General features: G+C 60.5%; 39 protein-coding genes. 23 read left to right on the top strand and 16 right to left on the bottom strand.

Translation table 11 applies throughout. The annotated features are described in order from the left end of the window. Nucleotides 1-37: 37 nt before the first annotated feature. Both HX783_RS26745 and HX783_RS26740 read right to left on the bottom strand, forming a co-directional pair. Nucleotides 38-703: a GNAT family N-acetyltransferase gene (locus tag HX783_RS26745; protein ID WP_177018859.1), complete on the bottom strand. Its 666-nt coding sequence runs from the start codon at nt 701-703 to the stop codon at nt 38-40. A 56-nt stretch (nt 704-759) separates the two neighbouring features. Then, nucleotides 760-1,644 (bottom strand): LysR family transcriptional regulator, encoded by an 885-nt coding sequence (locus HX783_RS26740; protein WP_177018858.1) that lies wholly within the window; start codon nt 1,642-1,644, stop codon nt 760-762. A gap of 114 nt (nt 1,645-1,758) precedes the next feature. Here HX783_RS26740 and HX783_RS26735 point away from each other — a divergent pair, with 114 nt between their 5' ends. The 3 genes from HX783_RS26735 (at nt 1,759) to HX783_RS26725 (ending at nt 6,266) form a co-directional block, all read left to right on the top strand. Then, entirely contained in the window at nt 1,759-2,973 is a 1,215-nt protein-coding gene (locus HX783_RS26735) for an MFS transporter (protein ID WP_177018857.1), read from the top strand. An 81-nt stretch (nt 2,974-3,054) separates the two neighbouring features. Continuing rightward, on the top strand, nt 3,055-3,906 hold the full coding sequence (locus HX783_RS26730; RefSeq protein WP_159957031.1) for a CAP domain-containing protein: 852 nt from the start codon (nt 3,055-3,057) through the stop codon (nt 3,904-3,906). A 173-nt stretch (nt 3,907-4,079) separates the two neighbouring features. Further along, nucleotides 4,080-6,266: an ATP-binding protein gene (locus HX783_RS26725; RefSeq protein WP_159957033.1), complete on the top strand. Its 2,187-nt coding sequence runs from the start codon at nt 4,080-4,082 to the stop codon at nt 6,264-6,266. 4 nt (nt 6,267-6,270) lie between these two features. Here the strand turns inward: HX783_RS26725 and HX783_RS26720 are convergent, their stop codons facing one another. The 4 genes from HX783_RS26720 to HX783_RS26705 all read right to left on the bottom strand — a co-directional run bounded on the left by HX783_RS26720 (nt 6,271) and on the right by HX783_RS26705 (nt 15,214). Then, nucleotides 6,271-7,437: a diguanylate cyclase gene (locus HX783_RS26720; RefSeq protein WP_177018856.1), complete on the bottom strand. Its 1,167-nt coding sequence runs from the start codon at nt 7,435-7,437 to the stop codon at nt 6,271-6,273. Between the two features lie 51 nt (nt 7,438-7,488). Beyond that, a complete protein-coding gene (gene glgB / locus HX783_RS26715) occupies nt 7,489-9,726 on the bottom strand; it encodes a 1,4-alpha-glucan branching protein GlgB (protein WP_159957037.1) in 2,238 nt (745 codons plus the stop codon). After that, nucleotides 9,723-13,070, bottom strand: coding sequence for a maltose alpha-D-glucosyltransferase (treS, locus tag HX783_RS26710; protein ID WP_177018855.1), 3,348 nt, complete (start codon nt 13,068-13,070; stop codon nt 9,723-9,725). The genes glgB and treS overlap by 4 nt, the downstream gene beginning before the upstream one ends. A gap of 155 nt (nt 13,071-13,225) precedes the next feature. Then, on the bottom strand, nt 13,226-15,214 hold the full coding sequence (locus HX783_RS26705; protein WP_177018854.1) for an alpha-1,4-glucan--maltose-1-phosphate maltosyltransferase: 1,989 nt from the start codon (nt 15,212-15,214) through the stop codon (nt 13,226-13,228). A gap of 204 nt (nt 15,215-15,418) precedes the next feature. Between HX783_RS26705 and HX783_RS26700 the strand changes: the two genes are divergently transcribed. Together HX783_RS26700 and HX783_RS26695 are read left to right on the top strand one after the other, a co-directional pair. Then, entirely contained in the window at nt 15,419-15,577 is a 159-nt protein-coding gene (locus HX783_RS26700; RefSeq protein WP_177018853.1) for a hypothetical protein, read from the top strand. Between the two features lie 220 nt (nt 15,578-15,797). After that, nucleotides 15,798-16,814, top strand: coding sequence for a M10 family metallopeptidase C-terminal domain-containing protein (locus HX783_RS26695; RefSeq protein ID WP_177018852.1), 1,017 nt, complete (start codon nt 15,798-15,800; stop codon nt 16,812-16,814). Here the strand turns inward: HX783_RS26695 and HX783_RS26690 are convergent. After that, the gene (locus tag HX783_RS26690) at nt 16,803-17,315 is read right to left on the bottom strand and encodes an MgtC/SapB family protein (RefSeq protein WP_177018851.1); all 513 of its coding nucleotides are present in this window, start codon (nt 17,313-17,315) and stop codon (nt 16,803-16,805) included. The two genes, HX783_RS26695 and HX783_RS26690, sit on opposite strands and share 12 nt — an antisense overlap. Before the next feature lie 122 nt (nt 17,316-17,437). Between HX783_RS26690 and HX783_RS26685 the strand changes: the two genes are divergently transcribed. The 4 genes from HX783_RS26685 (at nt 17,438) to HX783_RS26670 (ending at nt 21,384) form a co-directional block, all read left to right on the top strand. Further along, the gene (locus HX783_RS26685) at nt 17,438-17,677 is read left to right on the top strand and encodes a DUF3203 family protein (protein ID WP_177018850.1); all 240 of its coding nucleotides are present in this window, start codon (nt 17,438-17,440) and stop codon (nt 17,675-17,677) included. A gap of 184 nt (nt 17,678-17,861) precedes the next feature. Beyond that, nucleotides 17,862-19,271: a cytochrome c oxidase accessory protein CcoG gene (ccoG, locus tag HX783_RS26680; protein WP_177018849.1), complete on the top strand. Its 1,410-nt coding sequence runs from the start codon at nt 17,862-17,864 to the stop codon at nt 19,269-19,271. Between the two features lie 147 nt (nt 19,272-19,418). Further along, nucleotides 19,419-20,828, top strand: coding sequence for a GntR family transcriptional regulator MpaR (gene mapR / locus HX783_RS26675; protein ID WP_177018848.1), 1,410 nt, complete (start codon nt 19,419-19,421; stop codon nt 20,826-20,828). Nucleotides 20,829-21,006: 178 nt separating this feature from the next. After that, nucleotides 21,007-21,384, top strand: a complete 378-nt coding sequence (locus tag HX783_RS26670) for a hypothetical protein (RefSeq protein ID WP_177018847.1) — start codon at nt 21,007-21,009, stop codon at nt 21,382-21,384. A gap of 12 nt (nt 21,385-21,396) precedes the next feature. Here the strand turns inward: HX783_RS26670 and HX783_RS26665 are convergent, their stop codons facing one another. The 7 genes from HX783_RS26665 to tpx all read right to left on the bottom strand — a co-directional run bounded on the left by HX783_RS26665 (nt 21,397) and on the right by tpx (nt 34,378). After that, on the bottom strand, nt 21,397-22,143 hold the full coding sequence (locus tag HX783_RS26665; protein WP_177018846.1) for an SDR family oxidoreductase: 747 nt from the start codon (nt 22,141-22,143) through the stop codon (nt 21,397-21,399). A 54-nt stretch (nt 22,144-22,197) separates the two neighbouring features. Continuing rightward, nucleotides 22,198-24,294 carry a bifunctional diguanylate cyclase/phosphodiesterase gene (locus tag HX783_RS26660; RefSeq protein ID WP_177018845.1) on the bottom strand — a complete coding sequence of 699 codons (2,097 nt, stop codon included), beginning with the start codon at nt 24,292-24,294 and terminating at the stop codon, nt 22,198-22,200. Between the two features lie 320 nt (nt 24,295-24,614). After that, a complete protein-coding gene (locus HX783_RS26655) occupies nt 24,615-26,027 on the bottom strand; it encodes an efflux transporter outer membrane subunit (protein ID WP_256347324.1) in 1,413 nt (470 codons plus the stop codon). A gap of 113 nt (nt 26,028-26,140) precedes the next feature. After that, a complete protein-coding gene (locus HX783_RS26650; protein WP_177018843.1) occupies nt 26,141-29,248 on the bottom strand; it encodes an efflux RND transporter permease subunit in 3,108 nt (1,035 codons plus the stop codon). Further along, complete coding sequence (locus HX783_RS26645; RefSeq protein ID WP_177018842.1) at nt 29,245-32,346, bottom strand: MdtB/MuxB family multidrug efflux RND transporter permease subunit; 3,102 nt, start codon at nt 32,344-32,346, stop codon at nt 29,245-29,247. Before HX783_RS26645 ends, HX783_RS26650 begins: the two co-directional genes overlap by 4 nt. Then, a complete protein-coding gene (locus HX783_RS26640; protein WP_177018841.1) occupies nt 32,343-33,647 on the bottom strand; it encodes an MdtA/MuxA family multidrug efflux RND transporter periplasmic adaptor subunit in 1,305 nt (434 codons plus the stop codon). Before HX783_RS26640 ends, HX783_RS26645 begins: the two co-directional genes overlap by 4 nt. Nucleotides 33,648-33,877: 230 nt before the next feature. Then, the gene (gene tpx, locus HX783_RS26635; RefSeq protein WP_177018840.1) at nt 33,878-34,378 is read right to left on the bottom strand and encodes a thiol peroxidase; all 501 of its coding nucleotides are present in this window, start codon (nt 34,376-34,378) and stop codon (nt 33,878-33,880) included. 172 nt (nt 34,379-34,550) lie between these two features. On the opposite strand from tpx, the gene HX783_RS26630 reads away from it, so the two are divergent. The 12 genes from HX783_RS26630 (at nt 34,551) to HX783_RS26575 (ending at nt 52,398) form a co-directional block, all read left to right on the top strand. After that, nucleotides 34,551-35,840, top strand: coding sequence for a glycosyltransferase (locus HX783_RS26630; protein WP_177018839.1), 1,290 nt, complete (start codon nt 34,551-34,553; stop codon nt 35,838-35,840). A 72-nt stretch (nt 35,841-35,912) separates the two neighbouring features. Further along, the gene (locus tag HX783_RS26625) at nt 35,913-36,818 is read left to right on the top strand and encodes an AraC family transcriptional regulator (RefSeq protein WP_159957069.1); all 906 of its coding nucleotides are present in this window, start codon (nt 35,913-35,915) and stop codon (nt 36,816-36,818) included. A 166-nt stretch (nt 36,819-36,984) separates the two neighbouring features. Then, entirely contained in the window at nt 36,985-38,289 is a 1,305-nt protein-coding gene (locus tag HX783_RS26620) for a hypothetical protein (RefSeq protein ID WP_177018838.1), read from the top strand. Between the two features lie 307 nt (nt 38,290-38,596). Next, the gene (locus HX783_RS26615; RefSeq protein ID WP_177018837.1) at nt 38,597-43,282 is read left to right on the top strand and encodes a dermonecrotic toxin domain-containing protein; all 4,686 of its coding nucleotides are present in this window, start codon (nt 38,597-38,599) and stop codon (nt 43,280-43,282) included. 212 nt (nt 43,283-43,494) lie between these two features. Then, a complete protein-coding gene (locus tag HX783_RS26610) occupies nt 43,495-44,805 on the top strand; it encodes a sugar ABC transporter substrate-binding protein (RefSeq protein WP_159957075.1) in 1,311 nt (436 codons plus the stop codon). A 174-nt stretch (nt 44,806-44,979) separates the two neighbouring features. Next, a complete protein-coding gene (locus tag HX783_RS26605) occupies nt 44,980-45,906 on the top strand; it encodes a carbohydrate ABC transporter permease (protein WP_177018836.1) in 927 nt (308 codons plus the stop codon). Between the two features lie 10 nt (nt 45,907-45,916). Then, nucleotides 45,917-46,747 (top strand): carbohydrate ABC transporter permease, encoded by an 831-nt coding sequence (locus HX783_RS26600; RefSeq protein WP_016968929.1) that lies wholly within the window; start codon nt 45,917-45,919, stop codon nt 46,745-46,747. A gap of 39 nt (nt 46,748-46,786) precedes the next feature. Continuing rightward, a complete protein-coding gene (locus tag HX783_RS26595; protein ID WP_177018835.1) occupies nt 46,787-47,890 on the top strand; it encodes an ABC transporter ATP-binding protein in 1,104 nt (367 codons plus the stop codon). A 16-nt stretch (nt 47,891-47,906) separates the two neighbouring features. Next, nucleotides 47,907-49,388 (top strand): mannitol dehydrogenase family protein, encoded by a 1,482-nt coding sequence (locus HX783_RS26590; RefSeq protein WP_177018834.1) that lies wholly within the window; start codon nt 47,907-47,909, stop codon nt 49,386-49,388. A gap of 148 nt (nt 49,389-49,536) precedes the next feature. Continuing rightward, on the top strand, nt 49,537-51,018 hold the full coding sequence (gene xylB, locus HX783_RS26585) for a xylulokinase (protein WP_177018833.1): 1,482 nt from the start codon (nt 49,537-49,539) through the stop codon (nt 51,016-51,018). Nucleotides 51,019-51,030: 12 nt separating this feature from the next. Further along, a complete protein-coding gene (locus tag HX783_RS26580; protein WP_159957085.1) occupies nt 51,031-51,969 on the top strand; it encodes a carbohydrate kinase in 939 nt (312 codons plus the stop codon). A gap of 159 nt (nt 51,970-52,128) precedes the next feature. Then, nucleotides 52,129-52,398, top strand: coding sequence for a DUF2790 domain-containing protein (locus HX783_RS26575; RefSeq protein WP_159957087.1), 270 nt, complete (start codon nt 52,129-52,131; stop codon nt 52,396-52,398). 99 nt (nt 52,399-52,497) lie between these two features. On the opposite strand, the gene HX783_RS26570 is transcribed toward HX783_RS26575, so the two are convergent. Further along, on the bottom strand, nt 52,498-52,767 hold the full coding sequence (locus HX783_RS26570; RefSeq protein ID WP_177018832.1) for a DUF1652 domain-containing protein: 270 nt from the start codon (nt 52,765-52,767) through the stop codon (nt 52,498-52,500). 244 nt (nt 52,768-53,011) lie between these two features. Further along, nucleotides 53,012-54,034, bottom strand: coding sequence for a threonine ammonia-lyase, biosynthetic (gene ilvA / locus HX783_RS26565; RefSeq protein WP_177018831.1), 1,023 nt, complete (start codon nt 54,032-54,034; stop codon nt 53,012-53,014). A gap of 278 nt (nt 54,035-54,312) precedes the next feature. Between ilvA and HX783_RS26560 the strand changes: the two genes are divergently transcribed. After that, entirely contained in the window at nt 54,313-54,513 is a 201-nt protein-coding gene (locus HX783_RS26560) for a ParD-like family protein (protein ID WP_003190946.1), read from the top strand. After that, entirely contained in the window at nt 54,513-55,268 is a 756-nt protein-coding gene (map, locus tag HX783_RS26555; protein WP_177018830.1) for a type I methionyl aminopeptidase, read from the top strand. Before HX783_RS26560 ends, map begins: the two co-directional genes overlap by 1 nt. The last annotated feature ends 177 nt before the right edge of the window (nt 55,269-55,445 follow it).

Below are 55,445 nucleotides of genomic sequence, written 5' to 3'. Positions count from 1 at the left end.
GGCAAGCCCGCTCGCCACAGCAACCACAGCGGGCACTTTATTGTTCAGCGATAAACCGCTGAACCTTGCGCACCAACTGATCGAGGTGCCGATCGCGTTGTTTCTCGGCATCCACCATCGCGCGCCTGCCGTGTTTTTGCAGCAGGTACGTGTGAATCTGTCGCACTTCCAGCGAGCTATAAATCGCCGCCACGTCCAGCACGCCCATCAAACCGTCAGTGCCGTAGTCCCGGGTGTTCATCAGCACCTGCGTGCCGCGCGCGCCGCGTACTTGAAAACCCATGGCCGCAAAAGCCGGGACCTTTTCCACCGCACAGGCCAACTCGGCGTGGGGATAGCGCGCCAGCACGTCCTCAATCATCGCGCGGGCCACACCCTGGCGGCGCCTGCCGGCCTGCACCGCCATGAACGCGACGCCGCAGGCTTGCGGGTCATCCTTGACCGGCAGGTACAGGCAAAAGCCCACCAGCTGTTCCGCGTCCATCGCCACCACCAGTTCAACGGCAATGCCTTTCGAGCCGTTCAGTGCCTCCAGGTACAGGTGCACCTCAAAGCCAATGGCGTACTGGTAGATGTTGTAGAGCAAGTTACTCGGCGGCAGCGCCACGCTGCTGATGTCGGTGAGGTTATCCACCACCATCTGCAGGATCTGCGCGTTGATCGGCTCGGGGCACGGTGTGGTGTAGCGGGTAAGGCTGAACATGCAAATTCCTGGGGTTTCGCGTCAAGGCAGCGGCGATTGTACCTGTTGCAGCCGGGTCATGGCCCGCACACCTCGCGCAAACAACCGCGCAACCAGCGATGCGCCAGGTCGGCGTCCTGGCGTGGGTGCCAGAGCATGGCCACGGTAAACGTCGGTATCGATAACGGCAGCGCAAAGCTGTAGAGCCCCTCGCGTTGGTTGACGGTATAGCGTTCGGGCACGCTGGCGATCAGGTCTGTGTCGCGGGCCAGGGCAATCGCGGTGGCAAACCCGGCAACGATGGTGCTGATGTCACGGTTCAGGCCTTGTGCTTGCAGGGCCTCGTCGACCTGGCCACGGTCGAGCCCGCGCCTGGAGACGTACACGTGCCGGCCTTCGGCGAAACGCTCGGCGCTGACGGCGCCCTGGCTCAGCGGATGGCCGCTGCGCACCACGCCAACCAGGCGATCACGAAACAGCGCCTGGGTCAGCACCTCAGGGCCGGCGCCGGGGTCGACCACACCGATCACCAAGTCGACGCTGCCCTCGCGCAGCAGCGCAGAGTCGTTGTCGGTTTTGTTGACGAAGTGCAAGCGCACGCCAGGCGCCTCCTGAGCGATACGCGCCAGCAACGCCGGCCCGAGGTTTTCGACAAATTCCTCGCTGGCGCGCAGCGTAAAAGTGCGCGTCACCTGCCCCATGTCCAAGGTTTGCGCGGGGCGCAGTACCGTCTGCGCCTCCTGCACCAGTCGGCTGACCTGCTCACGTAGCTCGAGCGCGCGCGGCGTCGGCACCAGGCCGCGCCCGGCGCGCACCAGCAAGGGGTCGCCGGTGGTTTCGCGCAAGCGTGCGAGTGCGCGGCTCATGGCCGACGGGCTCAGGCGCAAGCGCTGGGCCGCACGCGCGACACTGCCTTCGGTGAGCAACACATCCAGGGTGATCAGCAAGTTGAGATCGGGCATGGGCACTCCTTATAAGGCGTTTGATGCACGTATAGGCTGCAAACCGTGCGCCTTCCGCCAGATTAGGCGACGACGTAGATTGGCGACAGCTACGTTCATTCAAGGAATCGCCCCATGCACACGTCTCCAAGAGGCAGCCTCGTCGCGCTGTCGCTGTCCATGTTGCTGGCCTCGCTCGGCACCAGCATCGCCAATGTCGGCCTGCCGCGCTTGGCGCAGGTGTTTGATGCATCGTTTCACGCCGTGCAATGGGTGGTGCTGGCCTACCTGTTGGCGATCACGGCGGTAATCGTCAACGCCGGCGGCCTCGGTGATCGCTTCGGGCGCCGTCGGCTGTTGGTCATGGGCTTGCTGCTGTTCACCCTGGCCTGCGCGCTGTGCGGCGTCGCGCCCACACTTGAATGGCTGATTGGCGCGCGCATCCTGCAAGGCCTGGGTGCGGCGGTCATGATGGCGATGACCTTGGGCATGGTCGGCGACACCGTTACCAAAGAGCGCACCGGGCGCGTGATGGGCTTGCTCGGCACGATGTCAGCCGTGGGCACGGCCATGGGCCCGAGTGTCGGCGGCGTGCTGCTCGGTGTGTGGGGCTGGCGCGCGTTGTTTCTGGTGGGTGTGCCATTGGGCGTGTTGGCTGCCGCCCTCGCCTGGCGTTATTTGCCGGTGGATCGGCAGCACGGCACCGCAACTTCGCGTGAGGCATTCTGGGTGCCATTGCGCGAGCCAGCGTTGCGCGCCGGCTTGGCGATGAGTGCGTTGGTGTCGGCGGTGATCATGGCTACCTTCGTGGTCGGGCCGTTCTATTTGTCCCATGGCCTGGGGCTCGACTCCGCCGCAATGGGCCTGACGATGGCGGTCGGGCCCTGTGTCTCAGCGCTCAACGGCCTACCGGCGGGCCACCTCACCGACCGCTTCGGCAGCCAGCGCATGACCCTCACGGGGTTGGGCCTCATGGCCTTCGGCGCCTTGTCACTGTCTCTCGCCGCAGGCCTGTTGGCGTACCTGGCCTCGCTGATCCTGTTGACGCTGGGCTACAGCCTGTTCCAGGCCGCCAATAACACTGCGGTGATGAGCGATGTCGCAGCCTCGCGACGCGGCACCATTTCCGGCCTGCTGAACCTGTCGCGCAACCTCGGCCTGATTGTTGGCGCCTCGGGCCTGGGCGCAGTGTTTGCCTGGGCCAGCCCCGATGTAACCCACGCCACGGGGCAAGCCGTGGCTAATGGCCTGCACGTGACCTTCGCCGTGGCACTGGCCTTGATCATCGCCGCCAGCACCTTTGCCTGGCGCCGCCACAGCGCCGTGAACGGCCTGCAGAACACCCGTTGAGGCAAAAAAACAAAAAAGGCGTTGCGCCAGACCGGGTTACATCGCGCATCATGGGCACTTTCAAGCTCAAGGGTAACGTCCATGCGCGTGCTGTCATTGATGATGGGTCTTACGACGCTGGCCGCCAGTCTGGCGTTCTGCGCCAGCGCGATGGCGAATGAAGAAAGTCAGTTGGTGCAACAGATCAATCAGTACCGCAGCCAGGTGCAGCGCTGCGGTAACCAGGGTTCCCAGGAACTGCCACCCTTGGCCAGCGATACGCGGCTGGTGCTGCCGGCAACCAATGTCGGCGACTTGCAGCAGGCGCTGGCGCGGGCCGCGTACCCGATGGTCAACGTGCAGGCCATCAGCCTGTCAGGCCCCAAGGATGCCCAGGCCGCCATGAAGGCCGTGCGCGAGAGTTTCTGCCGCGTGGTGCTCGACCCGCAATTTGTCGACATCGGCGTGAGCAACAGCGGCCAGGACTGGCGCATCGTGCTGGCACGCCCGCTGCTGTCCAGCGGCCTGGGCGATTGGCAGACCGAAGGCAAGCAACTGCTCAACCTGGTCAATGCCGCCCGCGCGCAACCGCGCCAATGTGGCACCCAAGCGTTCACGGCAACCACGCCGCTGTCGTGGAACGATGACCTGGCCGGTGCCGCCAACAGCCACACCCGCAACATGGCCAACGGCAACTTCTTCGACCACCTCGACCACGATGGCCGCACACCCGGCGACCGGGCCGAGCTGGCCGGGTATATCGCGAAAAACATCGGCGAGAACATCGCGGCGGGCCTCGACACCCCGCGTAAAGTCGTGGACGGCTGGCTCGCCAGCCCAGGCCATTGCGCCAACTTGATGAACCCGCAATTTCGCGAATTGGGCGCGGCCTATGCCATGGATCCAAAGAGTGACGCCGGGATTTATTGGACCGGGGTTTTCGGTTCGCAATAACGGTCAGGCGGCGCGTTTAACGCCGCCGCCTTTATCTGTTCATTTGGAGAGAGCATCAAAGTGCCATCTCATGGATAATTGCGCTGAACTGGCAACGTCCATGCAGGTCTGTAGCTGGATGTGCTGATGTTTTCAGGCATTCCAGAGGCCGCGGCAAATAAGGTGTTCACCCGATGATGAATTGGCTGCAAAGCAGCAGCGACATGGCTGAGAGGGTTCGCCAGCACGATTGGGCCAGTACCCCACTCGGCCCGCTGGAGCAGTGGCCTGATGTACTCAAGACCACGGTGGCCCTGTGCTTTGCCTCAAGCTTCCCCCACGCCATTGTTTGGGGGCCACACCTGATCACGCTCTACAACGATGCATTTGTGCCTATTCTTGGCGATAAACCGTATTCATTGGGGCGGCCGTTCAGCGAGACCTGGCGTGAGGTCTGGGATGAAGTCAGTCCGATAGCTGACGCAGCCTTTCAAGGGCATGCGACCTACGTCGAAAACTTTCCGTTGGTGATAGAGCGCGGTAACGGCCCCGAACAGGCCTACTTCACGTTTTGCTACAGCCCTTTGCGCGACCCTCAAGGCACGGTCGTCGGCATGCTCAATACCGTCACTGAGACCACCGCCACCGTGTTCCTCGCGCGCCGCCTGGCCGTACTGGATGCCATCGGCAGCGCCGTGACCAACGCCACCGACGCCGAAGCCATCATGACCACCACCACGCGTCTGTTGGCCGAGCACCTGTCAGTGTCCAATTGCGCCTATGCCGATATGGACGCCGATGAAGACGGCTTCACCATTCGCGGCAACTGGGCCGCGCCCGGCTCGCCGAGTATCGTCGGGCGTTACAGCCTGGCGTCGTTCGGCGCCCGTGCGGTCAAGCAGTTGCGCGCCGGTGAAGCGCTGGTGATTCGCGACAATCGCGACGAATTCCCGCCCGAAGAATCGGCCAGCTACCAGGCCCTGGGCGCCACGGCGACCGTGTGTTTCCCGCTGATCAAGGACGGGCGCCTGACCGCGCTGATGGCCGTGCACCACAAATCCGCGCGCCTGTGGTCGCCGTACGACCTGGCATTGGTGGGTGAAGTCACCGAGCGCTCCTGGGCGCATATCGAGCGCGTGCGCGCCGACGCTGCCGTACGCGAAGGCCTTGCCGCCATTACCGAGCTGAACGCGACGCTGGAGCAGCGGGTAGAACAACGCACCCACGCCTTGACCCAGGCCGAGGCTGCGCTGCACCAGTCGCAAAAGCTCGAAGCGATTGGCCAGTTGACCGGCGGCGTGGCCCATGACTTCAACAACCTGCTGACGATTATTCGCTCCTCGGTGGACTTCTTGCGCCAGCCAGGTTTGTCCGAAGAGCGGCGCCAACGCTATATGGGCGCCGTGTCGGACACGGTCGAGCGCGCCAGCAAGCTCACCAGCCAATTGCTCGCGTTCGCCCGTCGCCAACCGCTGAACCCGGAAGTTTTCGATGTGTGCCTGCGGGTGAAAAACATCGGCGAGATGCTCGAAAGCGTCACCGGCGCACGCATCCATGTGCAGATTGAACTGCCGCACCAGCCTTGCTACGTGCGCGTCGACCCCAGCCAGTTCGAAACCGCATTGATCAACATCGCGCTCAACGCCCGGGATGCCATGGACGGGTGCGGCACCCTTACGCTGCGCGTGAGCACGCTGACGGCGCTGCCACGCATTCGTGGCGAGGCCGAAGCCCGCCAGCCGTTTGTGGCGATTGCACTGGCCGATACCGGCAGCGGCATTGACGACGGCACCGTGGAGCGCATTTTCGAGCCGTTCTTTACCACCAAGGCCGTGGGCAAAGGCACTGGCCTGGGCTTGTCGCAGGTGTTCGGGTTTGCCAAGCAGTCGGGCGGCAACGTCGATGTGGCCAGCCACCTTGGCCAAGGCAGCGTGTTTACCCTGTATTTGCCCGCAGCTGAAGCTGCGGCTGTGCCGTCCAACCTGGTACAGGACGCGCGCAGCCTGGCTCACGACACCTCGCTGTGCCATATCCTGATCGTCGAAGACAACCTGGAAGTCGGCCGTTTCGCCAATCAGATCTTGCAGGACCTGGGCTACCAGACCACCTGGGCCACCCATGCAGAACAGGCACTCACGCTGGCTGGCCCTGCGGTTACGGGCTTCGACGCGATTTTCTCGGATGTGGTGATGCCCGGCATGACCGGCGTGGCCATGGCCAAGCTGCTGCGCGAGCGCCGGCCGGATCTGCCGGTGGTGTTGACGTCGGGCTACAGCGAAGAGCTGGCCGACAGTGGTTACGACGGGTTTGAGTTCCTGCCCAAGCCCTACTCCGCCGAGCAGGTGGCGCAGGCGTTGGCCAAATCGATGCGCAAGGACTGAGGCTTTATTCCGCCACCGCCACTTGATTGCGGCCCATGGCCTTGGCGCGATACAGCGCCTTGTCGGCGGTGTTCATCAGGCTGTGCAGGTCCTGGTCGAGGCTGCGGGTGGTGGCCACGCCGAGGCTGGCGGTCAAGCCCTGCACGGGCGCTGAAGCCAGGCCCGAAATCGCCTTGACCAGTTGCTCGGCGATGCCCCGCGCGGTCTCCAGCGACGTATTGGGCAACAACACCGCAAACTCCTCGCCCCCGAGCCGGCCATACACATCGGCCTGGCGAAACGACGCACTGATCACCCCGCCAATCTGGCGCAACACCTGGTCGCCGGCCTGGTGGCCGTAGGTGTCGTTGATGTCCTTGAAGTGATCCATGTCCATCATCAATGCGCACAGCGGCTGCTGGTTATGACGGCATTGCTCATACAACAGCTGGGCATGTTCGAAGAATGCGCGGCGATTCATCAGCCCGGTGAGTTCATCGGTCTGTGCGGCGCGGGTAGAAATATGGTGGGCACGTTCCATTTGCCGGGTCAGGCGGAAGGCCTTTTCCAAGGCATCGGAAAATTTGCGTGTGGCGCTGACCACAAAGGTCGAGAACACCAACACCGCCACCGCCACGCCCACTTGCATTGACGATGGCTGGAACAGCAACCACAGCGTGCACGGCAAGAGCACCAGCGCCATGGAGCCCATGGTCATGTAGCGATAAGCGGAATAACAGGAAACCGCGCTGACCGACATGCCGACGGTAAACAGCATGACCAGCACTTGCGATACACGATCGTCGGGGGGCATGACCGCCAGGGCGCCGATCCCCCAGACACCCGCAGAGAGCATTAGCGTGACCCAGTAACGGCGTTCCCAGCGGTCGGGCGTGCGCTCGTTGTCAGGGCAGCGAAACCATTCGGTGAACATCTTGACACGCAACAGCGAGGTAACTGCCAGCACCACCAGCCAGACCAGCATGACCTTGTGGTCGAAACGGTCCCAGCACAGCCAGCAGAGCATCACGGCGCCCAGGTAACTGCCGAAAATGGCGGCGAACGATTGGCGAAACAGCTGGTGCAAACGGTCCGTTCGCACCTGCTCCTCGATAAAGCAATCCTGTTCCTGTCCACGCCCAAGGCCGTTCATTAAATACGCCTGCTTCGACTGCCACGACAAAGGCGCCATTGTGGCACCCTGCCAGTAGCGCGGACAACAGAATCCGCCATGCTAGAGCCCTTAAAGCGTTTCCGGGCGCAGAATCAACACGCCCAACGGCGGCAGGTTCAACGACAGCGACACCGGTTGCCCATGACGCGGCTCATCCTGAGTAAACACTTCCCCGCCATTGCCGAAGTTGGAACCGGCATACATGTCGGCATCACTGTTGATCACCTCGCTCCAACGCCCGGCAAACGGCACGCCGACCGCATACGCCTCACGCGGCACCGGGGTGAAGTTGGCGACCACCAGGACCGGCTTGCCGTCTTTGCTCCAGCGTAGCCAAGCGTAGACGCTGTTGATCGCATCGTCGCCGATCAACCATTGGAAACCTTGCGGGGCGTCGTCCTGTTCATGCAACGCCGGTTCCTCGCGGTACAGGCGGTTGAGGTCGCCAACCAGCTTCTGCACGCCCCGGTGTTCGGGGTATTGCAGCAGGTACCAGTCCAGCTGCTGGTCGTGGTTCCATTCCCGCCATTGGCCGAATTCGCAACCCATGAACAGCAGTTTCTTGCCGGGGTGCATCCACATGAAACTCAGGTAAGCGCGCAGGTTGGCGAACTTCTGCCAGCGGTCGCCGGGCATCTTGTCGATCAGCGAGTGCTTGCCGTGCACCACTTCATCGTGGGAAATCGGCAGGATAAACCGCTCGGACCAGGCATACACCAGGCCGAAACTCAACTCGTTGTGATGATGGGCGCGGTACACCGGGTCTTGCTGGATGTAATGCAGCGAGTCGTGCATCCAGCCCATGTTCCACTTGTAATTGAAGCCCAGGCCACCTTGCTGGGTGCTCTGGCTGACGCCGGGCCAGGCGGTCGACTCTTCGGCAATCACCAGCGCGCCCGGCGCTTCCAGTGCCACCACGTCGTTCAAGTGGCGCAGGAAGTCGATGGCCTCCAGGTTCTCGCGGCCGCCGTGGCGGTTGGGCACCCACTCACCGGCTTTACGCGAATAGTCGCGGTACAGCATCGACGCCACGGCATCCACACGCAAACCGTCGATATGGAAGTGTTTTAGCCAGTGCAATGCCGAGGCCAGCATAAAACCGTGCACTTCGGTGCGGCCCAGGTTGTAGATCAGCGTGTCCCAATCCTGATGGAAGCCTTCCAGCGGGTTGGCGTATTCGTAGAGCGCCGTGCCGTCAAACTGGGCCAGGCCGTGGGTGTCGGTGGGAAAATGCGCCGGCACCCAGTCGAGGATCACGCCAATATTGGCCTGGTGCAGCGCGTTGATGAAAAAGCCGAAATCTTCCGGCGAACCAAAACGCGCACTCGGGGCAAATTGCGACAACGCCTGATAGCCCCAGGAACCGCCGAACGGGTGTTCCATGATCGGCATCAGTTCGATGTGGGTGAAGCCCAATTCCTGCACATACGGAATCAGACGCTCAGCCAGTTCGCGCCAGCCGTACTGGCGGGACACTTCACCGGCCTCGTCCAATTCGCACTGCCAGGAACCGACGTGCAGCTCATAGATCGACAGCGGCGCTGTGGGTTTCTGCTTGTCGGCGCGCGACTGCATCCACTCATGGTCTTGCCAATCCACCTGCAACGGCGCGGCGACTTTCGACGCGGTGTCGGGCGGCAACTGGGTGGCCAAGGCCATCGGGTCGGCCTTAAGTGGCAGAATGCCGTGGGCGCCGAGAATTTCGTACTTGTAGGCTGCGCCCGGTTGCAGGCGCGGAATGAAGATCTCCCACACGCCGGACGGGTGACGCAGGCGCATCGGGTGACGGCGGCCATCCCAGATATTGAAATCGCCCACCACCGACACGCGCCGCGCATTCGGGGCCCACACGGCGAAGCGCACGCCTTGCACGCCGTCGACGCTGGTCACCTGGGCGCCGAGGCAGCTGCTCAGGTCACGGTGATTGCCTTCGGCAAACAGGTACAGGTCCATTTCACCGAGCAGCAACTGGCTGAAACTGTAGGGGTCTTCGGTGATTTGCTCGCCGCCGGCCCACTGGATCTTCAGCAGATATTCCTGGCGAGTGGCGAAATGCCCCACAAACAGACCCGGCACTTGGGTTGCGTCGAGGCTGCCGATTTGTTCGCCGCTGTCACGGGCCAAGACCTTTACACTCAAGGCTTCAGGCAGGAACGCGCGGATAAATTGCCCGCCCTGCTCGTCATCATGGGGCCCGAGAATCGAGAACGGGTCGTGATGTTCGGCTCTGACCAGTGCTTCGACGTCCTTGGACGCCGGCATGGCCGTCAACTTCGGTTGCAGCGGTTCTTTATTTGTAAAGCTCATGACGTCTCCCCACCGCGTGCAGTTTTCGATATAGGTGTTAGCCCACTGAGCAGGCCGTGCAAACCTTGCAACGGCACCGGCAACCAGGTCGGGCGATTTTCCGCTTCGTAAGCCACTTCGTACGCGGCCTTCTCCAAACTGAACAACGTCAGCGCGGCGCTCTGGCCTTTGGCATCCTGCCAGTCATGCGCCAGTGTAGTCGTAGCCTGATGATAAGCCTGGATAAATGCCTCACGCGCCTCACTCAAGTAACGGTCGGTCACACGTTTGCGGGCGATGTCCGCCTCCGGCGAGTGATCCACGCCTTGCACATTCAGGGCCATGGCGGCGGCGTAATCAAACGAACGCAGCACACCACTCACATCTTTATACGGGCTGTGCTTGCCGCGCCGTTCATGCAGCGGCCGCGCCGGTTCGCCTTCAAAGTCGATCAAGTAGGCATCGCCTTTCACCACCAGTACCTGGCCCAGGTGCAAGTCACCGTGGACGCGGATCCGCAGGCCGCCCGCCGTGGCTTTCGCCAAGGCCTGGACGTGAGCGCCGATGGCTTTTTTCTGCGCCAGCAACTCACTGACCAGCGCCTGATCGGCAGGGTTCAATTGGCTTTGATGAAGTTTGAGCAACTGCAGGGCACGGTCGATCTGCGCGCCGACGTCCTTGGCCCAGGCCTGGGTGTCCTTGACGGTAGTCGCTTCGGGCTTGAAGTCTTTATTGGCGGTTTTCGCCGCCAGCACCACGTGCATTTCACCCAGGCGCTGGCCGAGCAGGCCGGCAAAATCCTGCAACTCGCCGAGTGCGTTGTAGTGCTGTTCCTGTTCAGAGATGGCTTCGGCCAGCTCGTCGCGAATCGCGCGTTCCAGGCTGTTCTGCGTCCAGGCCCAGGCATCGCCCTGATTGCTCAAATAGCCTTGGGCAATCATCAACAGGTTGTCTTCGCCCTGGGCATCACGCCGAATCATCGATCCGAGCAAGGGCGAAATGTTCGGGTAACCGGCGGCGGTCAGGTAGGCGCTCATTTCCAGCTCCGGGTGCACACCGCTGCTGACCTTACGGATCAGCTTGAGCACCAGACTTTCGCCCACCACCACCGAACTGTTGGACTGCTCGGCCGACAGATAGCGAACCTGCGACTCATCGCTCAGGTGCAAACTGGCCAGATGCGGCGTGGCCTCAAAGCGCAAATCGCCTTCGGGGGTGTTCAGTACGGTGCCGGCTTGCAAGCCGTGGATCACCGCACGAATAAAGTGCTCAAGGCTGAAGGCATCGGTCACCAACCCGACTTGACGCGTGCGGCGTACACGGGCCAGGGCCAGTTGCTGTGGCAAGGCACTGGTGAACTGGTCTTCGGCGAGGAAGCCGAATGGCAGCTGATAACGACTGACCTGGCCACCGCTGCTGACTTCAATTTCGCTGAGCAGCACCGGGTGCTGTGGGTCGCCGAAACGCACGCCGTAGGCAATGCGCACGCTGTCGATGGCCACGTCCTTGCCGGCGAACCAACGCCGCTTGGGCAGCCATGCCGGCAGTGAAGTCTGCTCCAGGGTGGTGCGGCACGGCTCTTCGAGCAACTCTTCCATGCGTTTTTTTAACACCAGCGTGGTGAAGTCCGGGATGCTTTGCGCCGGTTGCACATGCCAGCTCGGCATCTGGTTTTCCGCCGCCAGCACGAACCAGTAGAAACCGTACGGTGCCAGGGTCAGCAGGAAATTCAGCTGGCCGATTGGCGGGAAGGCATTACCGCCGAGCATTTCCACCGGCACCATGCCAGCGAAGGCCGACAGGTCCAGCTCAGCCGCCTGGGCACTGCGCGACACGTTGGCCACGCACAGGATGATTTCCGTGCGCCCGTCTTCGCCGGTGAATTCACGGGTGTAGGCCAAGATGCGGCGGTTGCTCGGCGAAAGCATTTTCAAGCTGCCACGGCCAAAGGCCTTGGACTGCTTACGCACTGCGAGCATGCGCCGGGTCCAGTTGAGCAGCGAATGCGGGTCCTGGGCCTGGGTTTCGACGTTGACCGACTGGTAGCCGTAAAGCGGGTCCATGATCGGCGGCAGCACCAGGCTGGCCGGGTCGGCGCGCGAGAAGCCGCCATTACGGTCGATGGACCACTGCATCGGCGTGCGCACGCCGTCGCGGTCGCCGAGGTAAATGTTATCGCCCATGCCGATTTCGTCGCCGTAGTACAAGGTTGGCGTGCCGGGCATCGACAGCAGCAGGCTGTTGAGCAACTCGACGCGGCGGCGGTCACGCTCCACCAGCGGCGCCAGGCGCCGACGAATGCCCAGGTTGATGCGGGCACGACGGTCAGCGGCGTAGTAATTCCACAGGTAGTCGCGCTCTTTGTCGGTGACCATTTCCAGGGTCAGTTCATCGTGGTTGCGCAGGAAGATCGCCCATTGGCAATTGGCCGGAATCTCCGGAGTCTGGCGCAGAATATCGGTGATGGGGAAGCGATCTTCCTGGGCCAACGCCATGTACATACGTGGCATCAGTGGGAAGTGAAAGGCCATATGGCATTCATCGCCGTCGTCGCCCTTCTTGTCGCCGAAGTAGAGCTGTGTGTCTTCCGGCCACTGGTTGGCTTCGGCCAGCAGCATGCGGTCCGGGTAATGGGCGTCGATTTCGGCGCGGATCTGCTTGAGGACGTCGTGGGTTTCCGGCAGGTTTTCGTTATTGGTGCCGTCGCGCTCAATCAGGTAGGGAATGGCGTCCAGGCGCAGGCCGTCGATGCCCATGTCGAGCCAATAGCGCATCACCGACAGCACCGCTTTCATGACTTGCGGGTTGTCGAAATTCAGGTCCGGCTGGTGGGAGTAGAAACGGTGCCAGAAATACTGGCCGGCGACCGGGTCCCAGGTCCAGTTGGACTTTTCGGTGTCGAGGAAGATGATCCGCGTGCCGTCGTATTTCTGGTCGTCGTCGGACCAGACGTAGAAATCCCGGGCCGCCGAACCCGGCTTGGCCTTGCGTGCTCGCTGGAACCAGGGGTGCTGGTCGGAGGTGTGGTTGATCACCAGTTCGGTGATCACCCGCAGCCCGCGTTTGTGCGCCTCGGCGATAAAGCGTTTGGCGTCGGCCATGGTCCCATAGTCGCTGTGCACGCCACGGTATTCGGCGATGTCATAGCCGTCGTCACGGCGTGGCGAGGGGTAGAACGGCAACAGCCAGATGGTGTTCACACCCAGGTCGGCGATGTAGTCGAGCTTGGCGATCAGCCCGGGAAAGTCACCGATGCCGTCGTTGTTGGAGTCGAAATAGGATTTGACGTGAACCTGGTAGATCACCGCGTCCTTGTACCAGAGCGGGTCTTTGATAAAGGTGGCAGCCTTGGGTTTCTTCGCCATTGGAAACTCCTGAAAATTCTGATTTTTTTGCAGGCTGGACGCGGTCAATGTGGGAGCGGGCTTGCTCGCGAATGTGGTGTGTCAGCTGATGAATTCGTTAACTGACCCACTGCATTCGCGAGCAAGCCCGCTCCCACAGTTGACCTCTGTCAGGCTCAGGGCGTGGTGAACCGCCATATACCGAACGGCATCTGCGGCTCCAGCCGCATCCACTGGGTCTTGCCGTACCAGGTCCAGCGATGGCCGCTCATCAAGTCTTCGCCCTGGGTCTGGGCATCATCCGGCAAGCCCATTTCCCACAGCGGCAACTCGAAGTTCGCTTCCTGGGCATTGAACGGATCGAGGTTGACCGCCACCAGGATGAAATTGCTGCCGTCTTCACTGCGTTTGCCGAAGTACAGAATGTTGTCATTCCAGGCGTTGTAGAGCTTCAGGCCCAGGTGCGTTTGCAGTGCCGGGTTCTGCCGGCGAATGCGGTTGAGTTGGGCGATTTCAGCAATGATGTTGCCCGGCGCCGTGAAGTCGCGCGGGCGGATCTCGTACTTCTCCGAGTCCAGGTACTCTTCCTTGCCCGGCACCGGCGCGGCTTCGCACAATTCGAAGCCTGAATACATGCCCCATAAGCCTGAGCCCATGGTGGCCAACGCGGCGCGGATCAAGAAGCCTGGGCGACCCGACTCATGCAGGAAGCCCGGGTTGATATCCGGCGTATTGACGAAGAAGTTAGGCCGGTAGCACTCGCGCCACGGCGACTCGTTCAACTGGGCAAAGTATTCACTCAGCTCGGCCTTGGTGTTGCGCCAGGTGAAATAGGTGTAACTCTGCGAGTAACCGACCTTGCCCAGGCGCGCCATCATCGCCGGGGTGGTGAATGCTTCGGCGAGGAAGATCACCTCGGGGTGCCTGGAGCGCACGTCGCTGATCAGCCATTGCCAGAACGGCAGCGGCTTGGTGTGTGGGTTGTCGACGCGAAAGGTCTTCACGCCCTCTTCCACCCAGCCCACCACGATGTCGCGCAACTCGGTCCACAGGCTTGGGATCGAGTCGGCGGCATAGAAGTCGACGTTGACGATGTCCTGGTATTTCTTCGGCGGGTTTTCGGCGTATTTGATCGTGCCGTCCGGGCGCCAGTTGAACCAGCCGGGATGCTCTTTGAGCCACGGGTGGTCCTGGGAGCACTGGATCGCAAAGTCCAGGGCGATTTCCAGGCCATGGTCGGCGGCGGCCTTGACCAGGCGGCGGAAGTCGTCGCGGCTGCCCAGTTGCGGGTGGATGGCCTCGTGGCCGCCCTCCTCGCTGCCAATTGCGTACGGGCTGCCAGGATCATCCGGGCCTGCCGTCAGGGAATTGTTCTTACCTTTGCGGTGGCTGCGGCCAATCGGGTGGATTGGCGGGAAATACAGCACGTCAAAGCCCATGTCATGGATCATCGACAGCCGTGAGTGCACATCGTTGAACGTGCCATGGCGCGCAGGATCGTCGGTGATCGAGCGGGGAAACAGCTCATACCAGCTGGCGAACTGCGCAGCCTCACGTTCCACATCAATCGGGTAGACGGGGCTGACGCTCAAGTAGGCGCGGTGATCGGCCTGGGTCATCAAGTGCGCACTGTCGTCGTGCAGGAACTGTGCGACCTGCTCGGTTTCCAGCAGCCCGGAGAGTTCGTGGTGCAGCAGCATCAAGCGGTCACGCAGCTCATTGTCACTGCGCTCGGCTGCCTGCAGCACCAGGCTGCGGCCTTCCTGCAGCTCAAGGCTGACCGGCACGCCGGCTTCGTGCTTTTTACGCAATTCGTAGCAGAAGCTGGCAAACGTATCGATCCAGGCTTCGATGCAATATTCATGGGGGCCTTGCTGAGCGACCGTAAACGCGCCTTCCCAACCGTTATTGCCGACGTCGGCCATGACCACGCTGTGCCAGCTTTCGTCTTGCAGCGGGCGCCAGCGGATCAGCACGGCCAGCTTGTCGTGGCCGTCGGCAAACACCTTGCTGGTGACAGTCACCCGTTGGCCAACCACGGCCTTGACGGCGAATTCGCCGCCGTCGATCACCGGTGCAGTACTTTCGATAGCGATCCTGGGCAATAGCAACGCCTGGGACAGCGGTAATGTGGAGTCGTCTGGAGCCAGTGTTTCAGCAGTCATCGAGCATCTTCCCCTTACGCCCTGTGGACGCTCTTTGCTTGATCCGAATTCTGAGGCGGCAGCGCTCTCCCTGAGCAGGGCCGTAATAGGTCCGAGCCTGCCGTGAGTGCAAAAGTTCAGGTGGATATACCGCCATTGGGCGGGGAATCAAATCTCCCCGGCGGTTGTCCACCGGTAGAGCAAAGCACAAAGGAGGCCACACCGATGAATATCCCGATTCCGGCTGAAACACCTGACCCGAACATCGACGACCCGACATTACCGCCTGCGCAGCCATCGCCGATTCCTGAACAGGAACCCCCTGAAAATGAGCCGCCGCCCGTGCAGGAACCCCCAACGAGCGAGCCGCCGGTCATCCTCTGACGTATTCGCTGTAGGTTCGGCGTCCGCTTGCTCGATCCGCGTGAGGGTGGCACTTGCACCAAGACGTGCAGGCGGACGTTAATAGTCGAAATTTCCCACTTACTTAAAAGGGAAAGCCCTAACTCCAACCGACCCGATACTTCCCATACTGACTTTACGCTGACCTCAACGCCAAGTCCGAGGCCCCAGCGTTCAGCCGATCCGTCTATGAGGAATCATCATGTCGACCATCCATACCCCATCGCAAGCTCGCTCAGACGCACCGCCAATCCACGCTATTTCCCCCGTCAGCCCCCCGGCACCCGAAGTCGTGTCTGCCAAAGCCGTGGACGACCTGCTCCAGTCCGGCCCCAACAGCGCACGGGAGCCAATGCGCCCCGATGAGCCCAAAATGACGCCTGAAAGCCGGGCCAAAATCGAAGCCGAGCTCGACGACCTCAGTGCCCAGCTAACCCCTAAAACGCTCGACCAGATGATGCGCCACCCTAAATCCGAGCAGTCAAAAGCCCACTTCGAAAAGATCGACCGTGTGTTGACCGCAGACAACATCAAAGGCGTGTTGAGCGGCCCGAACGCGGCGTCTTGCATAAAGACCCTTGGCAAGATCGAGACCCAGTTAAAACAAGAGTCGATCAACACTGCGTTCGATCCTATCGCGAACGAGCAGGTCGAGGCCTACCGCAGACACGTGGACTCGTTACTGTTCGATCTAAAGGCCCGTTTGATAATGGCCCCGGAGAGTGGTCGCTTTGAAATGGTCCGCGACTTTTCCCGAAAAGAGCAGCCCCGCCTGAACAGCATTCATGACTTTATGAATGACCTGCACGCCAAGGGTAGCCACCTTTGCGACATTGCCACCGAGGTGCATAAAGCGATCGGGGGGCTGCAATTTTCACACCCTGAAGGTTTGAGGCCAGAGAGATACCGCGAACCTGACCACACACAGCATTCCAAAACCTACAGCGTCAGTAATACCGCGGCATCCACCCTTGAACACCCCTGCGAAATCAGGGATTTCGTCTCTGACCGAGACAAAATCGACGTCACGGGTATTAGCAAGCAACTCAATAAACCCCTGCACTGGGTCAACCAGTTATCCGGTGCCAGTGGCGAAATGCAGTTGAAATACTCACGTGAAAATAATGCCACTGTGCTGGTGATTTCCGGCAACAAAGGGGAGCCCGCGCTGGTCGCGAAGATATTCGGCCACGTGAAAGAAAAGGACCTAGTGGTCTGACCGGTGGTCATCAGAGGCCTCGAATGCCCTGACAATCCTGGGCATCACGCTAAATACCGCCAAGGCCAACAACGTACTGAGCACCGCTGTAGATTCACGGCCCATTCCGGCAGCGACCCCAATCGCTGCGGTCATCCACAGGCCGGCGGCGGTGGTCAGACCTTTGACATGGCCCTCTTCATCTTCTTTGCCTTTGAGGATAGTGCCGGCGCCGAGAAAGCCGATGCCCGCAATGACGCCCTGCACCACCCGACTCATGGCATCGGCCTGATTGCCGGACATCTGTGGCACCAGCACAAAGAGGGCTGCGCCCAACGCCACCAGCATATGGGTGCGTACACCCGCCGCCTTGCCTTTGTGCTCGCGCTCAAATCCGAGAATACCGCCCAGGATCGCGGCAATCAGCAAGCGCACGGTGATCTGGGTGAGTTGCTTGGCATCGCCTATGTCAGCGAATTCGGCTTGCAAGGTTTGCCACACTTCATGCCACAAGGCGTCCATGGAAAGCAGTCCTTTGTAAGAGTTGGTAAAAGGTTGACAGCGGCGACCGCCAGTCAGTTGCCTGGAACCGTTGACATGGCCCCGAACCCTAACGTTCACCAGCTCAGGGAAAGGAAATCACCATGCCAGTCCGTATCGAAAACCAGACGTGCTATTTCAAGGTCGACGAAAGCGGCCAGGAGCGCAGCGTGCCCGCCGTGGATGTGACAGTCACTACCGACAGTCTCAAAGCCATGTCTTTTGTCACAGTGGATAACGACAGGATCTACATCACCGAAGCCGAGGCCGACGCCTTGACCGTGGCCGGTGCCGAGGACGGGCGTAAACACTTGAAGGCTACCGACAGTGATTCGGTGATCTGATTGATCTGTATCAGCATGCGATTGAAAGCGCTGCATTCCACGCGCCACGGGGTGCAGCAGATCGTCGCAGGCCTGTTTGAGCAACCCATCTGATCTGCTTTTTATCGCCATAGCTGAGCCTGTTACGCAAACAGTGCGGCGTTCATAGTTCATTCGCCTGATGGAGGCTGATGAGCGAACGACCATGAGCGAAAGAATCCCAACCGTGGAAACCTTTGAGCCCATACACCCAAAGAAGGTGAAGGCCAAATCCAGCGACAACCTGATCCATACCCGCAGTTTCACCGGCCTGTTCCGCACCTTGCGCGTGAGCGGTGCAGGCCTGCTGTTTCTGGCGTTTTTCGGCACCGTGTGGCTGAACTGGGGTGGGCGCCAAGCGGTGCTGTGGGACCTGGCTGAAAGCAAGTTCCATATTTTCGGTGCGACGTTCTGGCCTCAGGACTTCATCCTGTTGTCAGCGCTGCTGATCATCTGCGCCTTCGGCCTGTTTGCCGTTACCGTCTTCGCAGGCCGAGTGTGGTGCGGCTACACCTGCCCGCAAAGCTCGTTTACCTGGCTGTTCATGTGGTGTGAAAAGGTCACAGAAGGCGAACGCAACCAGCGCATCAAACTGCAAGCGGCGCCCTGGAGCCTGAACAAGCTGGCGCGACGTGCAGCCAAACATACGTTGTGGCTGGGCATCAGCGTGCTTACCGGGCTGACGTTTGTCGGCTATTTCACACCCGTTCGCCCCTTGGCCATGGAGCTGCTGACCTGGCAAATGGGCGGCGTGAGCCTGTTCTGGGTGCTGTTTTTCACCGCTGCCACCTACCTCAACGCCGGTTGGCTGCGTGAAGCGGTGTGCATGCACATGTGCCCCTATGCGCGGTTCCAGAGCGTGATGTTCGACAAGGACACCCTGACCATTTCCTACGACACCGCGCGTGGAGAAAACCGTGGGCCACGCAAACGCGACGCCAAGCCTGCCGACGTCGGCCTGGGTGATTGCATCGACTGCCAGCTCTGCGTGCAAGTGTGCCCCACCGGCATCGATATCCGTGACGGCCTGCAGATGGAATGCATCGGCTGCGCAGCCTGCATTGATGCCTGCGACTCGATCATGGACAAAATGGGCTATGCCCGTGGCCTGGTCAGCTATACCAGCGAACATCAACTGCAGGGTGGTAGCACCCAACTGCTCAGGCCACGGCTGATCGGCTACAGTGCCGTGCTGCTGGTGATGATCGCGGCCCTGGTGGTGGCCTTGGTGGGGAGGCCAATGGTGTCGCTGGACGTGACCAAGGACCGGGGCATGTTCCGCGAAAACAGCCAGGGCTTGATCGAAAACATCTACAGCCTCAAGGTCATCAACAAAACGCAGCAGCGTCAGGACTACCGCCTGGAGCTGGTCGATGCTGAGGGTTTCCAGTTGCAAGGCAAGACCGAGATCAGCCTGGCGCCGGGGGAAATCAGCGATATACCGGTGTCGGTGGCGTTGCTGGACGATAAGCCGGCAAGCAGTTCGCAGACCTTGCGGTTCAAGGTCACGGATGTGGATGAACCGTGGGTTTACAGTGCTGCCGACAGCCGCTTTGTGGCGCCGATCAACCGCTGAGCCGCTAAGCGATAAAGGTGGGAGCTGGCTTGCCTGCGATAGCGTCCGGTCAGCCAAGGATAAATCTGGCTGTGGCATCGCTATCGCAGGCAAGCCAGCTCCCACATTTAATCCTGCGTATAATTTTAGAAAGCTAATTAGGCCCTCATGAAACGCTACGAAAAATTCGCCGATGACATCGCAGAACTGATCCGCTCCGGCGTGCTCGGGCCCGGCCAGCGCGTGCCGTCGGTGCGCTATGCGAGCCAGACCCACGGGGTCAGCCCGTCCACGGTATTCCAGGCTTACTACCTGCTGGAGCGCCGTGGCCTGATCCGCGCACGGCCGCGTTCCGGCTACTTCGTCAACACCCACGCGCCGAGCCCATTCTCCGAGCCGGTGGTGAGCGAGCAGGTGCATGAGTCCACTGAAGTGGACGTGAGTGAGCTGGTGTTTTCGGTGCTCGACTCCATCAAGGACCCCAACACCGTGCCCTTCGGCTCGGCCTTCCCCAGCCCGATGCTGTTCCCGTTGCCACGCCTGGCGCGCTCCCTGGCCAGTGCCAGCCGTGAGATGGACCCGCGCCTGGTGGTCACCGACATGTCGCCCGGCAACCCGCAATTGCGCCGGCAGATTGCCCTGCGCTACATGGTCGGTGGGCTGATGCTGCCCATGGAAGAATTGCTGATCACCAATGGCGCCCTGGAAGCGCTGAACCTGTGCCTGCAGGCGGTGACCGAGCCCGGCGACCTGGTCGCGATTGAAGCACCGGCGTTTTATGCCTGCCTGCAAGTGCTGGAGCGCCTGAAGCTCAAGGCCGTGGAAATCCCTGTGCACCCGCGCGACGGTATCGACCTCAACGCCTTGGCACAAAGCCTTGAGCGCTACCCGATCAAGGCCTGCTGGGCCATGACCAGCTTCCAGAACCCCATGGGTGCCACGGTGCCGGAGGCGAAAAAACAAGCGCTGGTAGAACTGCTGCGCAGCCATCAAGTCCCGCTGATCGAAGACGATGTGTATGCGGAGCTGTATTACGGGCAACAGGCGCCGAAGCCGGCCAAGGCCTTCGACACCGAAGGCCTGGTCATGCACTGCGGCTCCTTTGCCAAGAGCCTGGCCCCAGGTTACCGCGTCGGCTGGGTGGCGGCCGGGCGCTATGCGCAGAAAGTCGAGCGTTTGAAGCTGATGACCTCACTGTGCCCCTCGATGCCGGCCCAGGCGGCAATTGCCGACTACCTGCAACATGGCGGCTATGACCGGCACCTGCGCAAATTACGTTACGCGCTGGAAGAACAGCAAAGCGCCATGCTCGCGGCCATCGCGCGTTACTTCCCGGCACAGACACGGGTCAGCCAGCCGGCCGGCGGGTACTTTCTGTGGCTGGAACTGCCGGAGAAGACCGATTCGTTGAAGCTGTTCCAGATGGCCCTGGCCCAGGGCATCAGTATTGCGCCGGGGCCGATTTTTTCGGCGACCCAGCGCTTTCGCAACTGCATTCGCTTGAACTATGGCAGCCCCTGGACAGAGGCGTCGGAGAAGGCGATGGAGACGCTGGGGCGGATCGTTCGCTCTTTTTGAGTTGGAACCAAACCCAAGCCTGGACCACATAGGAAGGTGCACTTTTCCCACACTGGAATGTGCGTTTTCTTAGTCAACATTAAGGTTTTTTATGACCCGCTTATCGCCCTCAGGTTTTAATCCCTTGCCTGTCCCACCCAACTACATGCGTGCAGCGGAGCAAAATCAAGTGCGCGAAATGACCGGCCCCATGGGCCGGCCGCCCGGCGACCACCGCTCGGCAGAACGGATTATCGAGCAAAGCTCGGTCATGAAACGCTTCCTGGAAGGCCGCGATTATTACCAGGTGGGTGAAGACCTCAAAAAGCAGGTTGGTGACTGGACGGATGCCAACCCCGATCCGCAAGCCAGGGCCGATGCGGCCTACGACCTCGACAAAGTACTGCGTTTTATCGATAACGTGGACGACCGAACCCTGAACGCCAGCCAAAGCCGCAATGGCTATATCGACGGGTTTTCCGAAGACGGCTTTGGCAACCTGCACAACTCGGAAGCCTCGCTGCTCCAGCAGTTTTCCTGGCACGGCTATGAAACGCTGCGCTATCTGCCAACCTGATCAGGCGACACGTTAACGACCGCCGCCCAAATCCAGGAATGTACCCGTGGTGTACGAAGCCTTGTCCGACAGCAACCAGATAATCGCTTCCGCCACTTCATCCGGGCGCCCGCCACGGGCCATGGGGATACCCGATTCCAGTTTGCTGACGCGGTCCGGGTCGCCGCTGAGGGCGTGGAAGTCGGTAAAGATGTAGCCAGGGCGCACGGCGTTGACGCGAATACCCTCACCCGCCACCTCTTTCGACAGGCCAAGGGTGAAGGTGTCCAACGCGCCCTTGGAGGCGGCGTAGTCGACGTATTCGCCCGGCGAACCCAGGCGCGCGGCCACCGACGACACGTTGACGATACTGCTGCCCTGCCCGCCATGTTTGGGCGACATGCGCAGCACCGCGTGCTTGGCGCACAGGATCGGCCCCAGCACATTGGTCTTCAGGATTTTCAGGATGCGGAATTCGGACATCTCATCAACCCGCGATTTTTGCCCGACGGTGCCGGCGTTATTGACCAGCGCGGTGACACGCCCCAGCTCAGCGTCCACGCGGCTGAACAGCGCAATCACCTCGTCCTCGATGCTGACGTCCGCGCGCACCGCGATCGCCTGGGCACCCAGGCCACGAACCTGCTCCAGCACACGGTGGGCAGCTGCTTCGTCAGACTGATAGTTGATGCAGATGCGGTAACCCTCGCGGGCGGCCAGCAATGCCGTCTCGGCGCCGATGCCACGGCTGCCCCCGGTGATGATGACGACTTTGTCCATGCGTGCGGTCTCCTGATTCAACCATTTGTGTAAGGTTGGATCCAAGAATACCCGTCAACCACGGCTTTTGTCAGGCGCGGCTGCAGCTTCGGCCCGCAGGATGTCGGCCATGAAACCGTCGGCCGGCAAGGGATGCCCCAGCAAGTAGCCTTGCAGGGCGTTGCAACCCAAGCGCGTCAGGAAACTCTGTTGCATATCGGTCTCTACGCCTTCGGCGACAATGCGCAGGCCAAGGGCCTGGCCGAGGGCAACGATGGCCGAGACGATGGCCGCGTCGTCACTGTCGTGTTCCAGATCGCGGACAAAACCGCGGTCTATCTTCAGCTCGTTGGCCGGCAGGCGCTTGAGGTACATCAGGCTGGAATAGCCGGTGCCGAAATCGTCGATGGACAGGTCGACGCCCATGTCCGACAGCTGCTGCAATACCGTCATGCTCGCGTCGGCATCGCTCATGGCGGTAGTTTCAGTGATTTCCAGGGTCAGGCTATTGGCCGGCAACTGATGGCGGTCGAGCGCTGCGGCGACACTTTTGACCAGCCCTGCATGGCAGAACTGCAATGCCGACAGGTTCACCGCGATGCGCCAGTCTTCATAACCCTGGGCGTACCACAGGCGCATCTGGCGACAGGCTTCATTCAGCACCCACTCGCCGATGGCGATGATCAACCCGGACTTCTCCGCCAACTCGATAAAGGCGGCCGGCAACAATAACCCCTGCTGCGGATGCTCCCAGCGCAACAGCGCCTCGGCACCCACCGGGAGACCGCTGAGCGCGTCGAACTTGGGCTGGTAATACAGCCGCAGTTGATTGTGCTCAAGGGCATTGCGCAGGTCCTGCAACAACTGCAGTTGTTTGCGCGCATTGGTGTTCATCGACACATCAAAGAAGCTGTAGCCGTTCTTGCCCATGCCCTTGGCGTGGTACATGGCGGCGTCGGCATTCATCAACAGTTCCTGAGGGTTGCCGCCATTGCCGGGGTACAGCGCGATGCCGAGGCTGGCGGAAATCTTCAGCTCATGCTCGGCCACCGTGAACGCCCGGTTGATCAGGCCGACCTGGCGCTCGGCGAGGCCCAAGGCATCGTCCGGCTGGGTCAATTGCACCAGCAACACGAATTCATCACCGCCGATGCGTGCCAGAGTGTCCTGGCTGCGCAGATCCTCGCGCAGACGCAAGCCCACTTCGCGCAGCAATTGGTCACCCATGTGATGACCAAAGGCATCGTTGACCGGTTTAAAGCCGTCCAGGTCGATAAACATCAGGGCAAAGCAACCGCCCTGCTCCTTCACGGCCTGGATGGCTTGCTGAATGCGGTCGGCGAGCAAGGTGCGATTGGGCAGGCCGGTAAGCATGTCGTGCAGGGCCAGGTGGGTCAGTTCCTGATTGGCCAGGGTCAGGGAGTCGGCGAGCACGGCGGTGCGCGCTTCGAGGCGCGCGTCGAGCAACGAGGTCAGCAGCGCGATGATCAACACCGCCAGGCTGGTGACCAGCACCAGATTGTCCAGGCCCTTGCCGCTGAGCCCCGTCAACGCGGCGCCGCAGAAACTGTTGTCATCAAACTGCGCGGCGGCCATGCCGGTGTAGTGCATGCCCACAATCGCAATGCCCATCACCACGGCTGCGCCACCACGCGCCAGGCGCACGTAAGGTGTGTTGCGACGCAGGTTGAAGGCGATCCACAACGCAGCGCCGGAGGCCCCGACAGCGATCAGCAACGAAGCACCAAACAGGGTTGGGTCGTAATCGATACCGGGGGTCATGCGCATGGCGGCCATGCCGGTGTAGTGCATGCTGCTGATACCTGCCCCCATGATCAGCGCGCCAAACGCCAGCTGCCATGCCGGCAGACGGGGTTGGCTGACCAGCCATAAGGCGAAGCCGCTGGACAACACGGCAATCAGTAGCGACAGCGCGGTGATGCCCAGGTCAAACCCGAGGGCAAATGGCAGGCGCAAGGCCAACATGCCAATAAAGTGCATCGACCAGACACCGACGCCCATCGCCAATGCACCGCCCGCGATCCACCCATAGACGGCCCGGCCTTTGGCGGTCGCGATGCGGCCGGCCAGGTCCAGCGCGGTGTAAGACGCCAGGATCGCGACGAAGAGGGAAATCACCACCAGGGAGGGGGAATAACTACCGATCAGCATGGGGTTTCTCAGAACTGACGGGCGTGGAACGCCCGTGCCAGATGGCAAAGCGGGCGATTGTAGCGAGAATAATTATTGGGCAGTTGATTAATTATCACAGGGCCATTAGTGGCGTTTTGACGTCAATCTACTGGCTTGAGGCTGCACTCAATCAAATGTGGGAGCGGGCTTGCTCGCGAAAGCGGTGGGTCAGCCAGCTCATGTTCAACTGACCCACCGCATTCGCGAGCAAGCCCGCTCCCACAGTTGGATCTCAGTACCTCAGGTAGATGTGCTGTTGCCCCGCTTTTGCTTCTACCCTCAGGTTGATATGTCCTCGGTCATTTCTTCTGCGTCAGAGCAGTCTGCCCATCCCAGCCACCACCCAACGCTGCAATCAACTGCACACTCGCCACCAACCGTGTCTGCAGCAACGTCAGCACCGTCCGCTCGTTACTCAGCGCCGTAGCCTGCACCGTCACCACATCCAGATAAGCAATCAGCCCCGCCTTGTACTGGTTTTCGGTCAACCGCAGCGACTCCCGCGCCGCCTCCAAGGCTTCATTGCTCACCACCGCCTCGTCTTCCAGTACCTTCAACTGCACCATGTAGTTTTCCACTTCACGGAAACCATCCAGCACCGTCTGGCGATACTTCGCCACCGTCTCATCGTAGGACGCCACCGTCCGATCAACCTCCGCCGACCGCTGCCCGCCGTCGAACAAGGTCATCGCCAACTTCGGCCCCACCGACCAGAAGCGATTCGGCAAGCTGATCCAATCGGCATAAGTGCTGCTGGAATACCCACCCGCCAAACTCAAGGTCAAATCCGGATAATAAGCCGCCTTGGCCACACCGATATTCGCGTTCGCGGCAATCACCGAACGCTCAGCCGAGGCGATGTCCGGACGACGTTCCAGCAATTGCGACGGCAGGCTCACAGGAATCTGTGGCAACGCCGGGATGTCCTTGCTCACCGCCAAGTTGAAATTGGCCGGTGCCTCACCGATCAACACCGCAATCGCGTTCTCCAGCTGGGCCCGCTGCCAGATCAGATCGATCAGGCTCGCCTGGGTGGTCTTGAGCTGGGTTTGCGCCTGGGCAATCGCATCTTTGCCGGACACGCCCGCGCGGTATTGGTTTTCGGTCATTTTCAGCGAACGCTGATAGGTGTCCAGCGTGGCCTGCAACAACCGGGTCTGTTCATCCATGACCCGCAGTTGCAGATAGTCCTGCACCAGTTCAGATTGCTGGCTCAAACGCATCGCCGCCAGGTCCGCCGAGCTGGCCTCGGCCGTGGCTTCATTGGCTTCCAGACCACGGCGCAATTTGCCCCACACATCCGCCTCCCAACTCACGCCCAATTGCGCGTTGAGGGTGTCGCGGATACCGCTGCTGGAACTGCTGAGGCTCGCGTTACTGCTGCCCGTGCCTTGGCTGGCGCGGGTTTTCCCGGCGCTCAGGTCCACCGTGGGGAAAAATGCACCGCGCGCGCTGCGCACTTGGGCCTGGGCCTGGCGAAAACGTGCTTCGGCCTGGGCCACGGTCTGGTTGGAAGTGTTCAGACGCGTGACCAGGTCATTCAACTGGCGATCGCCGTACAGCTCCCACCAGGCGCCACGCGCCAGCGAATCGCTGGGTGTCGCCTGAGTCCAGCCCTGGGCCTCCTTGAATTGCGCGGGTTCGATCACGTCCGGCCGTTTGTAATCGGGGCCGATGGCGCAAGCGCTGAGCAATGCACCGCACAGCACCATGGCCAACACCTTTACACCATTGCCGATGCGTGGGGTGTGGCGCAGGTTTTTTGGGGCTGCTGCGCAGCCCAGCGGGAGCAAGCTCCCTCGCCACATGGCAGTGGTTGAATCGGTCATAGTGCAGTGTCCAAGGCAGCATCGGTACGCACACCGCGCCAAGCGTTGAAGCGGTGGCGCGCGCGGTCAAGATAGAGGTAAACCACCGGGGTGGTGTAAAGGGTCAGGATCTGGCTGAACACCAGGCCGCCGATAATGGTCAGGCCCAGGGGCTGGCGCATTTCTGCGCCGTCGCCCGAGCCGAGCAGCAACGGCAAGGCGCCAAGGATGGCGGCGAGCGTGGTCATCAGGATCGGCCGCAGCCGCAACAGGCAGGCGCTGCGAATCGATTCCAACGGGCTCATGCCGTCGTGGCGCTCCAACTGCAGCGCCAGGTCGATCATCAGGATCGCGTTCTTCTTCACCACCCCGATCAGCAGGAACAGCCCCAGCAACGAGATCAGGCTGAACTCGCCGCCCAGCAGGTAGATCGAGAGCAACGCGCCGACACCGGCCGACGGCAAGGTCGAAAGAATGGTCAGCGGGTGAATGTAGCTTTCATACAGAATGCCCAACACCAGGTACACCGCCACCAACGCGCCGAGGATCATGAACGGCTGGCCTTTCTGGGTTGCCGCAAACGCATCGGCGGTGCCGGCCATTTTGGCGATCACATCTTCAGGCAAGCCCACCTTGGCAATCGCCCGTTCGATGGCGGCCGTGCCCTGCTCCACCGTCACCCCGGGCGACATGTCGAAGGCAATGTTTTCCGAGGCGAATTGGCCTTCATGGCTGACGCGGTCGTCGGCCAGGCTGTTTTCGTAATGGGCAATGGTCGACAACGGCACCCGCGCACCGGTGGAGGTAATCACCTGCATCTGGTTCAGGGTAATCGGGTCCTGGGCGTATTTCGGGTTGACCTCCATCACCACCTGGTATTGGTTGAGGCTGTCATAGATGGTCGAAATCTGCCGCTGGCTGTAGGCGTTGTTCAGCACTGCCGTGACCATGCTCATGTCGATGCCCAGGCGCTTGGCCTGGTCGCGGTCGACCACCAGCGTCACCTGCGCCGCACCACGGCCTTCTCGGGCGTCGATGGCGGTCAGCTCCGGCAATTCGCGCAAGGCGGCGACCACTTTCGGATACCACAGGCGCAACGCCGCCAGGTCGCCGCTTTGCAGAATGTATGAATACTGCGCACTGGTCTGGTCGCGGCTGCCGCCAAATTGCAGGTCCTGGTCGGCCATCAGGAACAGGCGCCCGCCCGGCACCAGCGGCACTTCCTTGCGGATGCGCTCGATCACCGCCTGGGCCGAGAGCTTACGCTCGGCAATCGGCTTGAGGCGCACCAGCATCACGGCGTTGTTGGTGCCGTTGTTGCCGCCAATAAAGCCGGCCACGCTGAGCACCGCCGGGTCCTTGAGCACCGCCTTGCGGAAGGTCTCCATCTTTGGCTGCATCACGTTGAATGACAGCCCGTCGTCGCCGCGCACAAACCCGATCAACTGGCCGGTGTCCTGCTGCGGCATGAAGGTTTTCGGCACCACCACGTACAGCGCGATGTTCACGCCCACGGTGAGCAACAGGCTCAGCAGGGTCAGGCGCCGATGGCGCAGTACCCAGTCCAGGCTGGTCGCGTAGACCGCGACCATGCGCTCGTTGATTCTGTGGCTCCAGCGCTGCAAACCGGTCATGCGGCCCTTGACGTGCGGCTTGAGCCAGCGCGCGCAAAGCATCGGGGTCAAGGTCAGCGACACGATCAGCGAGACGATGATCGCCGCCGACAAGGTGATGGAAAACTCGCGGAACAGGTTGGTAACGATACCGCCCATGAACAGGATGGACAGGAACACCGCCACCAGCGACACGTTCATCGACAACAAGGTAAAGCCGACTTCCTGCGCCCCCAGGTAAGCGGCCTTCATCGGCGGCACGCCATCGTCGATGTGTCGGGAAATGTTCTCCAGCACCACGATGGCATCGTCCACCACCAGGCCGGTGGCCAGGATCAGCGCCATCAGCGAGAAGTTGTTCAACGAGAAGCCGAACAGGTACATCACCGCAAAGGTGCCCACCAGCGACACCGGCACCGCCAGGGTCGGGATCAGGGACGCGCGGAAGTTGCCCAGGAACAGGTACACCACCAGCACCACCAGGGCCACGGCAATCAGCAAGGTCATCTCGGCTTCATGCAAGGTGGCGGTGATCACCGGCGAACGGTCCATGGCCAGGTTGAGCTTGACGCTGGACGGCAACACCGCCTGCAACGCCGGCAACTGTGCCTTGATCTGCCGGACTGTCTCGATGATGTTGGCGCCGGACTGGCGGTTGATCACCAGCAGCACCGCCGCGTCATTGTTGAAAAAGCCGCTGTTGTAGCGGTCTTCCACGCCGTCGCTGATCTTCGCCACGTCGCCCAGGCGCAAAGCGGCGCCGTTCTGGTAACGAATCAGCAGCGGCTCGTAATCCTTGGCCTTTTCCAGTTGGTCGTTGGCCTGGATCTGCCAGTTGCGGTCGCTGTCTTCAAGAGAGCCTTTGGGTCGGCGCTGGTTGGCGTTGGCGATGGTGTTGCGTACGTCGTCGAGGGCCACGCCGTACTGGTCGAGGGCCTTGGGCTCCAGCTCGATGCGTACCGCCGGCAAGGAGCTGCCGCCGATCTGCACTTCACCCACGCCCGGCACCTGCGACAGGCTCTGCGAAAGGATGGTCGAGGCCAAGTCGTACAACTCGCCCTTTTGCAGCACGTCGGAGGTCAGCGACAGCACCATGATCGGTGCCTGGGACGGGTTGATCTTCTTGTAGGTCGGCATGCTGCGCATGCCGCTGGGCAGCAGGTTGCGCGAGGCGTTGATGGCTGCCTGCACTTCGCGGGCCGCGCCGTTGATATCACGGTCGGAGTCGAACGCCAGGATCACCCGCGTCGAGCCCTGACTCGATGAACTGCTCATGGTGGTGATGCCGGAAATCGCGCCGAACGAACGCTCCAGCGGCGTGGCCACGGTGGACGCCATCACTTCGGGGCTGGCGCCGGGCAAGCTGGCCGACACCACGATCACCGGGAAGTCGATCTGCGGCAGCGGCGACACCGGCAACAAATTGAAGCTGACGCCACCGAGCAGCATGATCGCCAGGCTCAGCAGCATGGTCGCTACCGGCCGGCGAATGAACGGTCCGGACAGGTTCATGACTCAACCGGCTCCAGGCTTTGCGGCTCTTTGCGCCAGCGACGGCCCAAACGGTCGAAGTACAGGTAGATCACCGGCGTCGTGAACAGGGTCAGTACCTGGCTCACCAGCAACCCGCCGACCATCACCAGGCCCAACGGCTGGCGCAGCTCGGCGCCGGAGCCGGTGGCCAACATCAGCGGCACCGCACCGAACAAGGCTGCCAGGGTGGTCATCAGGATCGGCCGGAAACGCAACAGCGCGGCTTGATAGATCGCCGTCTGCGGGTCGAGGCCCTGGTTGCGTTCGGCGTCGAGGGCGAAGTCGATCATCATGATCGCGTTCTTCTTCACGATACCGATCAGCAGGATGATGCCGATGATCGCGATCATGCCCAGGTCATTGCCGCTGAGCAGCAACGCCAGCAAGGCGCCCACCGCTGCCGACGGCAAGGTCGAGAGGATGGTGATCGGGTGGATATAACTCTCGTAGAGCACGCCGAGCACGATGTACATGGTCACCACCGCCGCCAGGATCAGCAGCAAGGTGCTCGACAGCGACGCCTCAAATGCCTGCGCCGCGCCCTGGAACTGGGTCTGCACGCCAACCGGCATGCCGATGTCTTTCTGGGTCTGGTTGATCAGCTCCACGCCTTTGCCCAGCGCGACGCCGGGGGCCAGGTTGAACGACATCATCACCGCCGGGAACTGGCCGATGTGCGCAATCGCCAACTGCGCCTGGCGCTGCTCCACATGGGCCAGGCTCGACAGGCGCACCTGGCCGCCGTCGGTGGTTTTCACATGAATCTGGTTCAGCGCTGCCGGCCCGAGGGTTTCACCGGACTGGGCCTGCAGCACCACGCGGTACTGGCTGGCCTGGGTGTAGATGGTGGAAATCTGCCGTTGGCCGAAAGCGTCGTACAGCGCATCGGTGATGGTCGACACACTCACGCCCAGGCGCGAAGCCGCATCACGGTCGATCACCAGGAACACTTGCAGGCCTTTGTCCTGCAGGTCGCTGGCGACGTCGGTGAGTTCCGGCAACTGGCTGAGGGCGTGTACCAGCTTGTCGCTCCACAGCGCCAGCAACTCGGCGTCGGGCGACGACATGCTGAACTGGTACTGGGTGCGGCTCACACGGTCTTCGATGGTCAGGTCCTGCACCGGCTGCATGAACAGGCGAATGCCCACCAGCTTGTCGATTTGCGGCTGCAGCCGCGTAATCACCTGGGCCGCGCTCAAGTCGCGCTGGCCGTGGGCCTTGAGGTTGATCAACAAACGCCCGCTGTTGAGAGTGGCGTTATCGCCATCCACGCCAATATAGGACGACAGGCTTTCCACCGCCGGGTCAGCCAGGATGACCTTGGCCAACTCCTGTTGACGCTGGCTCATGGCCGCAAACGAAATCGACTGCGGTGCCTCGGAAATACCCTGGATCACGCCGGTGTCCTGCACCGGGAAAAAGCCCTTGGGCACCACCAGATACAGCACCACGGTCAGGCCCAGGGTCGCGATAGCCACCAGCAAGGTCAGCGGCTGGTGCTTGAGCACCCACTGCAACATGCTTGCGTAACGCGCGATCAACCAGTCGATCCAGGCGCCGCTGGCCTTGTAGAACCGGCTCTGGTCTTCTTCCTTGGGTTCACGCTTGAGCAACCGCGCGCACATCATCGGCGTCAGGGTCAGCGAGACCACCAGGGAAATCAGGATCGCCACCGCCAGGGTGATGGCGAACTCGCGGAACAGCCGCCCGACCACGTCCGCCATGAACAGCAGCGGGATCAATACCGCGATCAGCGACAAGGTCAGGGAAATCAGGGTAAAGCCGATCTGCTTGGCGCCCTTGAGCGCAGCATTGAGCGGCGTCTCGCCCTCCTCGATGTAACGTGAAATGTTCTCCAGCATCACGATGGCATCGTCCACCACAAACCCGGTGGCGATGGTCAGGGCCATCAGCGTCAGGTTGTTGATGGAGAAACCCGCCAGGTACATCACGCCAAAGGTGCCGATCAGCGACAGCGGTACGGCAATCGACGGAATGATGGTCGCGCTGACACGGCGCAGGAACAGGAACGTCACCATCACCACCAAGGCAATGGCGATGAGCAATTCGTGTTGCACATCGGTGACCGACGCGCGGATGGTCTGGGTACGGTCGGTGAGCACCGTCACATCCAGACCGGCCGGCAGGTTGTCGGTGATGCTCGGCAGCAACGCCTTGATGCGGTCGACCACCTCAATCACGTTGGCGCCCGGCTGGCGCTGGATATTCAGCAGCACGGCCTGGTTTTCATTGGCCCAGGCGGCGAGGCGCTCGTTTTCGGCGCCGTCGACAATCTGTGCCACGTCTTTAAGGCGCAACGGTGCGCCATTGTTGTAGGCCAGGATCAATTCGGCGTATTGCTGGGGCGAAACCAGCTGGTCGTTGGCGTCGAGCATCGACACCCGCGTCGGGCCGTCGAAGTTGCCCTTGGGCTGGTTGACGTTGGACGCCGCGATCAAGGTGCGCACGTCCGACAGGTTCAAGCCATTGGCGGCCAGGGCCTCGGGGTTGACCTTGATGCGCACGGCCTGGCGCTGGCCACCGGCGATGCTGACCATGCCGACGCCACTGATCTGCGCGATTTTTTGCGCCATGCGCGTGTCCACCAAGTCATTCAACTTGGGCAGCAACATGGTCTTGGAGGTAATCGCCAGGGTCAACACCGGGGTGTCTGCCGGGTTGACCTTGTTGTACACCGGCGGCGCCGGTAAATCCTTGGGCAGCAGGTTGGTCGCGGCGTTGATCGCGGCCTGCACCTGTTGCTCGGCGACATCCATATTGATGTCGAGGTTGAACCGCAGCGTGAGCACTGACGCGCCGCCCGAGCTGGTGGACGCCATCTGGGTCAGACCGGGCATTTGCCCGAACTGACGCTCAAGCGGCGCCGTCACCGCGCTGGTCATCACGTCCGGGCTGGCGCCGGGGTACAGGGTCATCACCCGGATGGTCGGGTAATCCACCTGGGGCAAGGCCGAAACCGGCAGCAAGCGATAGGAAATGATACCGGCCAAGACAATGGCCAGCATGCTCAGCGTAGTGGCAACCGGGCGAAGGATAAACAGCCGCGACAGGTTCATGACCCGACCTTTTGCGCCTTGCCGGCGTTAGCGCCGGTCTCCCCTTTTGCGGCGGGCTTGCCTTGCAGGTGTTCGGTCGGCGTGGTCGGCACTTCGCTGCTGTCGTTGACCACTTCGATGTCGCTGCCGTCCTTCAAGCGGTCGGTGCCTTCCAGTACCACGCGGTCGCCGGCGGCCAGGCCTTCCTTGATCACGGTGTTGTCGCCATCGGTATCGCCGACTACCAGCGGCTGGACCTTGACCTTCTTGTCGCCATCGAGCTTGTAGACAAAGGTGCCGTTGTTGCCGAACTGGATTGCAGCGGACGGCGCCAGCACCACGTTGTGCAAGGTGTCGGCGAGCAGGTGCACGTTGACGAACTGGTTGGGGAACAGCGCCTGGTCCTTGTTATCGAAACGGCCCTTGAATTTCAGGGTGCCGGTGGTCACGTCGATCTGGTTGTCCAGGCTCTGCAGCACACCGACGGCCTGTAGTTTCCCGTCGCCACGGTCCCAGGCTTCCACCGGCAGCTTGTTGCCGGCGTGGTAACGCGTGAGCACGGTGTCGAGCGTATTTTCCGGCAGGGTGAAGACCACGCTGATCGGCTGGGTCTGGGTGATCACCGCCAGGAAGGTGGTGTCGTTGGCAGCCACCAGGTTGCCGACGTCGACCTGGCGCAGGCCAACGCGGCCGCTGATCGGCGCACGGATCTTGGTGAATTCGAGGTTGAGCTTGGCGTCGTCCACCGCACCCTGGTTGGTCTTGACCGTGCCCTGGTATTGCAGGACCAACGCTTCGGCGGTGTCCAGGGTCTGCTTGGCAATACTGTCCTGGGCATACAGGTCGCGGTAACGCTGCACATCGACCTGGGCGTTTTTCAACTGCGCCTGGTTCTGCATCAGCGTGCCCTGGGCCTGGAGCAAGGCGTTCTGGTAGCTGCGCGGGTCGATTTCCGCCAGCAGGTCGCCGGCCTTGACCATCTGCCCTTCTTCAAAGGCGATCTTCACCAGCTCACCGCCGACCCGGCTGCGTACATTGATGGTGTTGAGCGCGGTCACCGTGCCCAACGCCTTGTAGTACACCGGGAACTCACCCGTAACCGCCGGCGCCACGCGCACCGGAATCGGGCCGGTAGAGCCACCGAAGCCCGGGCGCATCATCCCCGACTTACCGGCGTGCCCGGCCGGTTTCTTCTCGGCGGCATCCTTATGGCTGCCAGGCCAGAATTTCCAGCACAGGCCGGCGATAACCAGCAGCACGAGCAGGCCGAACAGCCAGCGGCGGGAGTTGCGGGGGGAGGATTGCATGGAGTGATCAACCATTGGGCGCGAGAGCTTCTACTTTGGGAGGCTGAAAGATAAGCACTGGGGCGCATTAAGAAAAGCGCCTTTACCGGCTATTTACCTTGGACTTACAACTTTTAACTTCTGAGCTTAGTCCGTCCGCTATTTCGCTAAACCGCTGACGCCAAATGAAAACGGCCTGGACTAGGCCAGGCCGCAATCATCTATCAAGCGTGTTACTGCGAAAAGACAGTAATGCGCTGAAACAGTTACTTCAAAACAGCCAGGGCTGCTTCGTAGTTCGGCTCTTGACCGATTTCGCTGACCAGTTCGCTGTGCAGCACGTTGTTGTTTTCGTCCACTACTACCACGGCACGGGCGGTCAGGCCCTGCAGCGGGCCTTCAGCGATAGACACACCGTAGTCAACGGCGAAGTCGGCGTTGCGGAAATCCGACAGGCTCAGCACGTTGTCCAGACCTTCGGTGCCGCAGAAACGCTTCTGGGCAAACGGCAGGTCGGAGGAGATGCACAGCACGACGGTGTTGTTGACGTCGTTGGCCTGGGCGTTGAACTTGCGTACCGAGGTCGCGCAGGTCGGGGTGTCAACGCTTGGGAAGATGTTCAACACTTTGCGCTTGCCGGCGAAGGTTTCCAGAGTTGCTTCGGACAGATCAACGGTGGTCAGGGCGAACTCTGGGGCGGTGGAACCGGTTTTCGGCAATTCGCCTTCAACCTGGACAGGGTTACCACGAAGGGTGACTTGAGCCATGAACGGAATCCTTATGCTGGGTTTGATTAAAACGAATTCGAGAGGCAGAAGTTAACCACAAACTGCCGTGGCTACCTATGGCCGAACGTAAATTGTCCTGCCGGCGCCTTGTTAACGGCGGCTATGGTTTAATTGCGCGCTTTTCACCCAGCCCTCAAGGAATCCGTTGTTGATGAATCAGCCCGCCACTAAAGTCCTGGTCATTGGTTATGTCTGGCCGGAACCCCGCTCCTCGGCCGCCGGCGGGCACATGATGCAGATTCTTGAGACGTTTCTGACACAAGGTTGGGACGTTACCTTCGCAAGCCCCGCGACCGTTGGCGAACACAAGGCCGACTTGCCGGCATTGGGCATCCATGAGTGCGCCATCGAACTCAATAACAGCAGCTTCGATGAATTTATCCGCGAGCTGGCCCCGGATATCGTGCTGTTCGACCGTTTCATGATGGAGGAACAGTTCGGCTGGCGCGTCGAAAAACACTGCCCTGATGCCCTGCGTGTGCTGGAGACCTGCGACCTGCAAAGCCTGCGCGACGCGCGCCAGCAGCGCCTCAAGGAGCATCTCAAGGCACACCCTCACGGCGACGACTTCAGCGCACTGTTCGCCCCGGCGCTGGTGGAAGAATTCCAGTTGATGGCCGACACGGACGTGGCCAAGCGCGAGATCGCGGCGATTTTACGCTGCGACATCAACTTGATGATCTCCGACGTCGAAGCCCGGCTGCTCACCGAACAGTTCAAGGTGCCCGCCGCCCTGCTCCACTGGTGCCCGCTGATGCTGACGCCACCGGCCGAGGCCTTCGCACCCTTTGAAGACCGTGCACACTTTCTCAGCATCGGCAATTTCCGCCACGCGCCCAACTGGGACGCAGTGTTATGGATGAAAAACAGCCTCTGGCCGTTGATCCGCCAGCAATTGCCCGGCGCCCAACTGCATATCTACGGTTCCTACACGCCGCCCAAGGCCACTGCCCTGCACAACCCCGCCCAGGGTTTTCACATCATGAACTGGGCCGAAGACGCGTTACAGGTGATGAGCGCCGCGCGTATCTGCCTGGCGCCGCTGCGTTTTGGTGCCGGCATCAAGGGCAAACTGGCGGATGCCATGCTCTGCGGCGCGCCGAACATCACCACCCCGATTGGCGCCGAAGGCATGGGCGATGAGCAGCCGTGGCCGGGTGCAATCGAGCACAGCGCCCAGGCGCTGGCCGCCGCTGCCGTGGCGTTGTATCAGGACCCGATTCGCTGGGCCCAGGCCCAGGAAGACGGCCGCCAGTTGCTTGCCCGTCGCTACGACCACGCGATCCACGGCCCGGCGCTGATTGAATGCCTGGAGCAGTGCCGCCGTAATCTTGCCGCCCATCGCCGGGACAACTTCATCGGCAGCATGCTGCGACATCACGCGCACAAGAGTACGCAGTACATGTCGCAGTGGATCGAGGCGAAAAACCGCAGCGTATAAACACCGGCGCTGGCGAGGTCGCGCGCAAGGGGGCATTATCCTACGCAGCAACCACAATAAAGCGACGGCAGCATGACCCGAGCAACGCGAATTACCGACCCTTCCTACGAGCTGATGGACGATCACAACGGTCTGTCCATCATTTATCGCCAACACGGCTTCCCCTGTCCGTTGGTGCGCTGGCACTTCCACAAGGAATACGAGCTGCACTTGATCGTCGCCAGCGCAGGCAAGGTGTTTATCGGTGACTATATCGGCAACTTCTACCCGCAAAGCCTGTTCCTCACCGGCCCTAACCTGCCCCACAACTGGATCAGCCAGGTGGAGGAAGACGAAGTGGTGCCCAAGCGCGACATGCTGGTGAATTTTACCGACGAGTTGTTTGAGGGCGGCAGCCAGATCTTCACCGAACTCAAGACTCTGGCGCCGCTGCTGGAACGCGCGCAATACGGCATTGAATTTCGCTGCAAAAAAACCATCGCCCAAGCCATGACTTTGATGCAACGCATCGAAGACGCCCAAGGCATGGCGCGCCTGGGGCACTTTTTTATTCTGCTGGAAGTGTTGAGCGCGTGTGAGGACTACCAGTTGTTGTCCGGCGTGACCACGCCGCAATTGGCCGATGAACACAGTATTGATCGCACCAACCGCGCAGTGGACTACATATTTGCCCACTACGCCCGCGAGCTGTCGCTGGAAGAGGTTGCTGAATACCTGGGCATGAAGCCCACCTATTTTTCCCGTGTGTTCAAACAGGCTACCGGCCGCACGTTTATCGAGTTTGTGAACCGCCTGCGCATCAGCAAGTCCTGCGAATTGCTGGCGGACGGCGACAAGGCGGTGACCGACGTGTGCTTCGAGTCCGGGTTCAACAATATCTCCAATTTCAACCGGCGCTTTCAGCAGCTCAAGGGCATGACGCCGTCCCACTACCGGCGCCTGGCGGTGCAGCGGCTGACCGAACAGAATCTGGCTTAAGCCTGACAGCGGCGACACACCTCGAACATAAACCCCCGGCCAAAACGGCCCCCTTCCCACGCACCCAGAGGAACCCTCTTTCTGTCCCTGCCACTCAGCGAAGGCATCGCCCGATTTCAATCGACGGGTGCTGCCACTCATTAACGCTAGAGCAAAAGGACAACCCATGATCAACGGCCTGCCACAACCCATTATTGCCCCCACCCCGCAACCTGCCGAGCCGACGCCGCCGCTCAATCAGCGGGAACACACCCCGAACCCGCCAAGCGCGCCCAATCCACCAATACAGGATCAGGCAAAACCCTCTGACCACCCCCCCGTCGCATCGGGCGCGCTCAATAGCTTGTTGCGCCTGCGCCTGGATCCGCAGAAACCGCCAAGCACTGCACTGATGCACACGTTCGCCGATGCGGTGGTTAAACACGCTGACCATGAACAGGCCAGTAGTCTCGCCAACTGGTTGATGGAACTGCGGCAAGCGGTTGACTCCGGTAACCCAACACGCTGGGATAAAACGGCGACTGTTAAGCCTGAATCGACCTTCGGCCGGTTGTGGGCCAAGTTCGATCAAGCCGTGGTATCGGAACCGTTCAAGTCCTATGCCGAAAAAAACAACATCGATCTGAACGACATGGTCGTTCACCCCAATGGAACGATTACCAATTTTAGCGGCAAACCACCCAGGACCTGGGATGCGAACGCAAGCGCCGAATCAAAAGCCGCTACGGCAGCCGTTATCGCTGCCGCCAAAGACCTCGTGGGGCCTTACCAGGACGCGCTCAACCCTCCCGTTGGGATAGGCTACTTAGCCTACGAATCAGATGTGACATCGATTGCTACCATCGCCCAGTTCTACGGCTTGCCTGTGGACACCACCAACAGCGATTCCATGACGGCCGCCATCGGCCAACTGTTACGCGAACAGACGTTCCCGAGTTTGAGCAGTAACGACCCACGCGATACGCCCATCAAGCAGCTGCAACAGGCGGCCGTGCAACGCATTGAGCAGCTTGAGGAGGAACCGCTCAACGCGCTTCTTGCCACGTTCGAAACTAAAGGTGGCATCCCTAGATTCAAAACCCCCGATGAGGCGTTGCAAGCGCTGTGCGCGCAAGCACTGGCAAAATTGCTTCCAGGTATGGGAAAGCACGAGTCACCACTCATGCTCGACAACATTCCTGAGGGCTCTTCATTCAGCCGGATTCACAAAAAAACCAAGGCAACGTTGGAAGAGGTCATGGACTTTTACAAAGAAAGCATGCCCGCCCAACATCAAGCGCCAGAACACCAATGGGAGAAAAAAAATCTCGATTCCTTATTGACCAAAGTCAGAAAGTTGAACAGTGGCCTAGGCTTCCCCTCAGCATTCGACCATCGAGTTTCTCTTTTCGGTCAGAGGTACGACAAACCGCTGTCGCCACTTGAAAAGCTGGTGCAAGCGGTTAAAGAGTCCAAGTCAAAGCCACAGTAAGCCAGTCACATTAGATTGGAACGAATGGGCAGCCCTTGCCTGACCCAAAGGGGAAACAGTTACTGCGTTTGAACGGCAGTGCTTTTCCCCTGATTGTGGGTGAACGCGTGCCTCACCGCGCCGTATCCTACCGAACCCACTGCCAGTCCCACCTCACACCCTGCAATACCAGAAGATGAACTTCTGCCCTCTTAAAACCAATCATCCTACGGTTAAACGATAAGTTTCCAAGACGCGTATTCGCAAAGTACGCACTAAAAACTACAGCCTATAAGTCAGCTGTCGTACCGCCCAGGAAGATACTCTGATGAAAATCGAACCCTTACGCTCTAGCCTGCTCCCCTCTTATACACCCGCCACTCAAACCCAGTCCGAACCATCCGCTATTGAGCATGCACGGCCCAAACGCGACAGTGCGGTGGTGGATCTGGAAACAAAAAAAGCCGCCACCACGCTGATCAGAGCAGGCGATGCCGCCCTCTCCTCTTTGCATAGCGCTGCAATGATGGATGAAGTCATGATTAAACCCACTTCCAAGTCTCTGCCGGTGCAGAGCTCGGTTATTTCCGATTTTCCTCCGGTGTCAACGTTCGGTAGAGCCTGGGCTCAGCTTACCCATGCGATTCAAAGCGAACCTTTTGCAAGTTTCGCAAGCAAACACAAAATTGACACTTCAACACTCAAAATAAACACGCAGTCAGGCTGGGTTATTGATTGCATTGCAAACAACAAACGTGCCTCTTTCAGCACCTATGATGAAGGCTATGAGCAGGCCACGGCTGCCGTTACCGCCGCCGCTCGAGCGTTTAACTCGCCGCCTAAATCATCGGTTCTGTATACCGGCGCAAACCGTGCCGAGACCGATGTAATCGGCAACTTCTACGGCGTGCGGCAAGACGGTACACAGGCGAACGCGCTCGGCTTGATCACCGAGCAGCAACACCACCTCACCTTCGACTCGCTGCGTGAGCCTGACTCCAAGGCACCCGAGTTCAACCCTGCGAGCTATTCGCGCATCCGAGAGCAACAACGCGAAGCGATAGACGACTTTGCCGGGGAAATCGCATTAAAGCCCGAGCTGCTCTCCCCATCGCAGCGCACGCCCAAACCGTCGGTTGAGGACGCAGATCGGGAAATGGCCAGAATGTACAGCGGTGCCTTGTTGAGCCGGCGGCCCGAAATGGCGGCATACGGCAAAGGCGCGCGCACCGGCTTTTCATTCTCGGAAATACCTGAATACTCAACCCTGGGGCAACACCTGCGTAACGCACAGGTGCCGCCTGGCAAAGACGCGCAGATCAGCCTCGCCGAGATAAGTGAGTTTTACGCCGAGCCGGCCCCCAGCGACCTTACGTTGGTGGGCACCCTTACACATGCGTCAAGGCTCACTCGCGACGGCTTTCGCGCCTTGAATAAAGACAACCCGCCAACAGATGAAAACTTGCGCGCGGTCCAGGCAAAGCAACGCGCTGCCATCCAGAGGCTCGAAAACCCAAGCGCCACTGAGGTGCCTGCCGCACCGACGCAAACGCCCACCGCCGCCGTCAACCCCGTGGCTGCGATTGCACGCCGTCAGTTCGCCGGCGAGCCCAACCTGTACTCGGTGGTCGCGCGATTGCTCAGCGAGCGGATAAAACAGGCGTCCCCGTCACTGGACGTCGACGTCAACCAGCTCGCCATTGAAACACCCGACCCGGACAACCCCGGGAACGTTAAGCGAACACAATTGATGGCGTTTGCCTTGGACTACCTGGCCGGCGGTGAGGCTCCAAACTTCACCAGCACCGACAGAGCGTTTGACACTCGCCCGGATTTATTTGCCCACACCGGCAACGATCCCAAGGTGCCGCTGCTCCTCGATTTGTCAGCCGTGAGCGCTGTCATAGGGGCACTGCCGAGCCTTCTGAACTCAGCCTACGAGGCTGATTCGCGCGACTATTGGAACAAATCGGCGTTCAGCTCTCCGACCCATGCCGAGAGCGTCTTCCCCGACAGCCGGCGTACGTTGATCAGTCATATTCTGCGCAGCAACCTGCAACTGGCCAGCATGAAGCAGCCCGGCCTGGACGAGGAACAACGTAAAACCGTGGACATGGTCGTGAGGCATCCCGAAGGCTCGACGCGGCCCGCACCACTTGACCGCAATTCATCGGGTGCCACCGTCTATACCTTGGGCGGTTCTACGCCGAACCTGCTGATTCATCGACACCTGTCGCAATCAAACCGCAACATTCTCTTGCTGGTGGAGCCCAGTGGAAAAATCACCCCCTATGACTCCTGGGATGACGTCGAAAAGGCAGGGCATGTCCGGGAAGCACTGACCGACAATATGTTCGACACCCAGGCCAACACCGTCATTAAACAGCATCAAGGCGACAGCCTATTCAACCCGCCACCAACGTTTGGCCCGGAGAACCCGACGCAAGCCAACACCAAGCTGCCCGACTGGATGAATAATGCCGACGAAGCGCAACGTTTTGTGTTGCACGAGCTCAGCCAGGGGCTGGCAAGCTTCATACAACGTAACAAAGGCCGTGCGTATAACAGCGGCATCCCAGACATCGGCACGTTTGCGCAAGAGCAATTTGACCGGTTGCCCGAAAGCCAAAAGCTGACGCGGCACCACGCCAAGGATCTGAGTGTGGTCTTCCAAATGGGTTACGGGCCGACGGGTTCTGGCAGTAGCTATTACAAAGACGAGAGCCTGACTGAAGTGCTGATTAATAACCTGTCGGGCTTGCCGAGTGGCACGCTGGAAGTCTCCAAGCGGGTCAAGGATGAAAACGGCAGAGAAGTCACCTTCAGGGTGCCCGCGCTCGAGAAGCACGGGGCACTCCAACAGGTGATTACTGACCTTGACATTGGTAAAACCTACCCCGCTTTACTCAAGGAAAAGCTACTCGACAACCCTGCCGAAATGGCGGAACGCCGATCACTGTTTGTCCAGCAAGTACCCATCGAGATACAGCTCAAGGCGCTGGAACTTGGCATCAAGGGCGAAGCCGGTTTCGACAATACGGGGGTCCGGTATGTCCAGGAGATATTCAAGCCGGGCACAGGCCCCAGGATGGTCGATGGGAACGAAATCGTCATCCGACCGCTGGCCTTTGATAACAAGAGTGACGGTAAAATCGATGTGGTCGAAAGTGCCTACCTGATCGAGCGCAAGGACGGCAAAGGCCCGACGGTTGTCTATCGCCCGCTCAATGGCAATGTCCCACTCCTGCAACATCCTAGTCGCCAGGCCCTGCTGGAAGCCATACAGACGCCAGGCGAGCTGCAAAGCTATATCATCCCCTGGTTTGCTGAAGCAAAAGCGCGAGAGACCTACAGCGGTAAAGGTACTACACACCCTAATTTCGTGGCCTTCGGGTTGAATTTTGGGTCCATTCCCTACAACGAGACCATCCCCTTGGCCATGGATACCCGACTGGAGCAAACGCTGCGGGAAGGGAAGTTGCTGGAGCACCTGTACCAGGCCAACGCGCAAAATTTGATCACCCTGGCCGAGCAACAATCGACATCCGACGCAGAAAGCCGCTGGGCGACTCTCAAGACCGGGGGGTTCCTGTTACTCAATTCGGTACTGCCGGCACTGCGCGGCCCCGGCGCCGTACTCGGCTATGTGCTGCAGGCAGGGGGCGTTATCAATGACCTGGAGGTTCTGAGCGATGAGCGCTCGCAGGGGAAAGACGCGGTGCTGGCCGATCTGTTGGTCAACCTGGCGTCCTTATTGGCCCATTTCAAGATCCGGTCACAGCCCGAGCCATCCACTGCCCAGTCAACCAGGCCTGTAATCGGCCGCGGCCCGTTGGTGACTGACGTTCCCGGCCGCAGCCTGTTGGTGGATGACGTGGCAGCACCCATTCCACCCTCGAATAACCGCATAGTCCTCGGGGGGCCAGCGAATATCAAACCCATTGCCGGCGACATTCAAGTCTTTGAGGACACCTACAACGGCAAGCCACGCCTCAACATCATTGGCCACGGTAAGAAACCGCCGAGTGGACAACCTACACGCATCGAAGGAGAAGATGGCAAGCGTTACGGGGCAGAAGATATTGACCAGGAGTTGTTGGCGCGTGGCATAGACATTCGAGACTATAAAGACGTGCGGCTATTAACCTGCTACTCCGCCAGCGGGGGTGAACAGTCCCTTGCAGCGAAACTGAGTGCACGCACGAACGTGCGTGTAAAAGGTTTTGAGCAGGAAATCATTGCAGACTACTACGGCATTGACGATGAAGATCCATTCAAAATCTACGAAAACGCCTCGGCGTATTACCAGGAAAACTATCCAAACCTCAGTGTCCGTGACGTCCACCGCCTGGCCGAAACAGAACTGAACCACAGGCTTGCTGGGCGTGATATCCAATTTAATGTCCGCAAAGGTGACGGCGCAGAGATTGAGGTAAATATCGGCAGTGACGAAAAGCCTCTGATCTATAAAACCAGGATCGACTATCAACCACGCACCTTTGGTAAACCGAAAATCAAACCTGTGCCGGTAAAGCCAATTGAAGTAGAGATGGGTTACTCGCATACCGTTGAAGACGCGCGCACCGTACTGGAGACTCGCAGCTTGACGGATTGCTCCGCACTCGCGGTGCTGACTGATCTGAAAGACGGGGTGTATCAAAACCGCACGTTGATGCACCTGAAAGGTAGCTATCTGGCGTTCGCTTTAGAACGCCAAGACGCTTACGAAGAACTGCAGAGGCTGAATGAGTCGTTGGCCAATGGCGGAAAGGTGATATTCGTAGCCGGTGTCAATTCAAGCTCTACGTCAGGGTTGGGGGATATATTGGGGCAAACGCACCAGGGCGAAAAACCGCTGCTGGATATCCTCACGAAGCCGGGCGTCGAAGCCACTATCGCCAGCTCTTCGGGGGTTGACATCAACCCGGATGGCACCTTCAAGTTGATTGAAGGCACAGGCAAGGGCGTGTTCGACAAAGCCATGACCCAGGAATTACTCGACCGCGCGCGTTGATCCAGCCCGTCTGCCACCCGCAGTAGCTGTTTGGAGCGACTACTGCGGGGTTTCAAGAGTGCAAAAAAGTATCAGTCCCAGTGCGCCCAAGGATTTGTCATAACCCCATTTGAAGGCTGTAATCAACGCACACTCTTCCTGACTGCTCGTAGGAAGACACAACAACAATAACTGTCCTTCTGTAGCCCCTGGGCGCGGAAATGGAGTGCGCGATGAAGTTCACAGCAAAAGCTCTGCTTGCCTGTACGTGTATGACCCTCAGCGCCGTCAGCCTTGGCGCGCAAACCCTGACCATTGCCACCGTCAACAACAGCGACATGATCCGCATGCAGAAGCTCTCGAAAACCTTCGAGACCGAGCATCCGGAGATCAAGCTGAACTGGGTGGTGCTCGAAGAAAACGTGCTGCGCCAACGCCTGACCACCGACATCGCCACCCAGGGCGGGCAGTTCGACGTGCTGACCATCGGCATGTACGAAGCTGCACTGTGGGGCGCCAAGGGCTGGCTGGAACCGATGAAGGATCTGCCGGCGTCCTACGACCTCGATGATGTATTCCCTTCGGTGCGTGACGGTTTGTCCGTCAAAGGCTCGCTGTACGCCCTGCCGTTCTATGCCGAAAGCTCGATCACCTATTACCGCACCGACCTGTTCAAGGACGCCGGGCTGAGCATGCCCGAGCACCCGACCTGGACCCAGATCGGCGAATTCGCGGCAAAACTCACCGACAAGACCAAAGAGCAATACGGCCTGTGCCTGCGCGGCAAAGCCGGTTGGGGTGAGAACATGGCGCTGATCACCACCCTGGCCAACGGCTACGGGGCGCGCTGGTTCGATGAGAAATGGCAGCCGGAATTCAACGGCCCTGAGTGGAAGGACGCACTGAACTTCTACGTCGACAACATGAAGAAATCCGGCCCGCCGGGTGCTTCCAGCAACGGTTTCAACGAAAACCTGGCGCTGTTCAACAGCGGCAAGTGCGCGATCTGGGTCGATGCCAGCGTGGCCGGCTCGTTTGTCACCGACAAGACCCAGAGCAAGGTCGCCGACCATGTCGGCTTCACCTTCGCCCCGCACGAAAAAACCGACAAGGGCACCTCGTGGCTGTACTCCTGGAGCCTGGCGATCCCGACCAGTTCCAAGGCCAAGGACGCCGCCAAGGTGTTCACCAGTTGGGCAACCTCGAAGGAATACAGCCAGCTCGTGGCCAAGACCGACGGCATTGCCAACGTACCGCCAGGCACGCGCAAGTCGACCTACAGCGATGAGTACATGAAAGCCGCGCCGTTCGCCAAGGTGACGCTGGAATCGCTGAAGGTTGCCGACCCGACCAAACCGACGCTCAAGCCGGTGCCGTATATCGGTATCCAGCTGGTGACCATTCCGGAATTCCAGGCGATTGGTACCCAGGTCGGCAAGTTCTTCTCGGGCGCGCTGACCGGTCAGCAAACGGTGGATCAAGCCTTGACCGCCGCGCAGACCACCACCGAGCGTGAAATGAAGCGGGCGGGTTATCCCAAATAGTACGGAACCCCGTAATTAATGTGGGAGCGGGCTTGCTCGCGAAAGCGGTCTACCAGTTGATGCATTCGTGACTGACACACCGCCTTCGCGAGCAAGTCGAATCGTCGCACCGCCGCTCCCACATTGACCGCGCTTCGACTCTAGTTTTGCATGTACCTGACTGGTTCTGATCCTATGAATACCACCACTGCCCAAGTGCAAACGACCACGCCTGAAAAGCCGCGCAAAAGCCGCCTGGCCAACCCCGGCTGGTTCCTCGTCAGCCCCTCGGTGGCCCTGTTGCTGCTGTGGATGATCGTGCCGCTGGGCATGACCCTGTACTTTTCGCTGATCCGCTACAACCTGCTCTACCCCGGCGAAAACCAATTCGTGGGCCTGGAGAACTTCACCTACTTCATCACCGACTCGGGTTTCCTGCCCGGCGCCACCAATACCTTGCTGCTGGTCGGCAGCGTGTTGTTGATCAGCGTGGTGTTCGGCGTGCTGATCAGCGCGTTGCTTGAGGCCAGTGAGTTTTTTGGTCGCGGCGTGGTGCGGGTGTTGTTGATTTCACCGTTCTTCATCATGCCCACCGTCGGTGCGCTGATCTGGAAGAACCTGATTTTCCACCCGGTGTCGGGGATTCTCGCCGCCGTGTGGAAGCTGTTCGGCGCCGAGCCGGTGGACTGGTTAGCGCACTACCCATTGCTGTCGATCATCATCATTGTGTCGTGGCAATGGCTGCCCTTCGCGATCCTGCTGCTGATGACCGCCATGCAGTCCCTCGACCAGGAACAAAAGGAAGCCGCGCGCCTGGACGGTGCCGGCGCCATCGCGATCTTCTGGCACCTCACCCTGCCCCACCTGGCGCGCCCGATTGCCGTGGTGGTGATGATCGAAACCATCTTCCTGCTCTCGGTGTTTGCCGAAATCTTTACCACCACCAACGGTGGCCCGGGCTACGCCTCAACCAACCTCGCCTACCTGATCTACAACCAGGCGCTGGTGCAGTTCGACGTGGGCATGGCCTCGGCCGGCGGCTTGATTGCCGTGGTCATCGCCAATATCGCGGCGATCATCCTGGTGCGGATGATCGGCAAAAACCTGACTGACAAGCCTTGAGGGCCGCGCCATGACGCTTCAACAATCCCGCCGCCTGCAAAGCCTGTTGCTCGGCACTTTGGCCTGGGCCATCGCGATCCTGATTTTCTTCCCGATCTTCTGGATGGTGCTGACCAGCTTCAAGACCGAAATCGACGCGTTCGCCACGCCGCCGCAGTTCATCTTCACGCCGACGCTGGAGAACTACCTGCACATCAACGAGCGCAGCAATTACTTCGCCTACGCCTGGAACTCGGTGGTGATTTCGTTCAGTGCTACCGCCCTGTGCCTGCTGATCTCGGTGCCGGCCGCCTACTCGATGGCGTTCTATGAAACCCAGCGCACCAAAGGCACCTTGCTGTGGATGCTGTCCACCAAGATGCTGCCGCCGGTGGGCGTTTTGATGCCGATCTACCTGCTGGCCAAGAGCTTCGGCCTGCTGGACACACGCATTGCGCTGATCATCATCTACACCCTGATCAACCTGCCGATTGTGGTGTGGATGGTGTACACCTACTTCAAAGACATCCCCAAGGACATCCTCGAAGCCGCGCGCCTGGATGGCGCCACGCTGTGGCAGGAAATGGTCCGCGTGCTGCTGCCGATTGCCAAGGGTGGCCTGGCCTCCACAGTGTTGCTGTCGCTGATCCTGTGCTGGAACGAGGCCTTCTGGTCGTTGAACCTGACCTCCTCGAATGCCGCGCCGCTGACCGCGCTGATCGCCTCCTACTCGAGCCCCGAAGGTTTGTTCTGGGCCAAATTGTCCGCCGTCTCGACCCTGGCCTGTGCGCCGATCCTGATTTTTGGCTGGATCAGCCAGAAACAGCTGGTGCGCGGTTTGTCCTTCGGCGCCGTGAAATAACGGTCTTTCAATAAAAAATTCAAAGCGGAGGCCCATCCCATGGCCAACCTGAAAATCAACAATCTGCAAAAAGGCTTCGAAGGCTTCTCGATCATCAAAGGCATCGACCTGGAAGTGAATGACAAGGAATTCGTGGTCTTCGTCGGCCCGTCGGGCTGCGGTAAATCCACTTTGCTGCGCCTGATCGCGGGCCTTGAAGAAGTCACCGAAGGCACCATCGAACTGGATGGCCGCGACATCACTGAAGTCACCCCGGCCAAGCGCGACCTGGCGATGGTGTTCCAGACCTACGCGCTGTACCCGCACATGAGCGTGCGCAAAAACATGTCGTTTGCCCTGGACCTGGCCGGCGTCGACAAGAAGCTGGTGGAAAGCAAAGTCAGCGAAGCCGCGCGCATCCTCGAGCTCGGCCCGCTGCTGGAGCGCAAGCCCAAGCAGCTGTCCGGTGGCCAGCGCCAGCGTGTGGCTATTGGCCGTGCGATTGTGCGTAACCCGAAAATCTTCCTGTTCGACGAACCACTGTCCAACCTCGACGCCGCCCTGCGTGTGCAAATGCGCCTGGAACTGGCACGCCTGCACAAAGAGCTGCAGGCGACCATGATTTACGTGACCCACGACCAGGTTGAAGCCATGACCCTCGCCGACAAGGTGGTGGTGTTGAACAGCGGCCGCATCGAACAAGTCGGCTCGCCGTTGGAGCTGTACCACCAGCCGGCCAACCTGTTTGTGGCGGGTTTTCTCGGCACGCCGAAGATGGGCTTCCTCAAGGGCAAAGTCACCCGCGTCGAAGGCCAAGGCTGTGACGTGCAACTGGACGCCGGCACGCTGATCAGCCTGCCGTTGAGCGGCGCCAGCTTGAGCGTGGGCAGTGCGGTGACCCTGGGTATTCGCCCAGAGCATCTGGAAATCGCCGCGCCTGGGCAAACCACCCTGACCGTCACCGCCGACGTCGGCGAGCGCCTGGGCAGCGACACCTTCTGCCATGTCATCACCGCCAACGGCGAGCCGCTGACCATGCGGATTCGCGGCGACATGGCCAGCCAATACGGTGAAACCCTGCAGCTGCACCTGGACCCGGCGCACTGCCATCTGTTCGACACCGACGGTGTAGCCGTGGCCCGCCCACTGCGCGCCGCCGCCTGATTTCGCGAGACTTGTGATGAAACTGAATAAACAGAACCTCACCCAACTGGCGCCGCACGTGAACATCCCGGCCTATGCGATTGCCAGCACCACGCAAGGCATCGCGCACATCGGCGTCGGCGGTTTCCACCGCGCGCACCAGGCGTATTACACCGATGCATTGATGAACACTGGCGAGGGCCTGGACTGGAGCATCTGCGGCGTTGGCCTGCGCAGCGAAGACCGCAAGGCCCGCGACGACCTGGCCGGCCAGGACTACCTGTTCACCCTGTATGAGCTGGGCGACACCGACGACACCGAAGTGCGCGTAATCGGCTCGATCAGCGACATGCTGCTGGCCGAAGACAGCGCCCAGGCGTTGATCGACAAGCTGGCCAGCCCGCAGATTCGCATCGTCTCGCTGACCATCACCGAAGGCGGCTACTGCATCGACGACAGCAACGGCGAATTCATGGCCCACCTGCCGCAGATCCAGCATGACCTGGCGCACCCGAAAACGCCGAAAACCGTGTTCGGGTTTATCTGCGCGGCGTTGACCCAACGCCGGGCGGCGGGTGTGCCGGCGTTTACCGTGATGTCCTGCGATAACCTGCCGCACAACGGCGCCGTCACGCGCAAGGCGCTGCTGGCCTTCGCCGCCCTGCACAACGCCGAACTGCATGATTGGATCAAGGCCAACGTGAGCTTCCCGAATGCCATGGTCGACCGCATCACGCCAATGACCAGCACCGCCCACCGCCTGCAATTGCATGATGACCACGGTATCGACGATGCCTGGCCGGTGGTGTGCGAACCCTTTGTGCAGTGGGTGCTGGAAGACAAGTTCGTCAACGGCCGCCCAGCCTGGGAAAAAGTCGGCGTGCAGTTCACCGACGACGTCACGCCCTACGAAGAGATGAAGATCGGCCTGCTCAACGGCAGCCACCTGGCCCTGACCTACCTGGGCTTTCTCAAGGGCTACCGGTTTGTGCACGAGACCATGAACGACCCGGTGTTTGTCGCCTACATGCGCGCCTATATGGACCTGGACGTTACACCGAACCTGGCGCCGGTGCCGGGCATCGACCTGACCGAGTACAAGCAGACCCTGGTGGATCGCTTCTCTAACCAGGCGATTGCCGATCAGCTGGAACGCGTGTGCTCGGACGGCTCGTCGAAGTTTCCCAAGTTCACCGTGCCGACGATCAATCGCTTGATTGCCGATGGGCGAGAGACCGAACGCGCTGCGCTGGTGGTGGCGGCGTGGGCGTTGTATTTGAAAGGTGTGGATGAGAATGGGGTGATCTACCGGATCCCGGATCCCCGCGCTGACTTTTGCCAGGGGCTGGTGACGGAAGATGCACTGATCAGCAAGCGGCTGCTGGGGGTGGAAGAGATTTTTGGTACGGCTATTCCCAATTCCCCTGCGTTTGTGGCAGCGTTTGAGCGGTGTTTCGAGAGCCTGCAGGATGTGGGTGTAAGCAAAACGCTGGAGCGGCTGCTCGCCAATCTCAACTGACGGAACCAAATCAAACTGTGGGAGCGGGCTTGCTCGCGAATGCGGAGTTTCAGTCGACATATTCTTCACTGATCCACCGCATTCGCGAGCAAGCCCGCTCCCACACCGACCGCATTTTCACTCCAACAATAATGCTGAGCACTCCACCATGACCCAGCAAAACCTCTACCTCGGCATCGACTGCGGCACCCAAGGCACCAAAGCCATCGTCCTCGACGCCACCAGCGGCAAGGTGCTGGGCCTGGGCGCGGCGGCGCATACGCTGATCAGCGGCGCCAATGGCCGACGCGAACAGCACACCCAGGAATGGCTGGACGCCTTTACCGAAGCCACGCACCGCGCCTTGCAACAGGCCGGTGTCGACGGCCAGGACATCCTCGGCATCGGCGTTTCCGGCCAGCAACACGGCCTGGTGTTACTCGATGACCACGGCCAGGTGCTGCGCCCGGCCAAACTGTGGTGCGACACCGAAACCGCGCCGGAAAACGAGCGCCTGCTGGCGTTTCTCGGCGGCGAGAACGGCTCGCTGGAGCGCCTCGGCGTGGCGATTGCGCCAGGCTACACCGTGTCCAAACTGCTATGGACCCGCGAGCAACACCCGGACATGTTCGCACGCATCGCACACATCCTGCTGCCCCACGACTACCTCAATTTCTGGTTGACCGGCCGCGCCGTGGCGGAATACGGCGATGCGTCAGGCACCGGCTATTTCAATGTGCGCAGCCGTGAATGGGACGTGGCGCTGCTGCAGCACATCGACCCCAGCGGCCGCCTGGAAGCTGCGCTGCCGGAGCTGATCGAAGCCAATCAAGCCGTGGGCACGATCCTGCCGGCCATCGCCGAACGCCTGGGCATCAACCCCAACGCCCGCGTCTCCAGTGGCGGCGGCGACAACATGATGGGCGCCATCGGCACCGGCAATATCGCCCCCGGCGTGATCACCATGAGCCTGGGTTCCTCGGGCACCGTCTACGCGTTTGCCGAGCAACCGAATGTGAGCCCGCAAGCCTCGGTGGCCACCTTCTGTTCGTCCAGCGGCGCCTGGTTGCCGTTGATCTGCACAATGAACCTGACTAACGCCACCGGCGTGATTCGCGACCTCTTCGACCTCGACCTGGCCACGTTCAACGCCCTGGTCGCCGAGGCGCCGGTGGGTGCCGACGGTGTGAGCATGCTGCCCTTTCTCAATGGCGAGCGTGTGCCCGCCCTGCCCCACGCCACGGGCAGTGTGCATGGCTTGACCATGACCAACCTGACCCGCGCCAACCTGTGCCGCGCGGTGGTCGAGGGCACCACCTTCGGCCTGCGTTACGGCCTGGACCTGTTGCGCCAGACCGGCCTGCAAAGCCAAACCATCCGCCTGATCGGCGGCGGTTCGAAAAGCCCGGTGTGGCGGCAGATGGTCGCCGATATCATGAATACCGAAGTGGTCTGCACCGAACAAAGCGAAGCCGCCGCCTTGGGCGCGGCGATCCAGGCGGCGTGGAGCCAGTCCGGCGAACCCTTGGCCAGCCTGTGCGACAAATGCGTCAGCGTCGATCCGGCCAGCCGCACGCTGCCGGTGGCGGCCAGCGTCAGTGCCTATCAACAGGTTTACGCGCGCTATCAACAACTCGTGGCAACCCTTTAAGAGCGAACGATTATGTATCTGGTGTGTGGCGAAGCGTTGTTTGATTTTTTCAGCGAGGAAGACGCCAGCGGGCAGGCTTCCAAGGTCAATTACAAGGCCATTGCCGGTGGCTCGCCGTTCAACGTCGCGGTGGGTTTGCGCCGACTGGGCATCGAGTCTGCGCTGTTCGGCGGGGTGTCCAACGACTTCCTCGGCCAGCGCTTGCTGCAAGTGCTCAAGGACGAAGGCGTGAGTGAGCAATTTCTGGTGGAATTCCCCGCGCCGACCACGCTGGCGATGGTTGCCGTGGGCGCCAATGGCTCACCGCAATACAGCTTTCGTGGCGAAGGCTGCGCCGACCGCCAACTGCGGGCCGCGCACTTGCCCGCACTGGGCCATGAAGTTCGCGGGCTGCACGTCGGCTCGTTTTCGCTGGTGGTGCAACCCATCGGCGACACCCTGCTGAGTCTGGTCAAGCGCGAAAGCGGCAAGCGCCTGATCAGCCTCGACCCTAACGTGCGGCTCAATCCGCAGCCGGATATTCAGCTGTGGCGCGATCGCGTGGCCGAGTTGGTCACCCATGCCGACCTGATCAAAGTCAGCGACGAAGACTTGCACCTGCTCTACCCCGACCGCTCGCCGGAAAGCGTACTGCAAGGCTGGTTGCAGCACCGCTGTCAGTTGGTGTTCCTCACCCGTGGTGGTGACGGCGCCACGGTGTTCAGCCGCCAGCACGGCAGTTGGTCGCAACCTGCCGTGAAGGTGGTGATGGCCGACACGGTCGGCGCCGGCGATACCTTCCAGGCCGCGTTGATTGCCTGGTTGACCGAGCAGCAGCTGGATTCGGTCGAAGGCCTGCAACAGCTCACCCGTGAGCAGATCGACGCCATGCTTGGTTTCGCCATTCGCGCGTCCGCCCTGACCTGCAGCAAGACCGGCCCCGACCTGCCGTATCGGCAACAGCTGGGCTGAACACGCGTTCATGAAGGTTTTGTCAGTTAGGGCAAAATTAATCCAAGGTTAATCCCGCCAGTCGACTGTGAAGGTGACCGCACACACCGCCTCCCGAGGCCCGTGCGGCCGCCGGCACATCGTGTTGATGCGCCCGCGAACGACTTGCGGAGAACCCTCATGAAACTGCGTACATTATTCTTCAGCGGCACATTGGCCCTCGCCGCGGTATCAGGCCTGGCGCACGCCGACACGCAACAGCCAGTCACCAAGCCAGTGCCGTACCAATATGGCATGCCTTTAAATATCGATAAGGTCATCGCCATGCACGAAACCGACACCGACGTGTGCAAGGTGATCAACGCTGATATCAAGTTTGTCGACAAAGCCGGCAAAATCGAGGATGTGGGTTATCGGAAAATGTCCGAAGCCTGTGATTTCCAGAATTGAACCGTTTGACTAGCAACAGAACCGTATGCAACAGGAACATCAGGGGCCTGGCGTTTACCAGGCCCGCAGTGCTTCGGTGACACACCCTCACAGGACGGCTTAGTAAACGCCGCGCGCGCCTACTCGTTGCAACGCAGGCGATTGGCTGTGCTTGAGGTCTTCGCGCAACCCAGCGATCAGGTTGCAAATGGCCCGACTGCTGTCGAGTTTTTCAGCGTTTATACCTTTGACTTCCAAATCCACTCGGTCACGGTCACGGTCGTCATACACCTTGATCGTCAACGAAGCGTCTTCGGCTTTGGTGCATTCGCACCGTTTGGGCAGGAAACTTCCTTCAATGATGCTGCGAAGCTCTAATTCCGAAAGCATGGCCAACCTATCCTTTTATGAGACTGCCAACAGATTATTGTGTGTCCGGCAGGCGCCTGCCTGCCACGTCTTACCGACCCTGGAAGACGCTTACATTCCTCAGCCTACTCGGCAAAATCGAATCTCGTTGTAACCTTTCCTCATAAGCAACTTGCGAAGTTATATAACTTTTGCGATGACGTGTTTACGCCGTTTAAATCATCGTCGAACGGCTGAGATTAAACGTTTAACTCGGGACCTTGAATTAAACGACACCTTGTGCGGCGACTCTTTCAGCAACATGTCGCAAACTATCAAAGTTGATATTGGCGCCCGAATTAATTGCCACCAGGGTTTGATCACGCACGCCATGTTGGGCGACATACGTGCGAATGCCCGCCACCGCCAGCGCGCCTGAGGGCTCGGTGATCGAGCGCGTGTCGTCATAGATCAGCTTGATGGCGCTGCACAATTCATCGTTGCTGACGGTGATGACTTCATCGACCCAGTCGCGGCAGATTTCAAACCCATAAGCGCCGATCTGCGCCACGGCGGTGCCATCCGCGAACCCATCGACACTGGGCAGCACCACCCGCTCGCCCGCGCGCAGGGCGGCCAGCAGGCAGCTGGAACCTTCAGGTTCGACACCGACGATACGCACATCCGGCCGCAGGTATTTGACGTACACCGCGATCCCGGCGATCAAGCCGCCCCCGCCCACCGGTACAAAAATCGCGTCCAACGGGCCCTGTTGCTGACGCAGGATCTCCATCGCCACGGTGCCTTGGCCGGCGATCACGTCCGGGTCATCAAAGGGCGAAACAAAGGTGCAACCCAAGGTTTCGGCCAATTGCAACGCGTGGGCCAGGGCAAATGGAAAGCTCTCACCGTGCAACACCGCCTCGGCGCCCCGCGAGCGTACGCCCAGCACCTTCAATTCAGGCGTGCTGCACGGCATGACGATACGCGCCTTAATCCCCAGCTCCCGCGCCGCCAGGGCCACGCCCTGCGCATGATTGCCCGCCGAGGCCGTGACCACGCCGCAGGCTTTTTGCTCTGCCGTAAGCTGCACCAGCTTGTTGTAGGCGCCGCGAATTTTAAAAGAAAACGTGGGTTGCAGGTCTTCGCGCTTGAGCAGCACCTGGTTGCCCAGCAGCGCCGACAACGCCGGCGCAGCCTGCAAGGGCGTACGCACCGCCAGGTCATAGACCGGGGCGGCGAGGATCTTTTTCACGTAGTGCTCAAGCAGTCCCGGGGCGGCGGTGTGGGGCGCGGTGCAGGTGCTCATGGGTGTCTCCTGGCTTTTTCGCAATGGGCGCTGGAGACGGAAAAACAAAACCCGCCTCTAGGGCGGGTTTGGGTACAGCAGCCGTGCGCTATCCCGCCATATGAGGAATGGCGGTAATAATGCTTGGCTGGCTGCGGAAGGCTTGAAATGTCATGACATGAAATTAACCGGCGTCTAGCGGGCAAGTCAATGGCGCGCCAGCCTTTTGTCGGCAGGGGTTTACGATGACTATACGAAACATATACGCTTCGTATATCAACTCTCCACATGTGAACCTCATGGGCATCGTCAAAATCACCGACCAATTGCACGAACAGCTTCGCCTGGCCAGCGCCGCCATGGACCGCTCCATCAACGCCCAGGCCGAGTTCTGGATCAAGATCGGCCTGCTCGCCGAACTCAACCCGCACCTGCCGTACAACGAGCTGATCAACAAGCTGTTGCTGGACAAGCCCGACCTGATCCGGGGGCGCAGCTGATGATCAAGACTGCCGCACAATTGGCCGTGATGCGTGAAGCCGGACGCCTGCTGGCGCAGGTCTTCACAATGCTCGATGGCTTTGTCGCCGCCGGGCGCTCCACCCTGGAACTGGACGCCGCCGTCGAAGCCTTCATCCGCAACGAACTGAAAGCCCGCCCGGCGAGCCTTGGGCAATACGACTACCCCTTCTGCATCAACACCTCGATAAACGAAGTCGTGTGCCATGGCATGCCCAGCGCCAAGGACGTGCTCAAGGACGGCGACATCATCAACATCGACATCACCCTGGAAAAAGGCGGCTTTATCGCCGACTCCAGCAAGATGTACATGATCGGCAACGTGGCGCCCAAAGCGCAGCGCCTGGTGGAAAAAACCTTCGAAGCCATGTGGGCCGGTATCCGACAGGTCAAGCCCGGCGCGCGCCTGGGGGATATCGGCCATGCGATCCAGAGCCACGCGCAAGCCAATGGCTACAGCGTCGTGCGTGAGTATTGCGGCCACGGCATTGGCCGCCAGATGCATGAAGACCCGCAAATCCTGCACTTCGGCCGCCCTGGCACCGGGCTGGAACTGCGTGAAGGCATGGTGTTTACCATTGAACCGATGCTCAACCAGGGCAGCGCCAAGGTGCGCAACCTCAAGGATGGCTGGACGGTGGTGACCAAGGACAACAGTTTGTCCGCGCAGTGGGAGCACACCGTGGCGGTCACCGCCGACGGGTTTGAGGTGTTGACCCTGCAGCCAACCGCCTGAACACCACCTGACTGTGGGAGCTGGCTTGCTCGCGAAGGCGGTGGGTCAGTGACACATGAGCTGGCTGATACACCGCCTTCGCGAGCAAGCCCGCTCCCACATTTTTGATCTCAGTACATCAGTTAGATGTGCTTTTGCCCTGCTCTTGCTGTGCTTTTGCTTCTACCACTCAGGTCG

Origin of the sequence: Pseudomonas sp. D2002 (genome assembly GCF_013385735.1) — a bacterium.
In the GTDB taxonomy this organism is placed as follows: Bacteria; Pseudomonadota; Gammaproteobacteria; order Pseudomonadales; family Pseudomonadaceae; genus Aquipseudomonas.
The sequence above is the reverse complement of the archived record's forward strand: the minus strand, read 5'-3'. Positions and strand labels throughout refer to the sequence as shown.

Excerpts from the sequence above, each read along its gene's own strand:
- HX783_RS26605 (WP_177018836.1), top strand. The coding sequence starts at position 44,980 with ATGAATACCACCACTGCCCAAGTGCAAACGACCACGCCTGAAAAGCCG.
- HX783_RS26735 (WP_177018857.1), top strand. The coding sequence starts at position 1,759 with ATGCACACGTCTCCAAGAGGCAGCCTCGTCGCGCTGTCGCTGTCCATG.
- HX783_RS26595 (WP_177018835.1), top strand. The coding sequence starts at position 46,787 with ATGGCCAACCTGAAAATCAACAATCTGCAAAAAGGCTTCGAAGGCTTC.
- HX783_RS26575 (WP_159957087.1), top strand. The coding sequence starts at position 52,129 with ATGAAACTGCGTACATTATTCTTCAGCGGCACATTGGCCCTCGCCGCG.
- HX783_RS26600 (WP_016968929.1), top strand. The coding sequence starts at position 45,917 with ATGACGCTTCAACAATCCCGCCGCCTGCAAAGCCTGTTGCTCGGCACT.
- HX783_RS26640 (WP_177018841.1), bottom strand. The coding sequence starts at position 33,647 with ATGGTTGATCACTCCATGCAATCCTCCCCCCGCAACTCCCGCCGCTGG.
- HX783_RS26740 (WP_177018858.1), bottom strand. The coding sequence starts at position 1,644 with ATGCCCGATCTCAACTTGCTGATCACCCTGGATGTGTTGCTCACCGAA.
- map (WP_177018830.1), top strand. The coding sequence starts at position 54,513 with ATGATCAAGACTGCCGCACAATTGGCCGTGATGCGTGAAGCCGGACGC.
- ilvA (WP_177018831.1), bottom strand. The coding sequence starts at position 54,034 with ATGAGCACCTGCACCGCGCCCCACACCGCCGCCCCGGGACTGCTTGAG.
- HX783_RS26725 (WP_159957033.1), top strand. The coding sequence starts at position 4,080 with ATGATGAATTGGCTGCAAAGCAGCAGCGACATGGCTGAGAGGGTTCGC.
- HX783_RS26590 (WP_177018834.1), top strand. The coding sequence starts at position 47,907 with ATGAAACTGAATAAACAGAACCTCACCCAACTGGCGCCGCACGTGAAC.
- HX783_RS26655 (WP_256347324.1), bottom strand. The coding sequence starts at position 26,027 with ATGGTGCTGTGCGGTGCATTGCTCAGCGCTTGCGCCATCGGCCCCGAT.
- treS (WP_177018855.1), bottom strand. The coding sequence starts at position 13,070 with ATGGCGAAGAAACCCAAGGCTGCCACCTTTATCAAAGACCCGCTCTGG.
- HX783_RS26615 (WP_177018837.1), top strand. The coding sequence starts at position 38,597 with ATGAAAATCGAACCCTTACGCTCTAGCCTGCTCCCCTCTTATACACCC.
- HX783_RS26645 (WP_177018842.1), bottom strand. The coding sequence starts at position 32,346 with ATGAACCTGTCGCGGCTGTTTATCCTTCGCCCGGTTGCCACTACGCTG.
- HX783_RS26705 (WP_177018854.1), bottom strand. The coding sequence starts at position 15,214 with ATGACTGCTGAAACACTGGCTCCAGACGACTCCACATTACCGCTGTCC.
- HX783_RS26720 (WP_177018856.1), bottom strand. The coding sequence starts at position 7,437 with ATGGCGCCTTTGTCGTGGCAGTCGAAGCAGGCGTATTTAATGAACGGC.
- HX783_RS26560 (WP_003190946.1), top strand. The coding sequence starts at position 54,313 with ATGGGCATCGTCAAAATCACCGACCAATTGCACGAACAGCTTCGCCTG.
- glgB (WP_159957037.1), bottom strand. The coding sequence starts at position 9,726 with ATGAGCTTTACAAATAAAGAACCGCTGCAACCGAAGTTGACGGCCATG.
- HX783_RS26700 (WP_177018853.1), top strand. The coding sequence starts at position 15,419 with ATGAATATCCCGATTCCGGCTGAAACACCTGACCCGAACATCGACGAC.
- tpx (WP_177018840.1), bottom strand. The coding sequence starts at position 34,378 with ATGGCTCAAGTCACCCTTCGTGGTAACCCTGTCCAGGTTGAAGGCGAA.
- HX783_RS26580 (WP_159957085.1), top strand. The coding sequence starts at position 51,031 with ATGTATCTGGTGTGTGGCGAAGCGTTGTTTGATTTTTTCAGCGAGGAA.
- HX783_RS26690 (WP_177018851.1), bottom strand. The coding sequence starts at position 17,315 with ATGGACGCCTTGTGGCATGAAGTGTGGCAAACCTTGCAAGCCGAATTC.
- HX783_RS26730 (WP_159957031.1), top strand. The coding sequence starts at position 3,055 with ATGCGCGTGCTGTCATTGATGATGGGTCTTACGACGCTGGCCGCCAGT.
- HX783_RS26660 (WP_177018845.1), bottom strand. The coding sequence starts at position 24,294 with ATGCTGATCGGTAGTTATTCCCCCTCCCTGGTGGTGATTTCCCTCTTC.
- HX783_RS26745 (WP_177018859.1), bottom strand. The coding sequence starts at position 703 with ATGTTCAGCCTTACCCGCTACACCACACCGTGCCCCGAGCCGATCAAC.
- HX783_RS26610 (WP_159957075.1), top strand. The coding sequence starts at position 43,495 with ATGAAGTTCACAGCAAAAGCTCTGCTTGCCTGTACGTGTATGACCCTC.
- ccoG (WP_177018849.1), top strand. The coding sequence starts at position 17,862 with ATGAGCGAAAGAATCCCAACCGTGGAAACCTTTGAGCCCATACACCCA.
- HX783_RS26630 (WP_177018839.1), top strand. The coding sequence starts at position 34,551 with ATGAATCAGCCCGCCACTAAAGTCCTGGTCATTGGTTATGTCTGGCCG.
- HX783_RS26625 (WP_159957069.1), top strand. The coding sequence starts at position 35,913 with ATGACCCGAGCAACGCGAATTACCGACCCTTCCTACGAGCTGATGGAC.
- HX783_RS26620 (WP_177018838.1), top strand. The coding sequence starts at position 36,985 with ATGATCAACGGCCTGCCACAACCCATTATTGCCCCCACCCCGCAACCT.
- HX783_RS26685 (WP_177018850.1), top strand. The coding sequence starts at position 17,438 with ATGCCAGTCCGTATCGAAAACCAGACGTGCTATTTCAAGGTCGACGAA.
- HX783_RS26665 (WP_177018846.1), bottom strand. The coding sequence starts at position 22,143 with ATGGACAAAGTCGTCATCATCACCGGGGGCAGCCGTGGCATCGGCGCC.
- HX783_RS26650 (WP_177018843.1), bottom strand. The coding sequence starts at position 29,248 with ATGAACCTGTCCGGACCGTTCATTCGCCGGCCGGTAGCGACCATGCTG.
- HX783_RS26695 (WP_177018852.1), top strand. The coding sequence starts at position 15,798 with ATGTCGACCATCCATACCCCATCGCAAGCTCGCTCAGACGCACCGCCA.
- HX783_RS26570 (WP_177018832.1), bottom strand. The coding sequence starts at position 52,767 with ATGCTTTCGGAATTAGAGCTTCGCAGCATCATTGAAGGAAGTTTCCTG.
- mapR (WP_177018848.1), top strand. The coding sequence starts at position 19,419 with ATGAAACGCTACGAAAAATTCGCCGATGACATCGCAGAACTGATCCGC.
- HX783_RS26670 (WP_177018847.1), top strand. The coding sequence starts at position 21,007 with ATGACCGGCCCCATGGGCCGGCCGCCCGGCGACCACCGCTCGGCAGAA.
- xylB (WP_177018833.1), top strand. The coding sequence starts at position 49,537 with ATGACCCAGCAAAACCTCTACCTCGGCATCGACTGCGGCACCCAAGGC.